This window comes from Streptomyces sp. 796.1, from assembly GCF_047525675.1.
In the GTDB taxonomy this organism is placed as follows: Bacteria; Actinomycetota; Actinomycetes; order Streptomycetales; family Streptomycetaceae; genus Streptomyces.
This window is the reverse complement of the sequence record NZ_JBLIWA010000020.1, coordinates 1-56,484: the sequence shown is the minus strand read 5'-3', so window position 1 is coordinate 56,484 and position 56,484 is coordinate 1. Positions and strand designations below refer to the sequence as shown.

Here is a 56,484-nt window from a genome sequence, read left to right as displayed (position 1 = left end):
GCGCCGCCCGCAGCCGAGGTGCTCACCGACCGGGCGGCGCTGGTCCTCCAGGACCGGCCGGTGGTCCCGCTCAGCGGCTGGCTGGCGGACGCTCTCCAGACCACCGCGGCCGGCGGGCGCGCCCTGCACCTGGTCACGCCCGCCACGAGCCGGCTGACCCTCGCCGCCCGGAGCGCCCTGCGCGCCCACCCGGGCCGCTGGGTCGTCCACGACGGGGACAACCGCTACTACGACGGCCTGTCCGGCACTCCGCTGCGGTGGGGCGAAGCGGCCTTCGTACCGGCCCCTGACGCCGACACCGGCCCCGCGCAGCCGCCGGGTGCCGACGGCGAACGCCAACTCGTCCTCTCGCTGCGCGCCGAGCACCCCGCCACGGGCGAACTGGTGCTGGGCGGCGGCCTGGAGACCGCATGGCGGGCGCTGACCGGGGCGCCGCCGGCGGGCTGGGGCACCAGTGAGCCCATCAACGTCCCCTGGTCCCCGCGCCAGCTCACGGAACTGGCACGGCAGCGCATGCCGCGCCCCACCTGGCTGCTCGCGGTCGGCCGCCCGGGCCGCCCCGCCCTGGCCACCTTGGAAATCGCCCGCACCAGGGGCGGGGTCGGCGAGGACAGCACACTGACGATCGGGTACGGCCCCGGCGAAGAGCCGCCGCTCGACGCGCTCCCGGCCCTCGCCCACACCCTCGTCACCCAACACCGGCTGGGCTCCTTGCTCGTCTCGCTCCGCGCCGCGCGCCGCGACCTCACGGTGCCAGCGCACCCGGAGCCGTCGCCGGTGCCCGTCTCCTTCACCCTGGGTGCGGAAGCCGTGCAGGACATCGGTCTGCACCACGCCAGCCACCCGCCCCACCTCGCACCCGGCGCCCTCCTCGGCCCCGCCCGCAGACCGGGCCTGTACTACGCACTCGGCGACGGCACCAACCCACGGGCGTGGGCCGCATTCCAGCACTTGGCAGAGCACCTCAGGGCAGGCACGGCCCGCGCGAACTAGCGCCACCGCTGCCGCTCATCGGCCCGCACCCACAGCTTCCCGCCCCCTCAGCCCACCGCGTCCAACCCAACCGCCGCTGCCGGTCGGCAACCACACCCCCACCCCCAACGTCTACGCTCTCGCTGACCAAAACCCACCCCACGCCCCGTAACCCACACCCACACCCAACGTCCAACACCCACATCACACCCACCACCCACCCAACCAACCACCACCACCCAACCAACCACCCACACACAAGACCGCCGCGTGAGCGGCCACAGGGGGAGCCGGTGAGCGACGTCTGCTACGCCGAGAAGTCATGGAATCCGCTGGCCAGCACCGTGGAGCTGACGACGCTCACGTTGCGGGCCGATGGGCGGCGCACTGCGCTCGCGCACCTGAACCTGGTGGCGATGGGCGAGGCGTTCCTGCGGGGGCAGTGGGTGGGGGGCGGGGGGTCCGAGCGGGTGCTCGGGGACGTGCCCGAGGGGGTGGGAGTGGTGCCCGTGGTGCGGGCCTCGGGGTCGGTGATGCTGGTGAAGGCGCGGCGGGCGCGGGAGTTCGCGCAGGCGTTGGGGCAGCTCGCCGTGGCGCAGAGCGGCGGTGCCGAGGCCGTGGCCGCGCTCGCGGCGCAGGCGCAGCACGACGGCGTGCCGCTGTGGATCGCCCGCCGCCAGTCGAGCGGCCCCACCGGCGAGATGATCACCGTCACCGTGGACCGCAGGCTGGTCCGGGCCGACGTGTGGGGCCCGGGCACGCCCGTGATCCGGCTGCGCGGCCCGTACGGGATGCCCGCCAGGCACCGGGACGCCGCGTCGATGCTGACCGTGACCATCGGCGAGCAGCCGGCCACGCTGTCCGTGACGCACAGTTGGCGCAAGTCGCAGCGGACCGTCTCGCTCCAGAGCGCGCAGGGCCACTGGGAGCTGCGCCGCCGCAACAGCCGTGCCTCGCGGCTGCTCCGCAACGGTCACCTCGTGGCCGAGTTGAGCCGCGCCCAGCCCGCCGACCACCGCGGCCGGCCGCTGCTGCCGCTCGCGGACGTCTGGTACGAGAGCAGGGACCCGCTGGACGCGTTGGTGGCCCAGTTCTTCGCGATCGCCTTCGCGTTGGGTGACGGCACCGGTTCGATCCGGTTCGGCACCCGCCGCCCCGCGCCCAGTCCGAGCGAACCGATCGCCTGGGAGCAACCCTGGTTCACCCACATCGGCGGCGGCAGCGAGGACTCCGGCGGCGGCTCCGACGGCGCGGACGGCTGGGGTGACGGCGGCGGCAGCAGCGACGGGGGCGGTGGCGACGGCGGGGGCGGCGATGGTGGGGGCGACGGCGGAGGCGGCGACGGGGGCGGCGGCGGGGACTGATCACACCCGCGCGATCAACAGGTCCTCCGGTACGGGGCCCGCCCCGGGGTGCTGGTCAGCGGCCGGCCCGCAGACCGTCACCGTCAGGCCGTCACCGTCAGGCCGTCCCCACGCCGCCCGCGACGTGGTTGATGTCACGGCTGCGCAGCACGCGCTGGCCACCGCCGCGCCGGGCGGCGACGGTGATCATCGCCTGGCCGAGCCGTTCGGTCGTGGTCACCTGGCCCGGCGCGACCCGGCGCAGGACCGGGTAGAGCCAGGAGGCCGCGGCGTACGCGGCGCGGTAGAGCGGCGTCTTGGAGCGTTCGCCGTGGACGGGGTGGATGTAGTTCGGGCGGAACAAGTACGCGTCCACGTCGAGCCCCAGCAGTGCGTTCTCGGTCTCGCCCTTCACCCGGGCCCACATGGCCCGGGACGTGCCGCTGCCGTCGGTGCCCTCGCCCGAGACGTACGTGAAGGTCAGGCCCGGGTTGCGGGCGGCGAGTTCGCGGGCCGCGGCCAGCGTGTAGTCGTACGTCACCCGCCGGTACTCCGCCCCGGTCTTGCCCGCGGCCGAGATGCCCAGGCACCAGAAGCAGGCGTCGACGCCGGTCAACTCGTCGGCGATGGCCGACAAGTCGGCGAAGTCGCCGTGGATGACCTCGCGGAGCTTGGCGTGCCGCTGGCCGAGCGCGGTGCGGCCGATCGTACGGACGCCGGTCACCCGGTCGTCGAGCAGGCACTCGCGCAACACGCCCTGGCCGACCATCCCGGTCGCCCCGAAGATCACTACCTGCACCGCAGTCCGTCCCTCCGCTGTTCCCACCGGGCTCGCCGTTCACACCGGGCTCGCCGGCCACACTGGGCTCGCCGGCCCCGCCGCCCCCGCCTGCCGGACCGGGTCCACCGGCCCCGTTGAGTAGTCGAGTAGCCCGGGCCCACCGATTCCGCCGGGCGCGCCGCTGCGCCGAGCCGGGCGGCGAGCACATCCGATCTTGCCCGGTGCCGGGCCGCCGCGCCACGGTCCGCGGTTCCCGCGTCCGGCGGACGGCCGGATCGGCGCCGGTGGGTGGCCGAACGGCCGGCGCGTACGGGACCGGGCCGGGCCCCGTACGGCACACCGGGCCCGACGTGGCGCGCGGTCGCGCGGCGGGTGGGCCGGGATGAGGATGGTGCTACGTCCCCGTCCGGCAGCAGTCCGGCAGCAGAGCAGGAGAGGAGGACGGGGCGCGGCGGACCACCGCCGCCCGGGCCCGCGCCCCGACCGCCCATGGCCACCAGCATCCGACTCGCCCAGGAACCCGCCGCCGACGCGCTGCTCAGCCGCAGCCCGCTGGCCACCATGATCGGCATGCTGCTCGACCAGCAGGTGCCGATGGAGTGGGCCTTCGCCGGCCCGTACACCATCGCCCAGCGGATGGGGGCCGACGACCTGGACGCGCACGAGATCGCCGCGCGGGACCCGGAGGAGTTCGCCGAACTGCTCGTCGCCAAGCCCGCCGTGCACCGTTACCCGGGTTCGATGGCCAAGCGGGTGCAGCAGCTCTGCGCGTACCTGGTCGAGCACTACGACGGCGACCCGACGGCCCTGTGGCGCGACTGCGACGACGCGGGCGAGGTGCTGCGCCGGCTGAACGAGCTGCCGGGCTTCGGCAAGCAGAAGTCGCAGATCTTCCTGGCCCTGCTCGGCAAGCAACTCGGCGTGCGCCCCACCGGTTGGCGCGCGGCGGCCGGCGCGTACGGCGAGGCGGGCGCCTACCGTTCGGCCGCCGACATCACCGGTCCCGAAACCCTGGCCAAGGTCCGCGCGTACAAGCAGAGCGCCAAGCGGGCGGCCCGCGCGGCGGCCGAGCAGGACGGCGGGGCGGGGAAGCCGGGCAAGGCGGGCGGCGGGGGCTCGGGGAAGGCGGGCGGCGGGGGCTCGGGGAAGGCGGGCGGCGGGGGCTCGGGGAAGCCGTAGGGAGCGCCCCGCCCTTCAGAGAGCAGCCCGCGTCGAAATGGGCCCGACCCGCCCCGCAGAGAGCCCCACGGGGCGTGGCCCGCGCCCGGATCAGCGGACCCCCGCCGCAGGGAGCGCCCCGCCCCCACAGGGAAGAGCACCCCGCGCGTCCGAACGGGCTGGCCCGCCGGCGGGGAGGCCCCCACGGGGCGTGGCCGCGCCCCGATGGGCTGCCACGCCCCGTGCGGAGCCGGCACCTGCGCATCGGCTGGCCGGCGACCGCATGGAGTGGCCGTACTGCCGGAGGACGGCGTTCCGGAGGGGCGGGGGGCGGTGCTCGCGCGGGGTCGGCGCACCGCAACCCCTTACCCGTGCGCGCACTTCGGTCCCGATATGACGCTCTTTGCCGGTTCCGTACCGCGCCCTCATGGCTGCGCCGGGTGCCGCGGGCCCGGTAGGCTTTCCGTGTGATCTTCAAGCGCATCGGAAACGGGCGGCCGTACCCCGACCACGGCCGGGAAAGCACCCGCCAGTGGGCGGATGTGGCCCCACGCCCGGTACGCCTTGACCAGCTCGTCACCACCAAGCAGCAGCTCGACCTGGAAACGCTGCTCGCGGAGGACTCGACGTTCTACGGCGACCTGTTCGCCCACGTCGTGAAGTGGCAGGGCGACCTGTACCTGGAGGACGGGCTGCACCGCGCGGTGCGGGCCGCGCTGCAACAGCGCCAGGTGCTGCACGCCCGCGTGCTCGAACTGGGCTGATCCGGCCCGCCGTCGAGCCGCCGCGACCCGCTGACGGCGGGCCCGCGGGCCCGTACGAGCTGCGCCGATCGGGTTGGGCCGGGCTCGAACGGTTGATCATTTAGTAGGCATGAGCGGCGCCCCGGACTACGCTGCCGGCATGAGCATGCTGACGCCCCCCGGCATGGGCGGGAAGTACCGCATCACGGGTGACCGATACCCCCGGATGCGCCGTCCCAAGAACCGCCATCGGATCGTATTCGCCGCCATCGGCTCAGCCCTCTCCCTCGGCCTCGTCGGCTGGGGGACGCTGCAACTCATCGACGTGTTCACGGGCGGCGGGGGCACCGCGCACGCCTCGGAGGACAAGCGGGCCTGTGCCGCGGAAGGCACCCCGAGCCCGTCGGCGAAGCCGCTGCCGAAGCCGGCGGCCATCACGGTCAACGTGTACAACGCGACGACCCGCAGCGGCCTGGCCAAGGACACCGCCGACGCGCTGCGCAAGCGCGGCTTCAAGGTCGGCAAGGTGGGCAACGCCCCGAGCGCGTACGACAAGAAGGTCAAGAGCGCCGGTGTGCTGCTCGGCTCGAAGACCGCGTCGAACGGCGGGGCCGCCGTGCTGGGCACGCACGTCGCCGGCGCCCAGACCAAGACCGACGCCCGCCGCGGCCCCGACGTCGACCTGATCATCGGCGACGCCTACCGCAAGCTGGCCGCCCCGCAGGACGCCACCCGCGCCCTGACCGCCCTGACCCACCCCGCCCCGCGCCCGAACTCCGACTGCTGACCGTCCCCCACTGGCGCCCGCCGCGCGGCGGGCGGGTGCGGCGAGACGGGGGCGGAGACGGCATTCGACCCGCCGCGTGACGCACGGGGCGGGTACGGGCGGGGGTACGGGCGCTCGCGCCGTACGGAGCGGGTGTGGGTACGGGGACGGGTACGGCCCACCCGCTCCGCCACCTGGCGTACGGAGCGGGGCAGGCCGATCAGCCCGCTCAGGCCAACCGGCCCGCTCGGCCGGATCAGCCCCCTGGTCCGATCAACTCGCTCGGCGTGATCAGCCCGCCGTGCCGTACATCCGGTCGCCCGCGTCGCCGAGGCCGGGGACGATGTAACCGCTTTCGTTCAGCCGCTCGTCCACGGACGCGGTGACCACCGTCACCGGCGAGCCCGCCAGCTCCCGCTCCATGACCGCCACCCCTTCCGGGGCCGCCAGCAGGCACAGGGCCGTCACGTCGTCGGCGCCGCGCGCCATGAGTTCGTTGATCGCCGCGACGAGCGTGCCGCCGGTCGCCAGCATCGGGTCGAGCACGTACACCTGGCGGCCCGAGAGGTCGTCGGGCATCCGGGTGGCGTACGTCGACGCCTGGAGCGTTTCCTCGTTGCGGACCATGCCGAGGAAGCCGACCTCGGCGGTGGGCAGCAGCCGCACCATCCCGTCGAGCATGCCGAGACCGGCCCGCAGGATCGGCACCACCAGCGGGCGCGGGTGCGAGAGCCGCACCCCCGTCGTGGTGGTGACCGGGGTTTCGATCTCCACCTGCTCGGTGCGCACGTCACGGGTCGCCTCGTACGCGAGCAGGGTGACGAGTTCGTCGGCGAGCCGCCGGAAGGTCGGGCTGTCGGTGCGCTGGTCGCGCAACGTGGTGAGCTTGTGCGCGACCAGTGGGTGGTCGACGACGTGGATACGCATGGCAATGACATTAACGGAGGGCACGCGTGGTGACCGCGCCGTGTACAGCCGCTAGCAGTCTGTCGCCGCGCTGGCATCAAACCACCGTTTCGGGGGAAAGTGGGCACGTACGCCCGGCCCGCCGCCCCGGCCGGGCCTCCGCCCCGAGGTGGTGCGTCATGTCCGACCCAGACGAACTCGGCGACCAGGCAACGCCGGAGGACGAGGCCGACCGACGCCGTCGGCGCGCCCAGTTCCTCCGCGAACTGAGCGAGGCACGGGAGCTGCGGGACCGCGTCCAACCGCGCCGCGCCCGCGCCGCCCGGATGCGGCAGGCGATGCGGATGCGCACCTTCCGCTGGTAGCGGTAGCGGGAGCGGGAGCACCGGCCCGCACCGCACGCCACGCGCGCGCCACGCGCCAGTACCCGCCACGCGACGGGACCGGACGGGGCGCCACGACACACCGCCCGCGCGGGTCGCGTTTGGCAGCGGGTGCGGGCTCCGGACGAAAGGGCCGCGCGTGGTGGCCGCGCGGCAGGGCCGATTCGTTTCCGCTGCCCCGCGCCCACCCGCGGCCCGGACTCGCGGCACCCCGGCTGAGCAGCGCGCGGGCCCGCTCCGGGCGCGCTCTCAGTGATCACGGAACTACCAAACGTACGTCCGGATAACCGAGCGCTTCCAGCGGTGATCCGTCAGTGACATCGCGTCAGGCAGCCGCACGACGCAGTCCCGAAGACCCCTCGCGGCGCGTAGGTTTCTGCCACGATTCCGATGGGACGGGGCGCGGCCCCGTCGGTCCCGGCACGCCTATGACCAGTGGGAGAGTCACGGTGTACTTCGCCGCACTGCTCGCGCGCACCGAAGACGGGTGGGAAGCGAGCGACACAGATCTGGATAACGTGGAGACCCTGGCCGACCTGGCCGACCTGGCCCGGGAGGCCGCTGTCGACGAGGACACGGTGCTCGTCTACATCGAGCAGGAAGAAGCGTGGTTCGGCCTCGTCCGGGTGGACGGCGAGGACGACCCGCGCATCTACGTCTCCGACGCGGCAGCCGCCGCCCGCAGCTCGTACGGCGCGATGCTCACCGACGAGCTGACCGACCGCGACGCGGAAGCCGATCTGGACCGGTTGGTCGACCTCGACGGCACGGAGGACGGTGAACCCGAGCTCGACGACGATGACGACACCGACGCCTCGGGCGAGGCCGTTCCGCCGGGCCCGCTGGGCGACGCCGAACTCGTCGCCGACCTCGGCATCAGCGCCAAGGAACTGCGCGCGCTGGGCGAGGACGCGCTCAGCGAGATCGCGGACGCCCTCGGCTGTGGGGAGGTCCTGGAGGCAGTGCGCTGACGGCACCGCCGGCACCCGCCGGCCCGCCGTCGGCCCGACGGCGGGCCGGCCGCACACTGGTGCCATGACTGATCCCCTACGCGCCCCCTGGCTCGGGCCGATGCGCCATGCCCTGGAGGAGGCGGTACGGGCCCCGGAGACCGGCGACGTCCCGGTCGGCGCCCTCGTCCTCGGCCCCGACGGCTCCGTAATCGGCCGGGGGCGCAACGAGCGCGAGGCGGGCGGCGACCCCACCGCGCACGCCGAGGTCCTCGCCATCCGCGAGGCCGCGGCGGCACTCGGCGAGTGGCGGCTCACCGACTGCACGCTGGTGGTCACCCTGGAGCCGTGCACGATGTGCGCGGGCGCGATCGTCCTGGCCCGCCTGGACCGCGTCGTGTACGGGGCGGTGGACGAGAAGGCGGGCGCCGTCGGCTCCCTGTGGGACGTCGTGCGCGACCGCCGCCTCAACCACCGCCCCGAGGTCATCCACGGCGTCCTGGCCGAGGAGTGCGCGGCCCTCCTGACGGACTTCTTCCGCGACCGCGGGTAGCGGGGCCGCTGGCGCGGCGGGCCCGCACGGGTTCGGCGGAGCTGGCGGCAGCAGGGCCCGTACGGACCGGGTGGAGGCTGGCGGCGGCAGCGCCCGTACCGACCGGGGACGAAAGCCGCATAGGCCCCGCACTCCCCCCGCCCCGGGAACCGATTTCAGCGCACGGCCCACCGTCCGCTAAGCTCTCTCTCGGTAGCGTGTCCGAGCGGCCGAAGGAGCACGCCTCGAAAGCGTGTGAGGGGGCAACTCCTCCGTGGGTTCAAATCCCACCGCTACCGCTTCAGGGAAACCGCCCCCGATCTGGGAAACCAGGTCGGGGGCGGTTTTCGTTGTGCCCCGCATTCCGCTGTGCCCCGCATTCCCCTGTGGCCCCCACCCCGCCCGCTCACTAACCTGGAAGTGGGCCCGAACAAGCGAGTGGCGGGTGCGTTCGCTCGGTTGGGAGTAGAGGGCCATGCGTGAGAAAGGCGCAGGAGAATACGGGGTGGACCCGACGTCGGGGGTGGATCGGGAGCAGTTGGCCGCGGCCGTGGCGGGTACGCCGGAGCGGGCGCCGGCTGCGGAGGTCGTACCGGGGGCCGACGGGGTGGACGAGGTCAGGTCCGGGCTGGCCGGGGCGCCGGAGCGGGCCGCGGAGTCGGAGGCGTCCGCGGAGTCGTCCGCTAAGTCTGCCGTCCACCGGCAGCCCCGGTGAGTGGGGAACGAGGCGAGAACAGTGCTCAAGTTCCTCAACGGATATTCCGTCACCGTCAATGTGATGATCGAGCGGCTCGACCGGGGTTGCCGGCCGGAACCGTGGCGCAGAACGGGTTGGTGGGTCATTCAGCCCGGTGGGTCGGCGGTCGCGTACGGCGGGGACCTCGATGACGTGAACCGCTATTGGTACTGGTACGCCTTCGCGGTCGACCGGCGGCAGTGGAGCGGGCCGTTCCCGGAGAACGTGCCGGAGTCGGTCTTCGACTGGTGCCCGGACGTGGGCAGCAGCCCGTCCATGAACATCGGCATGCGGGAGTTGGACGTCAACGGCTCGTCGGACAAGGTCCTGCGGCTCGTGCTGTGAGTACGCCGCTCGGGGCGCAGCGGGCCCGTCACGCCGTCGCGACCGCGATCAGGTACGGGGCGTCGTCGGCGTACGGTCGGCCGTCCCAGTCGCCGTACAGCCGTACGTCGTCGAAGCCGGCCGTGCGGCACAGATCGGCGAACTCGTCGGCGCGGTAGATCCGCACGTCGTAGCTGCCCATGCTGCGTTCTGTGCCGTCGGCGTCGAGGACGGCCCACCGGCCCTCCTCACGCATCGTCTCGGGCACCAGGCGGCGCCTGGCCACCAGGGTGCCGCCGCCGGCCAGCGGCCGGTGCTCCTCCGGGGGCACCCGGCCGCTCTGCAACGCCGGCACCGTGATCATCGTGTGCATCAGGAACCGGCCGCCGGGACGCAGCACGCGCCGGAACCCGCGCAGCACGTCCAGGTCTTCCGCGGGCGTGAAGAAGCCGAACGAGTAGAACATGTTGATCACCGCGTCCACCGGCTCCAGCGTCGGCAGGTGGCGCATGTCCGCGTGCAGGAAGGTCACCGGCAACTCCTCGGCCTCCGCCCGGTGCCGGGCCAGGTTCAGGAAGTGCTGGTTGATGTCGACGCCGGTGACGCGCAGGCCGCGGCGGGCCAGTTCGATGCTGTGCCGGCCGTAGCCGCACGGGCAGTCGACCACCCGCGCGCCGGCCGGCAGGGCGCACAGCCGGAGCACGCCGGCGACTTCTTGGGCGGTACGGGTGTCGAGCCGGTGCTCGCCTTCGAAGAAGGTCTGGAGCGAGTCGTCCGCGCGCAGGTACAGGTCGCCGAAGAAGCCGCCCTCCTCGTGCCACCAGGGGATCGACGGCTCGGGGTGTGACACCACGACAGCACGCTCCAAGGTTTGGGGGAGACCGCCGCGACCTGCGGGTTTCGGGGCCCGGCCGGGGCTTGGCCGACGGCCCGAGAGGTGCGGCGGGCGACGCCGCGCCTCACGGCACGGCCGCGCCTCCCAGCATGGGGCGACGCCGGCTGGCCGGGGAGGCGGGGGCGGCCAGATGGGTGAGGGGCGGGTGGGGTGTGGGTGGGGTGTGGGTGGTTGGGTGATCCGCTGGGGCTGGCCCGCTCCGCGGCCCCCGTACGGCCGACGTGCTGGCCGGCGCGGACCGGGCCATGCTGGAACGGCCGCATGGGAGGCGGGCCCGCGCGGGCCTGTCCCGACGGAGGTGGGCCCGGCCCGGTTGGCCGGCCGCACGGGACCGCCACCGGACGTACGAGATCGTCGTACGGGATCGGCATACGAGGCCCCGTACAGGGCTGCCGTACGAGCCGCCGTACAAAGACCGCGGCGCATCCCCGCCGCACCCCGTCCGAGCCCGGGCAGGTGTCATGAGCAGTAGCAGCGAGACGCAGCCGAGCATGGGGGTGGAGGAGGAGTTCTTCCTGGTCGCGCCCGGTAGTCGGACGGTGCGGCCGGCGGGGGTGCGGGTGGTGGCGCGGGCGCGCAAGCAGTTGGAGGAGTTGGTGGCCGAGGAGTTCACGGAGTACCAGGTGGAGGGGCGGACGCCGCCCTGTGCCACGTACGACGAACTCCTCGCGCACCTGCTGCGCGTGCGGACCGGGCTCGCGTCGGCCGCGGCGGCGGAGGGGCTGCGGCTGGTGCCGTCCGGTACGCCGGTGCTCGGCCCGTACGGTCCCGCTCCCGTCCTGGACGACGCGCGCCACCGGCTGGGCGCCAGCACCTTCCGGGCGCTGGGCGACGACTTCGTCCTGTCCGCGCTCCACGTCCACGTGCAGGTGCCGGACCGCGGCGATGCGGTGCTGGTCGGCAACCACCTGCGGCCGTGGATACCGCTGTTGACGGCGATGGCCGCGAACTCGCCGTACTGGTACGGCGAGGACACCGGCTACGCGAGTTGGCGCACCGTCGTCAAGAACGGCTGGCCCGTCAGCGGCCCGCCCCCGTACTTCAACGATCTGGAGCAGTACGCGCGTACGGTGGCCGGCCTGCGGGCCACCGGCGTCCTCGTCGACGTGGGGAATCTCTTCTGGGACGTGCGGCCCTGCGAGCACCTGCCGACGGTGGAGTTCCGGGCCCTGGACGTGCCGGCGACGGCAGCGGAGGCGGCGGCGCTCGCCACGTTGGTGCGGGCGCTGGTGGTGGCGGCGCTGGCCGCGGTGCGGCGCGGCGACCCGGGACCGGTCTTGGCCGAACCGCTGCTCCGCGCGGCCTGTTGGCGCGCCGCGCGCGACGGCTGGGCCGCGCAGGGCGTGGACCCGCGCACCGGCCGGCTGGTGCCCACGGCCGCCCTGGTGGAGCGGCTGTTCGGCCTGGTGGGGCCGGTGCTCGCGGCCACCGGTGAGCGGGCGCAGGTCGCCGATTTCGTACGCCGCCTCACCGCCGACGGCGACGGCGCCACCCGGCAGCGCCGCACGCGCGCGTCGGCCCGGGCCCGGGTCGGTCCCCGCGTCCGTGCCCCGTCCGGTGCCGGCACCGGCGCCGGTGACCCTGATGGCCCGGCTGGTCCGGCTGGTCCGGCTGGTCCGGCTGGTGGCACTGGTCCCGCGGACCCCGCTGGCCTCGCCGATGTCGTGGACGCCCTCGCGGCGGGGGTGGACGTGGGGCCCGGGTGGGGGTGACGGCGGTGGGAGTGACAGCAGTGGCGGTGGTACGCGGGGGTTGCCCCGGCCCGGGCAGCCCCCGGCCTGCGGGCTCGGCCTCGCGGCCGGCGGCCCGGGACGCAGCGGGTCAGCGGACGGCCGGCCCATCGGCCAGCGCCCGGGCCCCGCCCTCCGTCGGCACCGGGGCCCCGTCCGGCGCAGAGCCCATCCGCGTACCCGCCGTACCCGCCGTACGCCCCCGCGCCCACCCAGGCGCCGGGAACTGCGCGGCCAGCAGCGCGGCCAGGGCCAGGACGAAGCCGGCTGCCTGGAGCAGGCTCAGGGACTCGCCGAGGGTGAGGCCGATGACCGTGGCGACCAGCGGGGACAGCAGGACCAGCGGGGCCGATGCGCCGACCGGCAGCCGGCCGATGCCGCGGAACCACAGGGTGTACGCGATCAGCCCGCCCATGCTGCCGAGCCAGAGGTAGCCGCCGAGCGCGCCCGCGTCCACGTGCCCGGGGACGCCCTCGAAGAGCAGCGTCACGGGCAGCAGCACCAGCCCGCCGACGGTCAGTTGCCAGCCGGCCACGGCCATCGGGCCGGCGCCGGCCGGGCGGCCCCAGCGCTTGGTCAGGACGACGCCGGCGGCCATGCTGGCAGTGCCGCCGAGGCCGGCGACGACGCCGACGGCGTCCAGTTCGGCCTGCGGGCCGAGCACCACCAGGCCGACGCCGACCACCCCCAGCACGCCCCAGACCAGCCGCCAGCCGCTCGGCCGGTCGCTGAGCACCAGGGCGGCCAGGCCCGCCACGAGCAGCGGTTGCGCCGCGCCGAGGGTGGCGGCGACGCCGCCGGGCAGCCGCTCCGCGGAGATGAACAGCAGCGCGAACAGGGCGCCGATGTTGAGCACGCCCAGCACGGCCGCCTTCCACCACCAGTCGCCGCGCGGCAGCGCCCGGGTGATCGCCAGCGCCAGCAGCCCGGCGGGCAGCGCCCGTACCAGGCCGGCGAAGAGCGGGTGTCCTGGCGGCAGGAGTTCGGTGGTCACGGCGTACGTGGTGCCCCAGGACATGGGGGCGATGGCGGTCAGCGCGACGGTCGCCACCTGCACGGACGTGGCGCGCGAGGGGCCGGCCCGATGGCCGGGCGACGTGGGCGAGGCGTTCATGGGGGAAGTCTGCGCAGCCCCCGTACATGCATCCAAAGCATGATTGCGATGGCAACCATGCACCATCACCATGCATGTATGGACCTCCAGCAACTGCGCTACGTCGTGGCCGTCGCCGAAACCCGCAACTTCACGCGCGCCGCCGAGCGCTGCGCGGTGGTGCAGTCCTCGCTCAGCCACCGCATCGCGGGCCTTGAGCGGGAACTCGGCGTGAAGCTGTTCGCCCGGTCGAGCCGCCGTACGGAGCTGACCGGCGCGGGCGAGGCGTTCCTCGCGCGGGCGCGCGAGTGCCTGGCCGCCGCTGACCGGGCGGTGGCCGACGCCGCGGCGGCGGCCGGGGTGGTGCGCGGCCGGCTGGCGCTCGGCGTGATCGTGACGACGGCCGCCGTCGACGTGCCCGAGGCGATCCAACGGTTCCGGGCCCGCCACCCGGACGTGCGGGTGCTGCTGCGGGCGGGCGGCAGTGTGGAGCTGACGGCCGCGGTCCGGCAGGGCGAGTTGGACGTCGCCTTCCTCGGGCTGCCCGCGAACGAGCGGCCGGCCGGCGTACGGTCGCTCGCCCTCGACCACGACGAACACGTGCTGGTGGTGCCGGCCGGGCACCGGCTCGCGGGGGCCGCCCGGGTCACCCTGCGCGAGGTGGCCGACGAGACGTTCGTGGACTTCGTGGCCGGCACGCCCGCCCGGGCCCAGTCCGACCAGGCGTTCGCGGCTGCCGGGCTGGTCCGCGACGTCGCGTACGAGGCCGGCATCGCGGAGTTGATGACCCGGCTGATCGCCCGCGGGCTCGGCGTCGCGCTCCTCCCGTCGGCCTTCGCCCGGCCGCAGGCCGCGGGCGATCCGGCGCTGGCCCTGGTCCCGGTGGTGGACGGCCCGCGCCGCATCGAGTACCTGGCCTGGAACGAGTTCAACCCGAGCCCGACCACGCTGGCCTTCCTCGACGTGCTGGGGGTGGGGCGGGAGGCGCTGGGTTGAGGTCCGGCGCCGGCGGGGCGGGCCCGCGTGCGAGGGGGTACGCGCTGGCCTCGGTGGGGGCCCGGGCACGGAGGGGCGGGGCGCGGACGGGTCAGGGCAGGGACGGGATGGGGCGCGGATGGCTCAGGCGCGGACGACGGGGGTGCCGGTCAGGGTGACGCCGGCGGCGCGCAGGTCGGACGCGGCCCGTTCGGTGGTGTCGGCGGCGACGCCCGCGGTGTAGTCGAGCAGGACCCGGGTGGTGAAGCCGGCGGCGACCGCGTCGAGCGCGGTGGCGCGTACGCAGTGGTCGGTGGCGATGCCGACCACGTCCACGTCCTGGATGTCGTGCGCCCGCAGCCACTCGGCCAGCGGCGTGCCGTCCGCCGTTGCGCCCTCGAAACCGCTCTTGGAGGCGGAGTGCGCGCCCTTGAAGAAGACCTCGTCGACGGCGCCCGAGGCGGCAACGGGCGCGAAGGCGGGGTGGAACTCGCTGCCGCTGCTGCCGGCCAGGCAGTGCACGGGGAACGAGTCGCGGTAGTCGGGGTGTGCGGAGAAGTGCGGGCCCGGGTCGATGTGGTGGTCGCGGGTGGCGACCACGCGCGCGTACGTCGTGCCGTTGGCCCCGGCCCCGGCCCCGGTCGTCCCGTCGCTGCCCCTGTCGCTGTCGCTGCCCTCTGCTCCGGCTCCGGCTCCGGCTCCGGCTCCGGCTCCGGCGACCAACTCGGCGACGGCAGCCGCGGTGTCCGCCCCGCCGCCCACGGGCACCGCACCGCCCTCGCAGAAGTCGTTCTGCACATCGACCACGATCAACGCTCGCCCCATCGCCCACACCTCTCTCGCCCGCCGCCCCGTCGGGCCGGCCCGGAACCGTTCGTCGCGGCAAGGTAGTGCACCGCGATCGGCACGCGCACGCTGCGTCACTCGGATGGGGGTGGGGCGCGGGGCGCCACCGGGATGAGCCCTGGTGTGGTGGGTGGGTTGGTCGTGGGGTGGGGTGAGTTGGTTGCGGGGGTTGGTTGCGGGTGGGGTGGGTTGGTCGTGGGTTGGTTGCGGGTGGGGGCGGGCCCGGTTGTTCGGGCTCGCCGCCTGGCGCGTACGCGTCCGCAGTCGCCTGCCCGGAAGGTCCCGCTGCTGAGGGCCGCCCGGCGCGCCCCTGTGGCAAAGTCGGGGCCGGTGTCAGCGGGGGTCGCCGGCGGGTGCGGGCGGCGTGAGGCGAGGGGGACCCGTGGGGCGGGTGGTCGACGGCCGGTTCGAGTTGGGCGAACGGCTCGGCGGTGGCGGGATGGGCACGGTCTGGCGCGCCCGGGACCTGGCGCTCGGCCGTGACGTGGCGCTCAAGGAGGTACGCCCGCCCGATCCCGCACTGGCGGAGCACGACCCGGAGGGTGCGGCGCAACTACGCGCGCGCGTACTGCGCGAGGCGCAGGCGCTGGCCCGGATCAACCACCCGCACGTGGCGACGATTTACCACATCGTGGACGGCGCCGACCACCCGTACCCGTGGCTGGTCATGGAACTCGTACCCGGCGAGAACGTCGCGGCCCGGCTGGCCCGCGGCACGCTCGACCCGGCCGAGGCGGCGCGGCTCGGCCGGGGCGTGCTGGCCGGGCTGGTCGCGGTGCACGCGGCCGGCATCCAGCACCGCGACGTCAAGCCCGCCAACATCCTGATCAGGCCCGACGGCCGGCCGGTCCTCACCGACTTCGGCATCGCCGCCATCCAGGGCTCCACGGTCCTCACCGCCGCCGGCTCGCTGATCGGCACCCCCGACTACATGGCGCCCGAACGCGCCGCCGGCCAGGACGGCGACGCGGCGGCCGACCTGTGGTCGCTGGGCATGATGCTGTACGTGGCCGTGGAGGGCCGGCACCCGATGCGGCGCGCCAACACGCTGGCGACGCTCGCGGCCATCGTCGGCCAGGACGTTCCGCCGCCGCGCAAGGCGGGCGCGCTGACCGGCCCGCTGACGGCGCTGCTCGCCCGCTCCCCGGCCGCCCGCCCGGACGCCGCCGCCCTCGATCGCCTCCTCGCGGCGGTCGAAACGGCCCCCACCGCCGAGCCCGCAGCGGACCGGCCCGCCGCGGGGGCACCGGGCGCGGACCGATCCGATACGGGCCGGCCCGTTGCGGAGAACTCGGGTACGGACAACTCGGGTACGGGCGGATCGGGCGCGGGAGGAACGGGCGCGGGCCAGCCCGTTGCGGGCAGACCGGGTACGGACCGGCCCGCTGCGGACGGCCCCGGCGCGGACGGGCCCCTTGGGAACGGGCCAGCCGCCGCCACCCCCGACGCCGACCGGCCCGCCCCGGGTCAGCCCCCTGTCAGCCACCCCGCCACTCCCACGCCCCACCCCGAACCGGCCACGGGCACAGGCACGGGCACGGCCACGGACACGGGCACAGGCCCGGGCGCCGCCACGCCGCACCTCGAACCGGCCGCCGCCGAGACCGGGCCCGACCCCACCGACCACTACCCCCTGGCCCCGCCCGCCGGCGGGCGAGCGGCCCCGGTTGCCCCGGCCGCCGCCACGCCCCCACCCGGATTCGGCCCGCCCACGGGTGCCGCCGTGTCGGCCCCGTACGTCGGCGGCGCCCCGGGCACGCACCATCCGGCACCGCCGTACGGCACGCCCCACGGCACACCACCCGGCGCGCAGCCGGGCACGCCGCCCGCCCCGGTGCACCTGCCGCCGTCCGCGCCCGGTGCGGGCGGGCCCCGTCGGCGCCGGTGGTACGCGGGCGGGGCCGCCGGTGTGCTGGTCCTGGCCGGCGTGCTCGGCTGGCAACTGCTGCCCGGCGACGAGGCGAACAGCGCCGGCGGCCGGCCGGAGAAGACCGGCGGGCCATCCGCCCCGGGCGACCAGCCGAAGTCGCAGCAGCCGAACGGCGCCGACCCCGGGACCAGCACCGACCCCGGGGCCAGCACCGGCCCCGAGACCCCCACCGGCAAGAAGATCACCATCGGCGTCAAGGCGGACCAGCCCGGCTTCGGCGTCCGGAAGTCGGACGGCAGCTACGCCGGGTTCGACGTCGACGTGGCCACCTACGTGGCCAGGGCGCTCGGTCACGCGCCCGCCGACATCACCTGGAAGCCGGTGCGCAGCAGCGACCGCGAGGCCGCGCTCACCAGCCACGAGGTGGACCTCGTGGTGGCCACGTACACGATCAACGAAAGCCGCGCGGAACGGGTGGACTTCGCCGGCCCCTACCTCGTCGCCCACCAGGACGTGCTGCTGGCCGCCAACAACTCGGCCATCAGCAAGCCGTCCGACCTCAACGGCAAGCGGGTCTGCTCGGTCACCGGTTCCACGCCCGCCCAGGTGCTCAAGGACTCCGGGGCCGCGCCGCAGGCCGAGATCGTCTCCGCCCACTCGTACGCACTGTGCGTGAACGCGCTGGAGCAGGGCACGGTCGACGCGGTGACCACCGACGACGCGCTCCTCGCCGGCTACGCGGCGGACCGCTACGGCGCCTTCCGCCTCGGCGGCTTCCGGCTGTCGGGCGACGAGCGGTACGGGGTGGGCCTGCCCAAGGGCAGCCCGCTCAAGGAGAAGGTGGAACAGGCCCTCAAGGCGATGGCGACCGACGGCACCAAGGACCGCTCCCTCCAGAAGAACCTGCCGCTGCTGGCGAAGCGGGGTGCGCAGTAGCCGGGCGCACCTGGCCCGTGGCGGTCCCGCGGTGCTCTCGCGACGGCGCCTGGGCCGGGACGTGGCCCCGCTCGCCCCGTCCCACGACGGCGCCGGGTGCGCACCCACTGGGGGTACGCACCCGGCTGGGCATCACCGTCGTGCCGCCTTCGGGCGCCCGACCGACGGAGCAATGAGCCGTGGGAATTAGAGGTTCACCCAACGGTGCGAGCTGATGCGGTCCTGCAAGGGGACGTTGGTGCCGTCGAAGTTCCACTTGCGGAGATCCGCGAGGTACACACCGTTGTGCACGCCCCGGCTGTTGCCCTTGAAATCGGCGTCCCGGTAGACGATGACGTCGTCGAGGCTGCCCGGGAAACCGTTGTTGTGCAACGACGAAGCCTTGTCGTTGAAGTCACGGTCCAGGCCCCAATTCCAGGAGTTGCTGGCCCAGCGAGCACTCTTCCCGCCCTTGTTGATGTGCTCGAATGCGTAGAGGTAGCCGTCGGCCTTGGCGGACACGTCCGCCGCGACGACCGGCTCCTTGGCCGACCCACGTCCGTCATCCGCAACCGCGAGCGACGGCATTCCGGCCAGGGCCACGGCCGCCACGGCGGCGACTGTCAGTATCGTGCGAGACATGTTTCCCTCTTTCGGTGAGTGACGTACGAGATATCGCGGGGAATTCCGCGCTCTCGTGCTACGCGCCGCCGTCCGCGATGACGGGACGGGCGCGGGTCAAGGCGGCGAGCTGGAGCCGTTGTTCGGTCTCCACCGCTCGCCGGTACTGTCGTTCGAGCTGGCGCCGGTACTGGTGGTCCAGCTCGTTCGCGACCCGGGCCAGGCCGCTGGAGCGGGCGCACTCGGCCTCGGTGACGGCGAGTGGCACCAGGCGCCGACCGAGCCGGGCCCGTTCTCTTGGTGGAAGCTTTTCGCGCAGGTCAGCGGGGGTCGCATAGGAGTGGCCCGCCTCTCGCATACAGGCCGACCAGGGGCGGGTGGCCCGGCTGAACCGGGGGTCGGCGATGACCCGGCGGCGGGCCATGTCGGGCAGCGCCTCGGTGGTCGAAGTGGCCTCGAACCACGCGGCGACGTCCCCGTACAGCGCACGCTCGGACTCCGTCCGACAGCCCTCGTCGCTGCGTTGCAGCCGCACCCCGTCCGGCGGGAGCGCCGTCAGCCCCTTTGGCCTGGCGCCGTTGGCCGCCACCAGCGCCGCGGCCCTGCGCTCCGGCGACAGGCTGCGGAAGTACTTCTGGTTCGGGTCCGCGGCCCGAATCCGCTCGACCTTCCGATCGATATCGCTGCCGTATCCGTGCTGCCGCGCCCAGGTCACGTCGTCGATGACGTACGGGAATTCGCGCGCCTCGGGGATCGGATTCTCGGGAACCATCCGGTACGTGAATCCACGCTTGCGCATGCAGTCCCGCAACAGTATTTGCTCCGCACGGTGCAGCAGGCTCGACTCCTGTGTGGTGAGTGGCCTCAGGGCCATGTCCCCGGATTCCTCGTCCGCCGCCCGCCCGCCGGCCGGCCCGGAATCCCGGGTGGCACACCACGCCGCCACTCCGGCGACCGCAAGAAAGAAGGCCACCGCGCCTGCGGTGAAGCGCATCCGACGGCCGCCGAACATTCCCCGTAATACACCGATCACCACGTCCCCCGTCGCGAAGATTCCGATTACCAGGCCCGTAAAGCGCCGGCAAAACCAGAATCGGCGATGGAAAAAGCGTATTCAAGGACCGACTGATTCGATTCCCTCACCGATCGATATACGAGAGTGCATCGATGCAGGTGAGCGGGGTAAGGGCGGCCCAGGGCCGGGGAGTTGGGGCACCGGGTACGGGTCGCGCCGGCACGCTCCGTCCCTGGTGGGACCACCCAGCGCGACGCGGCCGGTGCCGCGGGGGGGGCGCCGCCCGCGGGCCGCGCACCAAGCACCGGGAGCGCGCGCCCCGTACCGGCGGACTAGCGCGGCCGGTCCAACACCAGTGCCGAATAGCCCATTTCCCTACCGGCCGCCGCATGTGCGGCCACCACCGGCAGGAGGGCATTCCAATCGGCGGTGGTGAATTCCCGTAGCCCGGCCCAGCGGGTGCACAGGGCACGGCGGCCGGCGCGGGTCGCGGCGACCGTGCCGATGGTGCCGATGAGTCGGGCGGAACGCCGGACGACCGGGCGCGTCCAATCATGAACCGCGGCAATGCGAAAGCCCGTTGCGGTGGCCTTGCGGAGATAGCCGTCCAGGTTCTCGAAATCCTGGAAGCGCCAGGACCGGCGGACGAGGCCGTGCGGATCGAGCCGGTCGATCTGCGGCGTGGCACGGGTCGGCCAGGTGAAGTCGACCAGGACGAGCCGGCCGCCGGGGCGCAGCAGGCGGTGGCTCTCGGCGAGGAAGGCGGCGCGCCCTTCGGGGCCGAAGTGGAATGCCGCCTCCAGACAGTGCACCCGGTCGAACGACTGGTCAGCGAGGTCGGTGCGGCCCGCGGTGGTGGGCAGCGCGGTGACGTCGGCGACCTCGAAGGCGACCCGGGGGCGGCGCCCGAAGCGGTCCCTGGCCCAGGCGATCTGCCGGGCGCTGACGTCCACGCCGACCACCCGGCAGCCGGCGTCGGCCAGCCGCGCGGTGGTGTGGCCGCGCCCGCACCCGGCGTCGAGTACGAGGTGCCCGGGCTCGGCCCGTAGCAGCGCCAGCGAGCGGCGTACCAGGGCGCGTTGGAACGGTGCGCCGCCGTTGATCGCGGCGGGAAGCGTGGGCCAGGTGAAATATCCGACGTTCAGCAGATCGTCCCAGCCCAGGTGTTGGAGGAATCGCAGGAATACATTGACGTCGTCATATCCGTCGCTAGCAGGAATGCCGTCATATCCGCCGCTAGAAGGAATAGCGCCATTCATCGCCCGAACTCCGCCCTGCCGCGTTCCGATTCCGGCACAGGAGCATGGCACAGGAGCCTGCCCCGTAAGGGATTTCCCACCGGACGGTACGGGGCCGCCAGGGCGCAACCCCGTCGCGACGCGCACCCCCGCACGACGCACGCCCCCGCACGACGCGCGCCCGAGCCGCCTCCGCCACCCAAACCCGCCCGACACACACCCACGCTCCCCACGCCACCCACCACCCGCTCCCCCGCCCCCCACTCGCCCGCGCCCCCACTAGCCCCGCGCCGTTTACCTGACTAAAGTCAGAGAAATGAACGCGGCGAAGCGGCAGGCAGCGGAGATCCAGCAGGTGCGGCGGTTCAACCGGACCGTGACGGAGCGGGTGGGCGTGCTCCACGACCGCTACCTGGGCCGCGAACGGCCGGTCGGGGAAGCGCGGCTGCTCTGGGAGATCGGCGAACAGGGCCAGGACGTACGGCAGTTGCGCGAACGACTCGGCCTCGACTCGGGGTACGTGAGCCGGCTGCTGCGCTCCCTTGAGGCAGCCGGCCTGGTGACGGTGGAGCCGAAGCCCAAGGACCGGCGGGTCCGCTTCGTCCGGCTCACCGCGGCCGGCCGGGCCGAACGGGCCGTCGTCGACCAGCGCAGCAACGAGGCGGCGGGCTCGCTCCTCGAACCGCTGAACGCCGCCCAACGCGCCCGACTCGTGGCCGCGATGGCCGAAGTGGACCGGCTGCTGACGGCGGCGACCGTCACGCTGGACGCCGTCGACCCGGACCACCCCGACGCCCAGCACTGTCTGCGCGCCTACTTCGCCGAAATGCAGGAGTCCTTCGCCACCGGCTTCGACCCGGCGCTGAGCCTGCTGCCCGACGCCGGTGAACTGCGCCCGCCGCACGGCCTGTTCCTGGTCGCCAGGGTGCACGGCGAGCCCGTCGGCTGCGCCGGGCTCAAGCTGCCGGGCCGCGCCCCCGCCGAGGTCAAGCGGATGTGGGTGGCGCCGGCAGCGCGCGGGCTCGGCCTCGGCCGCCGGTTCCTGACCGAGCTTGAGGCGCGCGCCGCGGCCCACGGCCACGACCTGCTCCGCCTGGACACCAACAAGGCCCTCACCCCGGCCATCGGCCTCTACCACGCCCACGGCTTCACGGAGGTACCCGCCTTCAACGACGAGCCGTACGCGCACCACTGGTTCGAGAAGCGGATCGAGGCGCGGGGTGGGGGGTGAGGGGGCGGTCGGCACCGACCCCCGTACGGAGCCGACCGCCCCCTCCCCGGCCGGGCCTGCCGGCCGGGCCTCGCCCCGCCCCGGGCCACGCCCCGGGCCGAGGTCGTCCACACTCCGCAGCAGCCGGAGCGGCGCGCCGCCCCGCTACCGCCGGGCCCCCGGCGGGCGGGCCCCGTCCGGCAGGTCCAGCCGCGCGTCGACCGGGGCCACGTTCAGCAAAGCGGCATCGGTCGTCCCCAGATAGGTGACCGTCTTCTCGTCGAACACCCAGGTCACCCACGCCGCCGAGGCCCGCTGCGCGGACAGGCCGACGCCGGGCCGGCCGGCCCCGTCCCGTACCCCGGGCGTGAGGGTGACCCCGGGCAGGTGGAGGGCCACCCGGAAGAGCGCCGTCTGCACGTCGGGCACCAGCTTCGAGACGACCAGCAGCGAGTCGAGGAGCTCCAGGACCGCGTCGTCGGCGGCCGGCCCGCGGCCGTCCACGCGCATGTACAGGGCCTTGCGCAGTTCGGCCGGGTCGGTGGGCAGGTCCCTGAGCGTGTCGTACGGAAGCGTCAGCGGACTGTGCTCGACCCCCTCGGCGCTCTGTTTGGTGTGCGGGAAGGCGACGGACGACGTGCTGTTCTGGGGGAGCAGCGTGGTGCGGAACTGGAGGACGTCCGGCTTGGCGTTCGCGGGCCGCCACTCCTCGCGCTGTGCGAAGGCCCCGCCGCGCTGCCCGAGCACCAGTTTCCGTGCGAGCCCCACCGACCGGGTGTACACGTACTGGTACCTGCCCACCGGCACCGGCGGGCGGCTCTGCTGCGCCGCCGCGACCCGGTCCAGGCGTTGCACCTGCGCTGCCCCGGCGCCAGCGGTCACATCGCGCGCGTTGTCCGGGCTCAGGTCGCCCAGCGAAACCGCGGCGACCACCGTGACGGCCACCGCGACCGGCACCACCGCGACCGGCAGCCGGCGCTTCCAGCGCTGCCGCCCCACGTCGCGAACGGTGCGGCCGGTGCGGCCGGCCGCGCGCTGACGGCCGATCTCGCGCACGATGCCCTCGCGGAGCTCGCGGTGGCGGCCCGCATCGAGCGCCCTGGCACCCGGGGCCGGCAACAGCGCGGCCAACTCCTCGCGGTCCGCTGCCTCGTCCCGCTGCCACGGATGGCCGTTCATGGGGTCTCCTCCCACTCCCACACGCCGCGCGCGGCGACGGCGGGTCCCGTACGGGCGGGCGCCGGCCGCCCGGCCGCCCAGGGCCGCCCCGGCCCCCGATCGCCCTTCAACTCCTCCTCGGTCAACTTGCGGAGCCGCTTGCGGGCGCGGAAGAGCCGGGTGCGTACGGTGGCGACCGGAATGCCGAGCGCCTCGGCCGCGGTGGCCGAGTCCAGCCCCTCCCAGACGCACAGCGTGAACACCTCGCGCTCCATCCGCCGCAACTTGCCGAGCGCCCGCCGGGCGGCAGCCAACTGTTCGCCGTCCGCCATCCGCTGGGCCACCTCGTCGGCGAAGTCCGGCACGCTGCCCCCGACCGGCAGCCTGGCCAGCGCGTCCCGGTGCCTACGGGCGGCCCGGGTGGTGTTGCGCAGCACGTTGGTGGCGATGCCGAGCAGCCACGGGCGCAGGTTCTCGGCGCCGTCGGGCAGCACGCGCTCGCGCAGCCGCCACGCTTCGAGGAAGGTGAGCGAGACGACGTCCTCGGCCGTGGCCCAGTCGCCGGTCATCCGTACGGCGTGCCGGTGCACCGCCGCTGCGTGGTCGTCGAAGAGCCGCCGGAACGCCCCCGGCTCCCCCGCCCGCACCCGGGCCCGCAATGAATGCTCCACACCCTGACCTGTCCGCCCCCACCCCCGCATTCGCGTGAGCTGGGTCACATAGTGACGGAGTGGGGTGTACGGGACGTGGGCGCGACGTAAGCAGTGCGGGGCGCCGCGCGGGCACCCCGCGGGACGGCACGTGGGATGCGACGCCGGACGCCACGTGGGATGCGACGCGGGGCGGCGCCGTCGGCACCGCCCCGCCTCAACCCTCGGAAGACCCTGCCCCGCACCACGTGCGCCCGCTCCAGCTCCGCCCGTCCGCTAGTCCGCAGGCCCCAGCCCGAACGGACTCACCTCGTAAGCGCACTCCGTGTACACGTACCCGGACTCGATCTTGACGGTGTCGGTGCCCGTGTTGACGCTCTTGTCCTTCGCGCGGTGCAGGAAGTACGTCGTGCCGAGCGGCAGCGACAGGGTGCGCTGCGGGCGCTTCGTGCTGCCCTTGCAGGCGCGGGTCTTGGCCTGTTCGCGGCTGGCGTACGTGGTGCAGCCCTTGCACGCCGGGAGTGAGAACTTGCCGGTCACCCGGCCGGTGTAGAGGATCTCGACCTCGTTCGGGCTGTCGTTCTTGACCGTCAGGGACACGCTGCCGCCGGAGTCGGTGGTCGGCAGCTTCTTGCCCGCGTCGGGCAGCGACTTGGCGACCTCGGCGGCGATGATGATCTTCTCGGCGAGCGCCCGCTTCTTGTCGTTGCGGTACGTGGTGGTGAAGTCGGTCAGGGTCGTGATCGCCTGCGCGTACTCGCCCTCCTCGTACTGGTCGACGCCGCACGCGTACGCGCCCGCCCGCAGGTGCCCGGATGCGGTGCCGGCCGCGGCGCGCAGCCCGCCGCCCGTGCTCGGGGCCGCGCCGGCCAGCGTCGTGGCCTGGCTGCTGAGGACGCGCAGCCGCCGGACGGTGCCGCACGGGTCGGCCCCTTCGATGTCGTCGGCGGCCTTGCGGACGGCCGCGGTGACCGCCGGCTCCACCTTCTTGGCCGGCGCGGACCGCGGGAAGTCGGTCAGCAACTCGGTCAGCGGCGCCACCCGCTGCGCGCTGCCCACCTCGCCGGCACTGTCGTCCACCGCGCCCAGGGTGGGCGCCCCGCACTCGTACAGCGACGTCGCCAGCCGGTCGTCGGGCCAGGTGGCGAGCGCGCCCAGGTGCTCCTTGTCGATGGTCCGCGGCACGGTCCGCAGGTACTTCAGCGGCTTCATCGCCCCGCAGTAATCCTGGCGTGCGTAGGGCGCGCCGACCGACTCGTAGTACGCGGCGAGCCGGTCCGGCACCCGCCGCCCGGCCCGCGAGTCAGGGTGGTCCTCGATGAGACCCCCGTACAGGGCGAGGGCCGCGCGGTAGTCGGACTCGGCGCTGTCGAACCGCTCGCCGCTGGTCGCCTCGACCAGCCGATCGGCCTCCGCCAGCCGGTCGAGCAGCATCTCCTCGGTGGCCTCGTCCCGCGCCGCGTCGTACGCGACGAACCCGCCCAGCGGCGCGGCGAGCAGCACGATCCCGAGCAGTACGGCCACCGGCGCGCGCGGCGGCCAGACCAGCCGCCGGCGCAACCCGACGAACGCCCCGTGCGCGACCGCCGCGAGCCACACCACGGCGAACCCGATCACCACCGCGCCGGACACCCCGTCCGGCTCGGCCGGCAGCGCGAACGCCAACAGCCCACCGACCGCGACCCAACACACCGCCACCGCCCACCACATCCGCACCAGCGCGTACCCCGCGCCGAGCCCACTGGCGTTGAGCACCGCCACCGCGACGGCCCGCCACGGATCGGCCGCCACCGGCACGTCGGGCGCCTGCGCGGGCGGGGGCGGGGGCGCGGTCGGCGGGGGCGCGCCGAACCCGTAGCCACCGCCGGGCGGCGGGTGGGCGCCGGGCGTCGCGGACGCGGCTGCGGTCGCGGTCGGCGTCGCGTACGGGTTGGCCGGCTGGGGGCCGGGCGCGTGGGGAGCTCCCGGCGGGGCGCCGGGGCCGTACGGGTGGGCCGGCGGGGCGTCGGCAGGTGGGGGCGCGGTGGCGTACGGGCCCGCTGCGAGCGCGTCGACCGGACCGGCCGGGGTGCTGCCCTGCGGGGGCCCGGGCGGGGGCGGGGGCGCCGCTGCGGGCGCAGGCGCGGGTACGGGCGTGGGTACGGGACCTGGCTCGGGCACGGGTTCGGAGTACGCGGCCAGCGGAGTCGTCTCCACCGGATGGCCACCGGCCGCCCGCGGGTCGGCCGGACGCGGGCCCGCCGGGGGCGCGGCCGGCGGGCCACCGGGCGCAGGCGCGTCGGCCGGCCCCGGCGGGGGCGTCGGCACTCCCGGATGCACCGGTGTACCCGAATCTGCTGATGGCCCCGGGCCCGCCGCCGGCAGCGCGGTCAACGGCATCGTCGGGGGTGAGGTGCGGCGCGAACCGGCGGGCGGGGGCCCGGCGGTGCCCGAGCCACTGGGCACAGGTGCGTCGGCCGGCCCCGACGGGGGCGTCGGCGCTCCCGCCGGGTGCGCCGGTGTCTGCGGGTCCGCTGGCGTACCCGGGCCCGCCGGCGGCAGCGCGGTCAACGGCATCGTCGGAGGGGAAGCGCGGCGCGAACCGGCGGGCGGGGGCGCGGTGTCCGAGCCATCAGGTGGCGGGGTCCCACCCGAACCACCGGCCGCAGCCGCCTCGCCCTGCCCCGTCAGGGGCTTCGGAGGCGTCGGGCCCCCAGGGGACGCCGGGGTGTCTGGAGACGCCGGCGCCGCGGGCGGCTCAGCAGGCGCCGCCCCCGCAGCCCCCGCCGCCTCGTCCGCAGGCTCCCCCTCGTGTCCGGCCGCATCCCGCCGGTCCCACACCATCGCATTCCCCCCAGGAACTGAGCCGCTGACACGGCCGCTGACGTCGCCGGTCGGCGCCCCCACGCCGACCCCGCGGCCGGGGCGACACCCCGCGCACCGCGGCCGACCCGTCCGCGCGCGCCGCCCGGGCGCCCCGGAGGGTCGCACACGGCCGCGCACCAGGCCCGGCACGCGCACCGCGACCCCCGGGAACCACGGCCCGACGGCGGTACGACCCTACGGGCCACCGGCCCGCAGCGACACCACTTCGGTCACGCCAACTCCACACACTTCACCCGGACTTGACGGTTCCGATCCCGCCCGCAAAGCGCCGGGACACCTCAAGGCGTCGGTTCGTCCGGCCGTTCCACGTGGTCCAGGGCCGTGCGGCACTCGGCGATGAAGCGCAGCCGGGCCCGGTCGAGTTCGTCCGGCGAGCCCTCGCGGCGCAACAGGCCCACCACCTCGCGCGCGGCGTCCACCACCGCGTCGGGCCCCTCAAGCCGCACGGACCCGAACGCCCGCTGGAGCGCCCCCCGCTCCCCCGCCTCCCGCTCCCCCGTACGCCGCGCCAACGCGCTGGTTTCGGCTGCTTCGAGGAACCGTACGTAGGTCTGCCGGCGCAGGTCGAGCAGTCGCACCGCCCGCTGGTCGAGCAGGGTCATGCGGACCGTGTCCAGCAGCGCGTCCGCCTGCCGGTCGCCCGCGTGCCGCGCCGCCTGCGCCTGCCGTTCCCCCGCGCTGCGCGTGAACCACCCCGTGGCCAGGCTGCCGGCCAGCGCCGAACCCGCCGCGATCAGTGCGATGCTCCATTCGCTCATGGAGGACATCTTGACCGACGCCACAACCACGCGGAGTTCCCCGGCAATTGCCCCGCATTGCCCGGTCCTTTGCCCCCGCGTACGGCCGGCCGTAATCAACCGCTATTTCCCCCTGCCGGGTACGATCTGACACCGCACCCCAGCACCGTGAATTCCGCCCGAAGATTTGCTTTTCCGCCCCTACGAAAAGAGCCCGCACTAGAATGTCGGAGACTGAAAACGACGGGCGACGGGCGACGGGCGACGGGCGACGGGCGACGGGCGACGGGCGACGGGCGAGGCCCAGGTGCTGTTCGTGGCGCGGTCGGCGACGGCCCTGCACCGCCTCCTTGACGTACTCCCCGTCTTCGCCGGCGACAGCCGCATCGACCGGCTCTTCACGCTCATGCCCGGTTCGGACTTCGGCATCGACGCCCTGGCCGCCGTCGAACAGGCCGGCGCCCACACCCTGCCCTGGCACGAGGCGATCGGCCGCGACTTCGACCTGATCGTGGCCGCCAGCCCCAAGGGCGAACTCCGGCTCCTGCACGGCGCCCGGGTCCTGCTCCCGCACGGCGCCGGCTTCGGCAAGACGGTGCGCGACGAGGGTTCGGCGGACTCCGCGTCCGGACTCGACCCCGCGTACCTCATCTCCGGCGACCGCGCCCTGGCCACCCTGCACGCGCTCGCCCACCCCGACCAGGTCGCCCAACTCGCCGCGCGCAGCCCGCGGGCCGCCGCCCGGGCCAAGGTCGTCGGCGACCCGACACTGGAACGCGTCCTCGCCTCCCGCTCACACCGCGACCGCTACCGCGCCGCCCTCGGCACCGGCACCCGCACCCTCATCGTCCTCGCCTCCACCTGGGGCCGGGAATCGCTCCTCCACCGGCGCCCCACGCTGCCGGCCGTGCTCGCCGCCGGACTCCCCTACGACGCGTACCAACTCGCCCTGATCGTGCACCCCAACGAGCACAGCAAACAGGGCCACTTGAACCTCACCGAGCGCTTCGCCCCCGCGCTCGCCACCGGTGCCGTCCTGGCCAGGCCGTACGAGGAGTGGGCCGCGCTGCTCGTCGCGGCCGACGCGGTCGTCACCGACCACGGCTCGACGGCCCTGTACGGCGCGGCGCTGGACCGGCCGGTGATCGCCGCGTACGACGGTGGCGACGAGCTCATCCCGGACAGCCCGATCGCCCGCCTGCTCGCCCACAGCCCCCGCCTCGCGCCGCTCCCGGAGCCGGACGGCAGCACCGACGAGGTCGCCCGGGCCGTCGCGGCGGCGCTCGCCGGCCACCGGCCCGGCACGGCCCGCGCGGTGGCCGCCGCCGCCTTCGCCGAACAGGGCAGGTCCCTTGAGCGGCTGCGGGCGGAGCTGTACGAGGTGTTGCGGCTGGCGCCCCGGGCCGCCCCCGTCACCGCCCGCGTGCTGCCCGAGCCCCGGCCGCCCGCCCGCACCCCGGCCGCGTTCGCCGTCCGGGCCCACGTCGAAGGCCAGCAGGTTCGCGTCGAGCGCTACCCGGCCGACGGCAACCAGCACGGCCACTTCCTCGCGGCCGAACACGACCTGGCCTCCGAACCGCAGAACCAGAGCGCCGCCCTGCTCTACCGGCGCCACGCCCCGGCCGCCCCGGCGAGCACGAGCAACCCGGCCAGCCCAGCCAGCCCGGCCGGCGCCTCCGCCCCCACCAGCACGAACGCCCCCACCAGCGCCGGAGGGCCGGCCGCCGTCGCGCACGGGGTGGCCTGGACCGCGGCCGGCTGGACCGAGCACGCGCTCGCCGACTACCCGTGGGCGCGCACCGCGGCCGTCGTGCTCTCCGCCAGCCGGTGCGTGGTGCGCACCGACACCGGGCACCTGCTCGCGGTGCACCTCTCGCCGCGCCGGACCGGCGGGCGCGTCGCCGTCGCCGACCCGGCCGCCGCGCTGTGCGCCGTCCACGCCTGGCTCGCCGCCGGCCACCCCACGCCCGCCACCCTCGCCTGCGTCATCGGGGGCCACACCTTCATCGCCCAACTCCAGCCGGCCACCCCCGACGAGGCAGCCCAGACCTTCTGAGCCCCGCGGGGGCCGGCTCTGACCTGCTGGAACCCGCTGGTACCCGCGGCGGCCCACCGCGGCCTGCGGTCCTTACGCGCCGACCCCGTTGCGCTGCCGGATCGTCCGCGCCGCCGTGCGGTGCTCCGCCGCCCCGGCCGCGTCCCCCGCCGCTTCGGCCAGTTCGGCGAGCGCGTCCAGGACCCGCACCTCGTCCTGCCCGGCGCCGCGCTCGCGGGCGCTGGCCAGCGCCGCCGCGTACAGCTCAGCGGCCCGGTCAGGCCGGCCGAGCGCCTGCTGCACCCGGCCGAGCGCGAAACTGGTCCGCCCGATCATCCGCAGCCGCCTGTGCCCCTGCTCCTGGAAGCCGGCCAGGGCCAGCCCCAGCAGCTCGGCCGCCTCGGCGAGTTCGCCGAGCTCCGCCTTGGCCTCGCCGAGCCGGTAGCACTGGAGCAGCGCGCCGTACGTGTTCTCGATCGCCTCGTGCACCGCGCGGGACGCGGCGAAGTCCTCGGCGGCGCCCGCCCAGTCGCCGGACGCCGAGCGCAACATGCCGCGGAACTCGGCCACCGACGCCCCCAATTTGCGCTCCTTCTCCGTCCCGCCCAGCAGCCCGAGCGCGCGCTGCGCGTGGTCGAGCTCCCGCTCGGCCGCCGCGAAGTCGCGCTGTTCCCACAGCGGGCGGGCGAGTTGGCAGCGCATCCGGATCGCGGCCGGCAGGTGTTCGGCGCGCAGTGCGCTCTCCAGGCCGGTGCGGAAGGCCGGCACCACGTCCGCGTAGTGCCGGTGGTCCAGGAAGTGCGTCCACAGGGGTTCGCACAGCGTCCACGCCTCGGTGTCCAGGCCGTGCCGGTGGGCGAGGGCGACCGCCGCGTACAGCGCGTGCCGTTCCGCCTCAAGCCAGCGCGCCGCGGCCCCCGCGTCGGCGAGCGGCACATCGGGCGCGTCCGGCTCGGCGGGCACCGGATCGGCCCAGGTCATCCTGGACCCGGCGATGAGCGCGTCGGCGCGCTGCGCCTGCCGCGCGTACCACCGCACGATGCGCGCCACGGCCGCCGCGCGCACCGCCTCGTCGCCGTCCTCGTCCGCCCGCCGACGGGCGTGCCCGCGCAGCAACCCGGGCAGCCGCAGGCCCCCGCTGCCGTCGGCGGCCAGCCCCCGTACGTCGAGCAGCCCGGCGTTCTCCAACTCGTCCAGCGCGTCGTCGGCCGCCCGCGGTCCCGCACCGAGCAGCGCGGTCGCAGCGGCCGGCGTGAAGGTCGGCCCCGGCACGTCGGCCAGCAGCCGGTAGAGCCGGGCGCCGTCCTGGCTCAGGCCGCGGTAGGCCGCGTCCCATACCGCTTCGACCACGGGTAAACCCTTCTGGTGCAGTTCGACGGTGAGTTCGGCGAGCAGCCGGTCCAGCGGGCGTCTGCGGTGCCGTCGGATCCACGGCCCGGCCACCCGCAGCGCGGCCGGCAGCCCGGAGCACAGCCGTACGACGCCGAGCGCGGCCTCGGGCTCGGCGTCCAGCCGCGCGTCGTCGTGGACCAGGCGGCGCAACAGCTCGAACCCGTACGGATCGGGCAGCGGCGGCAGCGGCAGTTCGACGGCCGACTCACCCGGCAGGTCGTACAGCGGCCCGTGGCTGGCGACGATCGCCACGCTCCGCCCGGACGCCGGCAGCAGCGGCAGCACCTCGGCCGCGTACCGCGCGTTGTCGACGATGACGACCAGCCGCTTGTCCTGGGTGCACTCCCAGTACTGCCGGTGCCTGGCCTTGAGGCCGGGGGCCAGCCAGTCGCTGCCGACCCCGAGGCCGCGCAGCAGCTCGCCGAGCGCGTCCACGGTGTCGACGCCCCCGTCGTGCCGCAGGTCGTCCAGGTCGAGGTAGCGCACGCCGTCCGGGCAGTCGGCCCGCAGCCGGCGCGCGAGCCGGAAGGCGAGCTCCGTCTTGCCGGCCCCGCCGAGGCCGCTGAGCGCGATGCACACCGGCCGGTCCTGGCCGGTGCCCTGCGCGACGGCGAGCAGCGCGGACGCCTGCTCCGCGTCACGGTCGACGAAGTACGCCACCTCGGGCGGAAGCTGAAATGCCATGGGCCGACTCCGAAATCCCGCGTCCGTGGACCGTGTCCACGAACCGCGCCCGTGAACGGCGCCCGGGTCCACGTGTCCGGGGCGCGTCCGTCTCCGCTGCCTGTGGTGCTGTGCTGGTGCTGCTCGTGCCCGCTTGTGGTGCCTGTGCTGCTTTGCTGCCTGTGCTGCCTGTGCTGCTTGCAGTGCTCGTCGTGCTCGCAGTGCCTGCGCTGGCTGCCGTCCCACCGCCGTGACCGCGGGTCCGCCCGGGGTTCCCCGTACGGGCCGACGGGCGGTGCCGCGCCCGGCCCGCAGCCGCCTCCTCACCCTAGGGCGGCCGGCCGGATACGGCGCGCGAACCACGAAATCCCCGACACGCCGTCACCCACGGCCACCGCACGGCGGGGGCCGGGCGCCGGCCGCGTCCCACCGCAGTGGGCTTTCGTTCGGATTTCGAGGGGTTTTCGCCGGAGATTTCCTGACCTCCACGACGCTGAAGAGCTCATGAACGATCGCACTAGTCACTCGAACAGCGCATGCCTGTGGATAGACTCACGCGGGCCCACAGCGACGCAGGGGAGGCGGACGGCATGGCACAAGCGAGAAAAATCGCCACCTACATACTCGTCGTCTTCGTGCTGTACACGATCATCAACTCCCCCGCCCGGGCCGCTGAGCTGGTGCAGGTAGGGTTCGAGGGCATTTCGGATGCGGCCAAGGGCATCGGCGAGTTCATGACCGAGCTGGTCAACTGACCGACCACCGGCAGGGCTGCCCGCACCCGCCGCCGCGCACCTGAGCCATCCGCACGAAGGGCAGCCGCCGTGATCCGTCATCTGGTCCTTTTCAAGCTGAACGAGGGTGTGACGCGCGACGAGGAGCGCGTCGCCGCCGGCGCCAAGGCGTTCGCGGAGCTGGAAGGGGTCATCCCCGAGTTGACGTTCTGGGAGTGCGCCTGGAACATCACCGAGCGCCCCATCGCGTACGACTTCGCGATCAACTCGGCCGTCGCCGACCGGGACGCACTCGCCCGCTACCTCGAACACCCGGCCCACCAGGCCGTCGCCGCCCAGTGGCGGGAATTCGCCACCTGGGTGATCGCCGACTACGAGTTCTGAGGCCCGAACCGCCGCGGCCGTCCACAGCCGCCCACCGTCATCCACAGCCCCCTGCCGTACGGCGGGGGGCTGTCGACCGTACGGGCGCGGCCAACCGAAGGAGAGCACGCCCCAACTCACCCATCAACACGGCGCTATACGGTGCTTGCACACAGTGGACATGTCTTGTGATGCTATGACCGCTTTTGCCGGATGTTTGGGATGGGACTACGTGAAGGGTGGCGTGACCGTGACGGCCCGTACTGCACCCAAAGCCCCGCCCCAGGGCGGCACCAGCGAACGCGCGGAACGCACCGAACCCGGGGAGCGCACGGACCGGACCGAGCGCACCGAGCGCACCGAGCGCGCGGACCGGACGGGCCGCACCGCCCGGCCGCCCACCGCCCCGCCGACCGACTCACCGGGCGCCCCGCCCACCGACCCGCCGGCAGAACCACCGGCCACCCCGCACCCGACGCCCTCCCCCGAGGCGACCACCCCGCAGCCGCCCGCGACAGCGCCGCCCAGGACACCGCCGAGCCCCGCGACGGCGCCGGGCGGGGCGCCGGACGGGGCGCCGGACGCGCAGTCAGACGCGACATCGTCCGGGCCGCCGGACGCGACGCCGGGCACCGGGACGGCCGGAGCAGCAGACGGAGCAGCGGACAGGACGACAGACGGGGCGGCGCCCGGGACGTCACCCGAGGCGGCAGGCGGTACGTCAGGCGGCGCAGCAGACAGGGCAACAGGCGGGGTCAGCGCGCGGGAGCGGCGCAGTGCGGACGCGCGGGCGCTCACCCAGGTGCTGTTCGCCGAGTTGTCCGGGCTGACGGCAGGGACGCCGGAGCACACCCGGGTACGGGCCGCGCTGATCGAGGCCAACCTGCCGCTGGTGCGGTACGCGGCGGCCCGCTTCCGCAGCCGCAACGAGCCGATGGAAGACGTCATCCAGGTCGGCACCATCGGCCTCATCAACGCCATCGACCGCTTCGACCCGCACCGCGGGGTGCAGTTCCCGACCTTCGCGATGCCCACGGTGGTCGGCGAGATCAAACGTTACTTCCGGGACAACGTACGCACCGTGCACGTCCCCCGACGGCTGCACGAGCTGTGGGTGCAAGTCAGCGGGGCGACCGAGGACCTGACGGTGTTGCACGGCCGCTCGCCCACCACCGCGGAGATCGCCCAGCGCCTGGGCATCGGCGAGGACGAGGTGCTGGCCTGCATCGAGGCCGGCCGCTCCTACCACGCGACCTCACTCGAAGCCGCCCAGGAGGGCGACGGGCTGCCCGGGCTGCTGGACCGCCTCGGCTACGAGGACCCCGCCCTGGCCGGGGTCGAACACCGCGACCTCGTACGGCATCTGCTGGTCCAACTCCCCGAGCGCGAACAGCGCATCCTGCTGCTGCGCTACTACAGCAATCTGACCCAGTCCCAGATCAGCGCGGAGCTCGGCGTCTCCCAGATGCACGTCTCACGACTGCTGTCGCGCAGCTTTGCTCGACTGCGCTCCGCAAATCGAATCGATTCGTAACTCCGCAAGGGGACCCCACGAACGGCCCGCAGGCAGTAATGTCGACATGGCGCTACAGCGTGTTGCCGACATGTGACATTCTGCTGGAGCGGTGTTTGACGCGGCCGTACTTCCGGTATTCAGGGGGAGGTTGCGTTCCTACATCACGAGAGCGCTACCGCGACCGTCCGCGACCTCAAAGGGGGTGGCATGTCCGTAGATCTGGGCAGCTCGAAGGTGCTCACCACTGACGCAGCACGCGTGCTGGACGACGGCGACGCCATCGACACCCGCACCCTTTCCCGCTCCCTGTTCCTGCGGCTCGCCGCACTCGACCAGGACAGCTCGGAGCGCACGTACGTGCGTGACACGCTGATCGAACTGAACCTCCCCCTGGTCCGGTACGCAGCGGCGCGCTTCCGCAGCCGCAACGAGCCGATGGAAGACATCGTGCAGGTCGGGACCATCGGCCTGATCAAGGCGATCGACCGGTTCGACTGTGAACGCGGGGTCGAGTTCCCCACGTTCGCGATGCCCACCGTGGTCGGCGAGATCAAGCGGTTCTTCCGCGACACCAGTTGGTCGGTGCGGGTGCCGCGCCGGCTCCAGGAGTTGCGGCTCGCCCTGACCAAGGCCAGCGACGAGCTCTCGCAGAAGCTCGACCGCTCCCCCACCGTCCCGGAACTCGCCGCGTGCCTGGGCGTTTCGGAGGAGGACGTGGTGGACGGCCTGGCCGTCGGCAACGCGTACACGGCGAGCTCGCTCGACTCCCCCTCGCCCGAGGACGACGGCTCCGACGGCTCGCTGGCCGACCGTCTGGGGTACGAGGACACCGCACTCGAAGGCGTCGAGTACCGCGAGTCGCTGAAGCCGCTACTGGCCCAACTTCCGCCGCGCGAGCGTCAGATCATCATGCTTCGCTTCTTCGGCAACATGACGCAATCGCAAATCGGTGAAGAGGTTGGCATCTCCCAGATGCATGTCTCGCGGCTGCTGACGCGCACCCTCGCGCAGCTCCGCGAGGGCCTGATCGCCGACTGAGCCACCCCCACAGCACCACCGACACCACCCCGCGCCCCCGCCCTCCTCCCCCTGCCCCGCCGCACGCGCTCCACGCTGCCGCGCCAGGACGGACCGAGGCGGGGGCGGCGGCGCGTACGGGGCCCCGGCCCTTTTACGCGGCGTTCCTCTTCCCGTTACGCGGCACTTCTCTTTGCCCTTACGCGGCGCTCCTCTTTACTGTCGCTCCCCGCTCTCTTCCGCGCCGACGATGACGGGAGGCCGTCGAGCCTGCGCCGCGGCCGGCCCCCGCCGCCACTGCCCCACTGCCAGCGCCAGCAGCAGCGCCCCCACTCCCGCCTCTCCCCGGCCGGCCGGAAGAACGCGCCGCGAAAACGATCCGGCGGCCCGTCGGGGCGCTCGGCGGGTGGGCCGGGCGCGACGGGCCGCCTGGTTGGGCTCGGGCGGGTGGTCGGGGGGCGGGTCAGGCCAGGGCGAGCCAGGCGACCGCGGCGACGACCGCCACCGCGACGATCACACCGATGATCAAGCCGAAGCGCGGACCGCCCGAAGAGGCGGTCGCAGCGGGCTGGCGCGGCTGCGACTGCGCCCCCTCATCGACAAAGGCGCGGAACATCTGGGTGCTGCCAGCCGGGTCGTAGTTGCCCTCGGGGCCAGGGTTGTTCGCCATGGGCCCCGACCCTAGCGAACCTGTGGAATCGCGCACACCCCCGGGCTCGCCGCGCCCTTGACGTGCGCTTTCCGGACTTGACCGGGGGCCGGGCGAGCCTTTGTCGGGTGTTTACTCCACAGCGCTCGATTTCATTTGCCTGTAGCAACTAACTTCTTCTATGGTTGCCCTAAGCAACTTGATCAACGGGTTTCTTGAGCCACGCCCCCGGCGCCCGATGCCGGCCCCACCGGCCGGAGGCGATACCGGACCGGCGGGCCGCAGGGGCCCGGCACCGCGTACGGGCCCCGTACCGCGGATCAGCGGATCAACCGACCAGACCGACCCCCGCGACACCGGACCGTGCCGGCCGGTGCCGCGGGGCGGCGCCCGGGCCGCGCCCACCAGATCGCTGGACGACCACCACCGAACTGGCCGGGCCGACGACCCGAACACCCTCGACACAACCCCACAACAACGGCCTGACCAGCGCGTTCAGCGCAGTGCCCGGCGGATCGGGCTCCCGGCGCGGCCGGCCCGCGCCGCGAGCAGACGAACGCGAGCGGACGAACGCGAGCAGACGAAGAGGAAGCGGGGCCGCCGGCTCCGCCACCCCGCAGGACCCGGACCGGCAGCCGCCGGAAGCACGCAGAAGGGAGCGCCCAGTGGCGACGCAGGAGCAGTACCGGGAACTCGCCCGACAGCTCACGGCCACCGTGGCCATCCAGCGTGACCTCGGCCGGACGCTGCCCGCCGACTGCCCGCCGGCCTCGGCGATCGTGCTCATGGTGCTCAACCGGCACGGCGAGATGCGCATGAGCAGGCTCGCCGAACTGCTCTCCATCGACATCTCGGTGACCAGCCGGCACGCCGCGCACGTCACCGAGCGCGGCTGGATCGACCGGCAGCCCGACCCGCTGGACGGGCGGTCCCGGCTGCTGCGGATCAACGACCGCGGCCGGGCCCTGCTCGACGAGGTCGCCGACCGCTATACGGAGGTGCTGGCGCACTGCCTGAGCGGCTGGTCGGCGGAGGACATCGGGCAGCTCAACACGTTGTTGGCACGGCTGCGGGAAAGCTTCGGCGACTGCCGGGCCCGCCCCGGGCCACCGACCGCCGCAGCCGCCGAACCGACCGGGCGCGCTGAGCAGGCCGGGCCCGCCGGGCGCACCGAATCCACCGGGGCGACGGGGCCGACCGAGCCCGCCGCCACTCCCGTACCGCCGGCGGCGACCGTGCCCCCGGCACCGGACGCACCGGCCGAACTGCCCGTACCCCCGGCACCGCCCGTACCAGCGGTGCCGCAGCCGCCTCCGCCGTCGGCGGCGGACCTCGACATGACCCGTACACCCGCGAAGCAATAGGCGAGAAGGAAATCCATGGCCACCACCTCACCCTCCGGTGTGCGGGGAGACGGGGCGTCCGCTGCGGGCGCGCAGCACGCCTCCCCCGCGCCCATGACGCACCGGCAGATCATGGAGGCGCTGTCCGGGCTGCTGCTCGGCATGTTCGTCGCGATCCTGTCGTCCACCATCGTCACCAACGCGCTCCCCGAGATCATCAGCGACCTGGGCGGCAGCCAGAGCTCGTACACCTGGGTGGTCACCGCGGCGCTGCTCGCGATGACCGCCTCCACCCCGCTGTGGGGCAAGCTGGCCGACCAGTTCAACAAGAAGCTGCTGGTCCAGATATCCCTGGTCATCTACATGGCGGGCTCGGTCGTCGCCGGTCTGTCGCAGAACACCAGCATGTTGATCAGTTGCCGCGTGGTGCAGGGCATCGGCGTCGGTGGGCTCACCGCGCTCGCCCAGATCGTGATGGCCGCGATGATCTCGCCGCGCGAGCGCGGCCGGTACAGCGGCTACCTCGGCGCCACCTTCGCGGTCGCCACCGTCGGCGGTCCGCTGCTCGGTGGCGTCATCACGGACACCAGTTGGCTCGGCTGGCGCTGGTGCTTCTACGTCGGCGTCCCGTTCGCCATCGTCGCCCTGGTCGTGCTCCAGAAGACCCTCCAGCTCCCGGTAGTCAAGCGGGACGTGAAGGTGGACTGGGCCGGCGCGTTCTTCATCAGCGCCGCCGTCTCGCTGCTGCTGATCTGGGTGACCCTGGCCGGCGACAACTACGACTGGATCTCCTGGCAGACCGGTGCGATGGTGGGCGGCGCCGTGCTGCTCGGGCTGGTCTTCGTCTGGGTGGAGTCGCGGGCCGCAGAACCGATCATTCCACTGCGCCTGTTCCGCAATGCGACGATCACGCTCGCCTCGGTGGCCAGCCTCTTCGTCGGCGTCGTGATGTTCACCGGCACCGTCTTCTTCAGCCAGTACTTCCAGTTGGCCCGCGGTGAGTCGCCGACCATGTCGGGCGTGATGACCATCCCGATGATCATGGGCCTCTTCGTGTCCTCGACCGTCTCGGGACAGATCATCACCAAGACCGGCCGCTGGAAGGCATGGCTGGTCAGCGGCGGTGCGCTGGTCACCGCGGGGATGGCGCTGCTGGGCACGCTGCGGTACGACACGCCGTACTGGCAGATGGCGATCTACATGCTCCTGATGGGGCTCGGCATCGGCATGATGATGCAGAACCTGGTGCTGTGCACGCAGAACCAGGTGGCACCGAGCGACCTGGGCGCCGCGAGCTCCGTCGTCACCTTCTTCCGCTCGCTCGGTGGCGCGATCGGCGTCTCGGCCCTGGGCGCGGTGCTCGCGCACCGGGTCAAGAGCTACACGGCCGACGGCTTCCGGGAGCTCGCCGCACAGGGCGGGCAGGTCCCGCAGGGCTCCGGCGGCGGGGGCGGCATCCCCGACCTGGACAAGCTGCCGGCGCCGATCCGTACGGTCATCGAGGGCGCGTACGGGCACGGCGTGGGCGACATCTTCCTGTACGCGGCCCCGGCGGCGCTGGTGGCCTTCCTGGTGACGCTGTTCATCAAGGAGGTCGCGCTGAAGACGAAGGTGCACGGCCACTCCGAGCCGGCGGGCCGGGCCGCTGCGGCGAGTGCGACCGCTGCGGCTGGTGCGGCCGGTGCTCCCGAGGCCGCGCTGGCCAAGGGGGCCGCACCGGTGGCGGGGCGGTCGGACGCGGCGGCCCCGTCCGCCGCGACGGACGGCGACCCGCGGGGTCGCTGACACAGCCCCGGCCCCGGGCGTCCGCTGAGCGAACGGTTCCCCCTCGGGGGGCCGAGCGGAGCCGCCCGAGGCCGGAAAACGGGGCCCTGTGCAGGGCCCCGGGGGTCTGGAGTGGGCCCCAAACGTGGGGCGCGGTGCTGGTCGGCGCACAGGCAGGGGACGGCCTGCCGGCCGGCGCCGCGCCCCACACCCATACGTGGGTGGGGCGGTCCGGCGCACGGCCCGCGCCCCGCAGCCCTCGGGCCGAGGGCCCGCAGGCGCCGCGGCCCTACCCCCGCCCCACCCCGTCGACCACGTCCGCGGGGTGGTGGCCGGCGCGTTCGCTCATCACCTCAAGTCCGGCGATCACCATCTCCAGGGCGTACGTGAAGTCGCGTTCGCGCATCTCCTGGACCGTGTTGCCGCCGCGGGCCCGCATGATGCGGGTGGAGTTGCCGAACGACTGCTCCAGGTCGGGCTGGGCCTCGATGGCGCTCATGACCTCGTAGAAGTAGTCGTCCTGGCTGATGCCCGCCTCGCGACAGCGCTCCGCGAAGCGGCCCTCGATGGTGCCGAAGCCGTAGACGAACTGGAAGACGACGCTCAGCGCGGCCGTCATGCCCTCCTCGGGCACCCCGCTGCGCCGGATCACCCACTGCGCGGCCTCGGAGAAGGCGCGCGCGTTGGGGCCGATGTTCAGGTACTCGCCGGCCAGTTGGGACACCCACGGGTGCTGGACGAGCACCTTGCGGTACTCGGCGGCGAGTTGGCGCAAGTGACGGCGCCAGTCCACCTCGTCGCCCGCCGCGTCGAGCTCCCCCTCGACGGGCAGCACCATCTCCCCGTTGACGTGGTCGAGGACCAGTTCCAGCAGGTCGTTCTTGGTGTCCACGTACCAGTACACGGACATCGCGGTGACCCCGAGTTCGGCGGCCAGCCGGCGCATCGAGAAGCGGGCCATGCCCTCCGCGTCGAGCAGCCGCACCGTCGCGGCGATGATCTTGTCGCGGTCCAGGCCCGCCGGCTGGTCCGCCTTGCGCTTGCCCGAGGAGCAGCCGGCCAACCACACGCTGGGCCGCGGCCTGCTCGTGCTGCTGCCGGTTGCCATGCGGGCTCCTCCATCGTTCGCCGGGTGGTTCGCCCCCGATGCTATGCCGCTCCGGCCGCCTCGGCGGCTCCGCGTACGGGGGTTGCCGACCGCTCGGCGCGCCAGAGCAGCACCGCGGCCAGGACGCCGCCGAGCAGCACGGCCGCGGCCCCGACGAGTTCGCTGACCTGGATGCCGCTGGCGAACGCGGCGTGCACCGCGGTCCGCTCGCCCTCCGTGCGCGCCGATCCCAGCGCGCTCGGCAGCGATCCGGCGCCGGCCGCGACGGCCGGCAGCAACGCTGCGAACCTGGCGTTCAGCACCGCTCCGAGCACCGCGACGCCGAGCCCGTTGCCGAACTCGGTCAGCGTGCCGTTCACGCCCGCGCCGACCCCGGCCTTGGCCGGCGGGATGGCCGACATGATCGCGTTCGCCATGGCCGGCATCGCCACCGCCATGCCCGCGCCCATCAGGACGAGGCCGGCCAGCATCCCGCCGTAGCCGTCGTCGCCGAGCACACCGATGCCCGCGAGACCGGCGGAGATCAGGCCCATGCCGGCGAGGATGGTGCCCGGCGTGCCGAGCAGCGGCAGCAGCCGGACGCCGATGCCGGTCACGTTGAGTACGACGATCATCAGCGCGAGCGGCGCGGTGCGCAGCCCCGCGGCCAACGGCCCGTAGCCGAGGACGAGTTGGAGGTGCTGGGTGAGGAGGAAGAGCGAGCCGCCCATGCCGAAGGCGATGAGCACGCCGCCGGCGACGGCGCCCACGAACCTGCGGTCCTGGAAGAAGGACAGGTCGAGCATGGGGTGCGGGTGGTGGAGCTCCCAGAGGGCGAAGCCGGCCAGCGCCGCGAGCCCGACCACGGCCGCGACCAGCACCCGGGTGGCGGTCCAGCCGTGTTCGGGCCCGGAGATGATCGCGTAGACCACGCCGGCCATGCCGATGGTGGAGAGCACCGCGCCGAGCAGGTCGGGCCGGTCGCCGCCGGCGCCGCTCGACTCGGGCACCATGCGGAGCACGGCGAACGCACCGAGCAGCGCGACCGGCACGTTGATCAGGAAGATCGCCCCCCACCAGAAGTGGTTGAGCAGCGCCCCGCCGATCAGCGGCCCGGCGGCGAACCCGAGCGAACCGACCGCGCCCCACAGGCCGATCGCCTTGGTCCGCTCCTCCTCGTCGAAGACCTGCACCACGACGGCGAGGGTGGTCGTCATCAGCAGCGCGCCGCCGACGCCCATCCCGGCCCGCGCCGCGATCAACTGCCCGGGCCCCGGCGCGTACGCCGCGGCGACCGAGCCGACGCCGAACACCAGCAACCCGGCGACCAGCAGTTTCTTCCGCCCGTAGCGGTCGGCGGCGCTGCCGGCGGTGAGCAGCAGCCCGGACTGTACGAGCGCGTACGCATTGACCATCCACTGGATGTCGGCGGTGCTCGCGCCCATCTCGCGGGTGAGCGAGGGGATCGCGACGCCCAGGATCGTGTTGTCGAGCAGCACGGTGAGCTGCGCGAGGCAGATGACGGCGAGGATCAGCCAGCGCTGCGGGTGCCGGTCGCCGTGGTTCTTGGGTACGGGCTGGTCAGCGGGGGTGGGACGGTCCGGGGCTGGGTCCACGGGCATGGCACGTCCTTGGTGCGGCGTAGGGGACACGAGCAGACCCCATACACTGTATAGGGATCAGCTCTACGCCGTATAGCGCTTCGGGGGTGGCGCGACCGGGACCACCCTGAAGGCCCCGGCCGCGCCACCCCCACCCCCACGCGGGCCCACCCCACGCAGACCCACGCGCGGACGGCCGTCCGCCGCGGACGCCGCCCCGCTCCCGCCCACCCGGGCACGTTCAGCCCCGCCCCGCCCAGGCCCGCTCAGCTCAGGCCCAGCTCGGGCTCGCCCGGAGCGACTCACACCCGCTCGGACACGGCCTCCTTGATCAGGTAGCCCATGCCGCGCCGGGTGTGGATCATCGGTTCGCGGCCGGCGTCGATCTTGCGGCGCAGATAGGAGACGTACAGCTCCACGACGTTGTCCCGGCCGCCGAAGTCATAGCTCCACACCCGGTCCAGGATCTGCGCCTTGCTCAGCACCCGCCGCGGGTTGCGCATCAGGAAGCGCAGCAGCTCGTACTCGGTCGCGGTCAGCCTGATCTGCTCCCCGCCGCGCTCGACCTCCTGGCTGTCCTCGTTGAGCGTGAGGTCGCCGACGGTCAGCAGCGAGGCGGGGCGCTGGGCGACCGGCGCCGCGGCGCGCCGCAGCAGCCCGCGCAGCCTGGCGATGACCTCCTCCACGCCGAACGGCTTGGTCACGTACTCGTCGCCGCCGGCCGTCAGCCCGGCCACCCGCTCCGCGCCGCTCTCCCGCGAGGTCAGCAGCAGCACCGGCACGCCCGGCACCTCGCGGCGCAGCCCGGCCAGCACGGTGCGGGCGCTGCCGGTGGACGGCATCAGGTCCACAACGGCGGCGTCGGGACGGAAGTCGCGCGCCGTCACCACGGCGCCGCCGTCACCCCCCGCCGTACGGACGTCCCAGCGCTCGGAGCGCAGCGCCATCGTCAGCAACTCGGCGAGCGGTAGGTCGTCTTCGACGACCAGGACCCGTACGGGACGGCCGTCGGGCCGCAGCAGCTCGGTCTGCCCGGTGGGCGGGGAGATGGTCATGGCAGCAGCGTGGGCCGGCAGGGTGAGAACGGTCTTGCGGCTTTCTGTGAATAGCCTGAGAAAACGGGACGGGCCCTGCGCGGTGGCCGGCGCCCTGGATGTCGCACGCACCCACCCTGCCGGCGCGCGGGGGCCGCGACCGGCGCGCGTCATCAGGACGTACGACGAAACACAGCGTCAACCGGAATATCCGTGCGGCCAGGCCGGCTGTTGCCTCCATGGCATTCAACAAGCGTCTTGGCAGGGTCGGCATTTGGAGCATGGGGCTGAACGCCACCGACCCCGCACGGAACGGTGAGGTCGGCGAAGCGGCGGCCGAGCTGGAGGAACTGGGCTTCGGCACCCTGTGGATCGGTGGCAGCCCCGCCATCGACCAGGCCGTGCCGCTCCTGGCCAACACCTCGCGGGTCACCGTGGGCACCAGCATCATCCGCATCTGGGACCAACCGGCGGCCGAGCTCGCCGCCCGACACGTGGAGCTCAACACCACCTACGACGGCCGGTTCCTGCTCGGCCTCGGCGTCAGCCACAGCGAGACGATCGACAAGGGCGACCACCCGCTGGTGGCCCGCCCGTACTCGGCGTTCAAGGAGTACCTGACCGCGCTCGACACCGCGGACACGCCCGTCCCCCGCGAGCAGCGCGCGATCGCCGCGCTCGGCCCGAAGATGCTCGAACTCGCCCGGGACCGCACGCTGGGCGCCCTGCCGTACCTGACGACCCCGGAGCACACCGCAGCCGCGCGCGAGGCGCTCGGCCCCGATGCGCTGCTCGCCCCCGAGTTCAAGGTGGTGCTCGACCCCGACATCGAGCGCGCCCGCGCCGTCGCCCGCGGCTACCTCACGTTCTACCTGGCGCTGGCCAACTACCGTAAGAGCTGGCTGCGTTCCGGCTTCACGGAGGCCGACTTCGCCGACGGCGGCAGCAACCGCCTGCTGGACGCGGTCTTCGCGCTCGGCGACGCGACGGCGGTGCGCCGCCGGGCCGACGAGTACCGCGCGGCCGGCGCCGACCACCTCGCCGTCCAGGTCGTCGCCGCCGACGACCAGGGCAACCCGGTCGCCCTCCCGCTCCCCCAGTGGCGCACGCTGGCGGAGACGCTGCCGCTGGAGGACTGAGCGAGGGGCGGGGGCGGGGCGCCGGCCCGGACGGGTCGGCGGTCGCTCGCGCGTTACGGCCGGGGGCGGCGGTGGCTCGCGCGTTACGGCTGAGACCGTGGGCGCCAGCCGCGCCGTGCCTGGGTTCGCCCCGGGTCGTACGCGATGGCAGCACGTACAGCCCGAGTACGACCGGGGTAGGACCCGCGAGCAACCCACGTACGATCCGCGACGACCACCCCAGCACCCACCCTGCGCCCACCCGACGTCCGGCACCCACACCCCGGCAACCGGCACCCACCCCGCCGGAATCTCCGCAGACGGCCGGCGTCGCATCCCGTACCGTCGGCGCATGAACATTCTCGCGATGTCCGGCAGCCTGCGCGCCACGTCGTCCAACGGCGCCGTCCTGCACACCGCGTTGGACGGGCTCGATCCCGCGGTCTGGACCGTCGCGCACGCCGCCATCGACAGCTTGCCGCACTTCAACCAGGACCTCGACGGGGTCGACGCCACCCCGCACCCGGCGGTCGGGGCGCTGCGGGCCGCCGTCGCCGCGGCCGATGTGCTGCTCGTGGTGAGCCCGGAGTACGCGCACGGCGTGCCGGGCGCCCTCAAGAACGCGATCGACTGGCTGGTCAGCAGCGGCGAACTGGTCGGCAAGCCCACCGCCGTGATCACCGCCTCCCCACACCCGGCCGGCGGCGAGTTCGCCCACGACCAGCTCCGCGAAACGCTCGGCATGCTCCACGCCCACCTGGTCGAACCCGCCTGCCTCCGCATTCCGTTGATCGGTACGAAGGTGGACCGGGAGACCGGCCGCCTCCACGACGAGGCGACCCGCGCCGAACTGGCCGCGGCCCTGACCGCCCTCACGAAGGCGGCCCCAGAGCCCCACTGACCACCGGCCGCCAGCGGACGGGCCGACCAACCCACGGCACCGCGGGCCGCAGACCCACCGGCCCGTGAGCAATCCCCGACCAATCCACGGCCCGTAAGCCAGTAAGCCCATACGCCTACGAGCAACCCCCAACCCGCCCAAGCTGCAACCCACATATCCAACCCACATCCAACCCACCGCCCCGGAAGGCGTCCCACCATGAGCACTGTGCAGACCATCCACGACGTGCCCGTCCTGCGCTGCGCGGTCGAGGGCGAGCCGATCCGCAGCGAGCAGGACGCGCTCGACCTCATCGGTGACGCCGGCTACCAGGGCGCGCAGTGGGTGGTCATCCCCGTCGAACGGCTCGACCCCGCGTTCTTCCAGCTCCAGACCCGTATCGCCGGCGACATCATCCAGAAGTTCGCCAACTACCGGCTCGGCCTGATCGTCCTGGGCGACGTCTCGGCCCACACCGCGACGAGTACGGCGCTGCGCGACTTCGTCCGGGAGAGCAACCGCGGCCGGCAGAACTGGTTCCTGGCCGACGAGGACGAGCTGGTGGCGCGGCTCGCGGGTTAGCGCCCGGCGGGTGGTCACGCCCTGCGGGAACGGTCACACCCGCCGGGACGGTCAAGCCCCGCCGGGGTTGGTCACGCGCCGCCCGGCCCCGCGATCCCCCACAGCCTGGCGGCGTTCCCGTAACAGACCGCGCGCAGCCACTCCGCGTCCTGGTCGAGCCGGGTGAGGGCGTCCAGGGCGTGCCGGTAGCCGTACGGGATGTTGGGGAAGTCGCTGCCGAACAGGATCCGGTCGCCGAGCGCCGCGAGCCGCGGTCGCTCGGCGCGCGGGAACGGCAACAGGCCCTCGGTGAAGTCGGTGAACGCCATCGTGGTGTCCAGGTACACCCCGGGGTACCGCTCGGCGAGGTCGAGGAACTCCGCGTACTCCGGCATCCCCAGGTGCGCGACGACCAGCCGCAGCCCGGGGTGTCTGGCCAGCACCCGCCCGATCGGCCCGGGCCCGGTGTGCGCGCCGGGCGCGGGCCCCGACCCGCAGTGCGTCACCACCGGCACCCCGGCCTCCGCGATCGCGCCCCACACCGGGTCGAGCAGCGGATCGGCCGGGTCGTACGCGCCCACCTGCACGTGCGACTTGAACACCCGCACCTCGCCGGCCAGCGCCGCGCCGACGTACGCGGCGGCCTCCGGCTCCGGGTAGAAGGTGCCGGTCCGCAGGCAGTCCGGGGTACGGGCGGCGAAGCCTGCGGCCCAGTCGTTGAGCCAGCCTGCCATGCCGGGCTTGTGCGGGTAGACCATCGAGGTGAAGGCCCGGACGCCGAACCCGCGCAGAGTGGCGAGCCGTTCGTCCTCCTCGTCCCGGTAGGTGATGTGCCAGGGGCGGCCGAGCAGCGGCTCGACGCCGTCGAAGTACGCCCACACCTTGGCCAGCACCCGCTCCGGCATGAAGTGGGTGTGCACGTCGATCAGCCCCGGCAGCCCGAGCTCGACCCAGAACCGGACGACCTGCTCCCGCTCACGGTCCCGGTCCTGCTCCCGCTCTCGGTCCTGCGGTCGCTCCCCGCACGGCGCCCCGGATCGGCCGGCATCGATCCCGTCCCACCCACCACCGGCGCCCCGACCACGATCCATGCCGCCGACGGTGTCAGAGCCGCCCACCGAGGACCAGGGGTGTCAGCCGGCCAACCCACGTCGCACCCGAGCACACCCCAGCCACGCGCAGAAACGCGCCGACACTCCGCACAAGGACGCAGCCGCCCCCATGCACACGCACACAACGATCGAGGGCCCGGCAACAACTGCCGGGCCCTCGATCTTCAAGTAGCGGGGACAGGATTTGAACCTGCGACCTCTGGGTTATGAGCCCAGCGAGCTACCGAGCTGCTCCACCCCGCGTCGGTAAAGGCAACCTTACGGGAAAGTCCCCGCAGAGGGAAATCGATTCACCGCCGCCCGGCGGCACCGCCCTGACCAGCCATTCCGCACTGCCCACGGGATCGGCGCCCCGCCCCAGCCAGGCCCCACCCGACGCCCAGCCACCATGACCTGAGACACATCCACCGGCAATCCCATACCGCCGCGCACCCCACACGAAGAAGATGCCGAGATCACCAAGCCCACCGAAAGGGGTCGGCGTGCTCTTCCTCCTCGCCCCGGCGTTCCTGGCCATCGCCGCGGGGGTCATCGCCTTCGCCATCCGGTGCCTCAAGGTCGCCCTGCCGGGCGCCGCCGATCCCGAACCGGGGTGGCGCCGCACCGTACTCGCCCTCACCTACGCCGGCGCGGCCATCACCACGGCCGCCTACGGGTTCGGCGTCCTCGTCCTGATCTCCACGCTCGCCAAGGGCGAGGACGGCGGCGCCGACTCCGCCCCCGTCCCCGCCGACCACCCGTGCCGGGTACGACTCCACGACACCACGGTCGTCGACTACGACGTCCACTTCCTCACCCTGCGCACGGAGTGCGTCACGGACACCGGAGACCGCAGGACCGTCGAGGACGTCCCGCAGGAGGTGCGCGTCACGGCAGCCGCATCGGCCCTGTGCACGGCCCCGCTGGCAACGACCGCCCTGGCGACCCGAAGACCGGCCCGCACGGCCTGAACCCGCCACCCACGCGGGCGCGGGTGACGGGCCGCCGCACCACAGACACGTCCTACGCGGACACGCCGTACGGCCGTGCGCTTGCCAACAGCTCAGGCGTCGGGGTTCTCACCCGCAGCGACCTTCCTGACCCGCTCCACCTGGAGCTTGGCGAGCGCCGTCAACTCGGCGTCGCTATCGAGTTCGAGCGAACGCACCCGCACGACGGCGCCGCCCACCCGCATGACGACCTGCTTGACCGTCCCCCTCACCGCCGACTTGGGCACCTCGGCGAAGGACTCCGTCTCATCGGCGCCCGCGTCCACCTGCATCATCTTCACTTTGCCGGTGGCCTGTTGACGTGCCGAGGCACCCACCGCCTTGTGCGCGACCGTCGCGTTCTCGGGCGCATCGAAGGCGTAGATCCCGAACTTCACCGTCACGTAGGTGCCGCCCTCGGCCCGTACGACCTCGGAGTGCCCCGCGGCCACCAGCCCCGCGCACGCGGTACCGGTGTCCTGCTGGCAGGCGCGCAGCGCCGACGCCTCACCCAACGTACGCGGCGTACGCACGGACCACCCCGCAGGAACGCTGCTCCGGCCGGGCAGGGCCTGACTCACCTGCGCCGCACTCAGCAACAACCCCCCGTCCTCCACGCCCCCGGCTCCGGCCTCCCGCTCCCCGCCGCTCGCCCCCGCCGCCCCTTGCCCAGCCCCACCAACAACCCCCCGCTTATCCCCACTCGCACCATCTCCACCATCCCCGTCACCCCCACACCCCGCCAGCACGGCCACAAGCGCCACACCAGCAGCAATCCCCCGCATCCATCGGGACACGCCCAACCCCCTCAACTCGATTTACTGAACGTGTACGAGTCAACACCGTGGAGGGAAGGCGGCACCAACTGGTTTCGGGGGTGGGGTGGTTGGGTGGGGCGCGGTTCGGTGGGAGGGCTGGGCGGCGGCGCGTGGGGGGCCACGCGAGCCGAGCGGCTAATCCCCCTCACCCCGGACCTCCCACTGTCGTGCAGCCCTCACGCCGCACGACACGCACCGCCCAACAGCAGGGAACCCGTTGCGGTTTGGTCGCCCACCCCGCACGGGCTACCCACAGTTACGGAAGCAGTCAAGCCCTTTCGAGCGGACAACACCCGGTTACACCATGATGTCCACCGCTTGGAGTATCGTTCTAGTGTCGGAGCGTTACCACCCCTCGACATAAGCGATCCCGCCCACGGGGCCTCCCCCGCGCTCGCGTGGCCTGCACCAGAGGAGCGCAATCTCCCGTGACACATGCTCACCCCCGCGCGACCGATGCACGGGCAGCTCGTCCCCGCAACGATTCGAACGGCAGGCGTTGCGCGGCTGCGGCTCGAACCCGGGTCTGGTGATCCGGAATGGTGGGCCGCGATCTCAAGCCGTCCGATCACCCGAAGAAGGACGTGCGAAGAGTCCTGGAGAAGTGGGTCGCTCAGGGTTGGAAGCTTCGGCAGGACGGCCACTGGGGCAAGCTGTACTGCCCTTGCGGGGCCGCGTGCACGACCATCCCGATCTCCGGCTCGCCACAGAACGAGGGAGCGCACGCGCGCAGGGTCGACCGCCTCGCGGCCCGCTGCCCGCTACCTCCGGACGCGCCGAACCGCAGCCTCACGGGTCGACCGCGGGGTTAGTCACAAGCCCTCTTGCCCCCTTTTGCCCTAGTTCTACTGTTGACGAATGGCAACAGCTCTGCGACGGTAGTGAGGGACTAGGGGGCATTCATGGACTATGACTTCACCTTTGTCATCTCGGGCGTAGATGTTGATGACCAGGCTGCCGTCGACGCACTGCGCGACGAGTGCGACGCACTCCTGGCGCGAGCCGGCGGCGTCGACCTGCTCAGCATCACCGGCTCGGCCGACTCCGCGGTGGAAGCAGCCATGAGAGCCGTCTCCAGCGCCGAGGCTGCGGTGCCGCACCTGCGCGTCTGCCGGGTGGACCGTGACCTGGTGGGGGTCCACGAGATCGCGGAGCGGACGGGTCGGTCGCGGCAGAACGTCAGCCAGTGGGTTACGGGCCAGCGAAAGGGCCAAGGGGCCCGCTTTCCCGCCGCCGAGGGGACGGTGGGGCGGTCCCAGGCGTGGCTGTGGTGCGAAGTCAACCAATGGCTCGCCGCGCACGGCCTCGACGACGGTGCGCTCTACCCCACCCGCGAGGAAATGGCAGAGATCGACGTCGCACTCGCCCGCTCGGTCACCCTCACCTTCACCTTCGCGAGCACCCCCGGATTCGAGGCCGCCCGAAAGCGGGTGCTTCAAGAGCTGGACAGCAAGCACATCCCCGGGCTCATGCACTTCCTCTCCTCCCTCGACCGAGCCACCCACGACCAGGGTTCGCACGTCGCGGTGGTCGCGGCCCAGGACGAGCCAGCCAGGGGGGTCATGGAATCCGTCGCCAGCTTCTCGCACGACGTCATCCTCATCACCGCGACCGACCAGTTCCTGGCCACCGTGCTGTCCACCCGGGCCCCGCTCGGGCCCACCAACACGGTGACCGTGCCGCAAGAGGCGACGGTCGGCCAATGGCTCCGCCTGGTGCAGGAAAACCCCCAGGCGGCGTTCGCCCTGGAAGCGGCCGAGCAGCACGCGGAAGACCCCGCCCCCATTCAACGCCGCTTGGCGATCGCCGCCTGACCTGCGGAGCAGCTACGAATCAGCGCCCAGGGACCACGTGGCCGACCACCTTCGCGACGACGTCGGTGATCAGCGGACCGCAGCCCTCGGGGGCGCGGCCGGCGAATTCCAGGGTGAAGTGGTCGTCCACGGCGATGAACTGGAGGCTCTTGTTGACCGAGGCGAATCGGGGGCCGATGGGGGTGTACGTGTCGCCCACCGGGTCCGCGGTCGGGGGAATCACCTGGGCGCTGTAGGACTGCTCGCCCATGTCCTTGGCGCACGCGGGGTCGGTGTTGCGGGCGTGCTTCCAGGTGACGTTGACGACGGAACCCGAGTCCGCCTCGAACTCCTGGGAGATGCTGCCGGCGCCGATGTCGACCGCCTGGTACGTGTACTGGGTGAGACCACGGCTGTAGAGGGTCACCCCGCCGCGCGCGTCGGCGCCGGCGACCTGCCAGTCGCCGATGTTCTCGCCGTCGTAGTACTCCACGACGCCCCCCGCCGGAGCGGCCGGGGCCGAGAACGTGCCGTTCTTGATGAGGTTCCCGGCCGCTGCCGCGGGGTGGACTGCGGCGGTGGCGGACAGGACGGCGGCGCCCAACAGGGCTCCGACGGACGTGCGCATGGTCATGCCGATTTCCTTCATTCGTGGCGTGAGTAGCAGTCAACTGCCCGTGTCACGTAGGCAGTTGGAGACGCGGCGGCGCCGGTGGCCGCGGCGGGTGGTACGTGGACGAACGGATGCGTCAGGTGGGTGCGGGCACCGGGGGCGGGGGCCTCAACGGTTCGCCCCGCGTGCCGGCGTGAACGAGGGCGGGCGCCCCGCTTCCGCGCGGCACCCGCAGCCCACGTCGTACCGTCAGAAGATGCTGAACACCGGGACGATGTGCCCCTTGGCGTCGGCGGGAAGATACTGCTCGTTGCCGAGGTACTTGACCGCGTAGCCGGAGAACTCACCGGCGATCGAGTCACCGAAGTCGCTGACGCTGCCCGCGTCCAGGGTGGCGACTCCCTTTTCGTTGGTCTGCGACGTGCCGAGGTGCACACCGTGGTCGCCGACGTACCACTCGACGTCCTCGTAGGCCAGCGGCTTCCCCTTGCTCGTCAGCCGGCACTTGCCCTCCGCGTGGAAGCCGGAGAGGAAATTTCCCTTGATGGTTTCGGCCGTCAAGTTCGTCGGCTGCTTCCCCGCCGGCTGTTGAACGGGTGGTGTCGTCTGCGACTGGTCGCCACCAGCCGGGATTCTCTTGGGCGACATGATGTTCTCCGTACGATCTAGCGAACACGCTTTCCGTGGTGCGAACGAAGGCAACTTCTCATGCCACAGCGCATTTAACATTCGGGCGGGAAACGAATCGCCGATCCCGGTAACCTGTCCGGCCGTATTCCGCTCCCCCATTGCCGTACGCGCATATCGCTCAACGTGCAGCGAAGTCACCTAGGGCCCCAACTCCCGCCTGTGCAACGGCCGAACGACGGCGAGGGCCGGCAACGAGGCCAGTGGGGCGACGGCCGGTGATCGCCCGCACATCAGCGAGAATTCCCAAAAGCCCCACCCCCGCACCCCCATCGGAATTCCCGATCGGCGAATAAGGCGATAACAGGCCCCATAATCCCGGCGAGCGCACCACCCTGGGCCCTCCCCTCACTCGGGGCCATTACCCGCACGGGGCGAGATCCCGCCGGCGCAAAGATCGACGACAAAGGGCGCGAACTCCTGCCGCGCATTGCCGAAACGTTTATCGCGGTCGCCCACCCGGCGGCCGGCGCCGTCGGCGTTGACGTCGATGCCGACGTCACCACATACGCCAGAGGGCCCTTCCATCAAATGGAAGGGCCCTCTGGGCTACTGCGCGCTCGGCAGGATTCGAACCTGCAACCTCTTGATCCGTAGTCAAGTGCTCTATCCGTTAAGCTACGAGCGCTTGCTTCCCGGCGTTTTCTTGCCCGGTCGGCGTTGCGAGAACAACATTACATGACCTGCGCCGCGAGGTGAAATCCGTTTGCCTCACCCCCTCTGACCTGCGTAAACGTCAGCGTTCCATGATCAGGGGGGGCGTACGGGGCCGGGGGCGTGGGGTTGGATGCTCCCGCTCCGTCCGGTCGGCGCTCCGCGCGTCGTGCGGGTGTCGTTCCGGGGGGGGGACAGGCCCGTCCGGACACACCCTGCGGTCCAACCCTCTACCCCGCCCCGTCCGCGCCTGCGCCCGTCCCCGCTCCGGCTCCCGGACCCGTTCTGGCTCCCGGCCCCGTTCCGACTCCCGGTGCGCGTTTCGTCGCGCCGTCGCGTACGACACGGCCAGTCGCGCACGACTGGCCCCGGCCCCACCCGGTACGTACGGCACGCACACGTACGGCACACCCTGCCCGGCGCGCGGACGCCACCGGCATCGGATCCACGCGTACCGGCGGCGAGGGGCGGGCGGGCCCCAAAGGCGCGGGGTTGAGCCACGGGGCCACGCGGCGCCGGGCCGTGTCCGGCCGCGCCGTGTCGGGCATGCGAAAGCCCCGCTCGTCGGAGGACGGGCGGGGCTCGTACGCGGCGGAGGCTCCGGGATTTGAACCCGGGATGGGGGGTTACCCCAAACCGCATTAGCAGTGCGGCGCCATAGACCAGACTAGGCGAAGCCTCCTTGCAGCTCGCGCGAGCGCGAAGTGCGTGTGCAGATGATGGCACAGCCTCGCGGGCTGTCACCAATCGCGGCCTACCGTACTAGGCGTTCGCACGGGGCGGCAAAGGCTTACCGCGGCCATCCGGGTGGCTTTTATAGGGCTTTCCGGCGATTCGTCGGAGTGCAGCGGAGTTTCTGCGCAACGCCCGCCACACCGGCGCGTTAGTCGGACGAGGGCGCGCCGCGTCCCCTCGTCGCACGATTCCGGGAGTCCTGGATGTCTTCGCACCGTTCGTCGCACCACCTGGCCGTGGCCGTCGCCGCCGCTGCCGCCGCGCTGCCCGCCTTACTGGGGGCCGCCCCGTCCGCCGCCGCCAAACCGCTGCCGGTCCCGGCCCCGGGCCCGGCCCACCACCTGGTCGTCACGGTCTCGGACACCGGCAAGGCCGCGGACGCCCGTACCTACGACCTGTACTGCCACCCCACCGGCGGCAACCACCCGAACCCCGCGGCGGCCTGCGCCGAGGTGTCCAAGAAGACGGTGTGGGGGGCCGACCCGTTCGCGCCCGTGCCGAAGGGGACCGCGTGCACCAAGATCTACGGCGGCCCGGCGACGGCGCACGTGGCGGGGCGCTGGTCAGGGCGGCCGGTGCGGGCCGACTTCTCGCGCGCGGACGGGTGCGAGATCAGCCGCTGGAAGAAGTTCGCGGCGCTGCTCGGGACGCCGCGTACCTGACCCGTACGGGCGATGCGCCGCCCGGCGCTCCGTACGGGGACGCCGTCCCCGGTCCGGCCCGCGCCCGGCGCTCGGGGGCGCCGGCGGTGGGTCGGCGTGCGGGCGGGGCGGCGGTGGCCCGTCATGCGGGGCCGGCGTCGATGACCCGTCGCACGGATGTGCCGTCGGCGGGCTGCACGCCCCGCCGTGCCCCTGCTCGGGACGTCGTTCCGGGTGGGGGCACGGTGCTGTCCGGGGCCGGCGGGGCGATGGCGGTACGGGGCGGGGCGCGCCCCGGGGGACGGGTCGGGCATGCGTTCTGCGGCGGCGGGGCGCGCGGCGCGGCGGGGCGCCGGTCGGGAGCCGGTGGGGTGCCGGCCGTACGCCGGTGGGGTGCCGGTGGTCGGGCTGGTCCCGGTTCGGGGGCGGGCGTCGGGCCCGACGAGGTTTGTCCCGGGGTGCGCCGTCCGGGGGCCGCGGCTCGTGCTCGTCCGGGCGTCATCCGCGCGTCGTGCGCCCCACATCCGCCACCGCTGCGACGGCCCCTGCCCGTAGACTCCTCCCCCAGTGGCACCCACGGGGCGGGCGAGGAAGCCGGGCCCGGTGCCCGCACGGAGCGTAGATCTGGGAGGAAGCGTCGTCGTGAGCAGCAGGCCATCCCGAGGCGCTGCTCGCCTCGCGGCGATACTCGACGCCCTCCCCGACGCCCTGTTGCTCGTCAACTGCAACGGCACGGTCGTCAACGCCAACCACATCGCCCTGGAGACCTTCGAGGCGCCGGGCACCGCGCTCGTCGGGCGCGGGCTGCTGGACCTGTTGCCGACCTTCGACTCCAAGCGCATCCCCGGTTCGATGCGGCGGCCGAGCGACGACCGGGGCGAGGACGGCAGGACCAAGCCGACCCGGATGGTGGCGCGGCGCACCGACGGCACCCAGTTCCCGGTCGAGGTCACCAGCGCCAACCTGGAGGACGGCCGGACCCCGTACGCGGACAGCCACGGCTACACCGGCGACGAGCTGCTGATGCTGGTGGTGCGGGACCTGACCGGGACGCTCGACACCGAGGCGGAACTCGCCCGGCAGCAGCGGCAGACCGAGATGATCCTGCGCGCCGCCGCCGAGGGCGTCGTGGGCGTGGACACCGACGGCAAGGTCGTGCTGGTCAACCCGTCCGCCGCGCAGATCCTCGGCTACCGGGCCAGCGACCTCGGCGGCCAGGAGCTGCACCCGCTGATACAGCACACGCGGGCGGACGGCACGCCGTTGCCGTACGAGGAGACGCCGCTGGCCGACACGTTGGGCTCGGGGCGCAAGCACCGGGTGCGCGGGCAGGTGCTGTGGGCGAAGGACGGCCGGGCGGTGCCGGTCGACCTGACGACGGCGCCGGTGCGCGACGGCGACCAGTTGGTGGGCGCGGTGATGACGTTCACCGACCGGCGCTCCTACGACGCGCTGGCCGCGCGCCACGCCCAACTGCTGGCCGTCCTCGACGTGTCGCTGCGCGGGCCGCTGCACGAGCTGCGGGGCGAGCTCGGCGAGCTGGTCGCCGACCCGGCCGGGCAGTTGTGGCCGGAGGCCAACCAGGTCCTGCACTACCTCGCCGCCGGCTACGCCCGGATGACGACCCTGGTCGACAACGTCCTCAGCTACCAGCGGCTGGCCGCGGGCAAGGAGCGGCTCGACCGTTCCGTCGTCTCGCTGGAGACCGTGGTGGCCGCCGGCGTCGAGGGCGCGATCGAGCTGATCGGGCCGGGGCGGGCCCAGTTCGCGGTGCACGCGCCGCCGATCGAGGCCGAGGTGGACCCGGTCCGGCTGGCGCAGGCGCTGGCCCATCTGATCGCCGACGTGGCCGGCCTCGACGCGACCGGCAACGCGACCGCAGCCGCCCCCGGCGACTCGACGATCGTGGTGGCCGCGGCGCAGCGCGGCGACGTCGTACGGATCGAGGTGCGCGGCCCGCACCCGGGCGGCGACCCGGTGCACGAGCCGATCGTGCGCGGAATCGTCCGCAAGCACGGCGGGGTGCTCCAGACGCACGAAATGCCCGGCATGGGCGGCAGCGCGTACGTGCTCGAAGTACCGCTCTCCGCCGACGGCAAGCCGCTGACCAGCGGCCGGGCCGACACGGACGACAGCACGGGCGCGGTGCGGGTACCGGTCGAGGACAACGCCACCACCGTGATGCCGGTGCCGAAGGAGCCGGCGCGGGGTACGGGCGGTCCGGCTGGAGCTGCGGGTGTGGCGGGTGCTGCCGGCGCGGCGGGCGCCGGGGACGGCGCCGGGGCCGCGGACGGCGCGGGGCCCGGCGCGGGCGGCGCGGAGGCGGCCGGTGCGCAGCAGCCGTCCGGGCGGCGGGCCCGGCGGGCGCCGGTGGCCGGCGGTGACGGTGCGGCAGGCGGTACGGCAGGCGGTGCCGCGGGCCTACCGGTGCGCGGCGTGGACGGGACGCAGGGCGGCGGTACGGGGCTCGCGGTACGCGGCGTCGGTGCTGGCGCTGGCGCTGGTGGCGAGGGTGATTCCGGTGCGCAGCCGCGGCCGACGGGGCGCCGGCGGGCCCGGCGCGATCCGGCCGAGGAGGCGCCCGCGCAGCCGAGTGGGGGCAGTGGCGTTGGTGGCAGCGGTGGGGCCGGGGCGGCCGGCGGTGTGAGCGGTGGCGCCGGGACGGCTGGGGCAGCCGGGGCCGGGGTCATTCCGATGGGCCCGGGGATTCCCGTGGGGCCCGGTACGGCCGGTGGGCCTGGTGCGCCCGGGGCTGCTGGTGCGCCCGGCGTGGACGAGCCCAGTGGTGGGCAGCGGCGGGCCCGACCGCACCGGCGGGCCGGTGGCGGCGACGGCGGTACGGAGTCGGGTGCCGGGCCGGGCGCGGCGGTGGCTGCCGGCGGTGCCGTGGCGTTGCCCGCGGGTGGCCGGACGGCCGCGCCCGGTGCGGGCCAGGCGGCCGGGGCCGTCGGTCCTGACGGGCCGACCGCGGCGGACGCCCGGTTGGTGCCCGCCCAGGGGCTGCCCGCGCCGACCGGGCGGCGGGCCAGGCGCGGCCCGCAGGACCCGGGCCAGGCGGGCCCGCCGGTCGACGGCGGTCAGCAGCACGTTCCGGGCCAGCCCGGGGGCGGCCAGCACGGCGCAGGTCAGCCCGGTGGGCAGCAGTACGGTGCGGGCCAGCCGGGTGTTGGGCCCGCGGCCGTCGATCCGCGGCACGGCGGGCAGCTTCCCGTACCGGCCCAGGGTCAGCCGGGCCAGCGCGGCGCGCAGCCCGGTGCCGGTGGCGCGCCGGGCGGGGCGCGGGCCGCGCACGCC

General features: G+C 73.7%; 49 protein-coding genes, 4 tRNA genes and 1 pseudogene (1 of these 54 only partly in view). 29 read left to right on the top strand and 25 right to left on the bottom strand.

The genetic code is table 11. The features are described from left to right. Both ACMA1D_RS15735 and ACMA1D_RS15730 read left to right on the top strand, forming a co-directional pair. A protein-coding gene (locus ACMA1D_RS15735; protein ID WP_414724648.1) for a DUF6177 family protein crosses the window boundary here: on the top strand, nucleotides 1-993 show its 3' portion. The gene continues 408 nt to the left of window position 1, outside the view; the window shows 993 of its 1,401 coding nt (coding positions 409-1,401); its start codon lies off the left edge, out of view; the stop codon is at nucleotides 991-993. A 272-nt stretch (nucleotides 994-1,265) separates the two neighbouring features. Next, nucleotides 1,266-2,336: a hypothetical protein gene (locus ACMA1D_RS15730; protein ID WP_414724591.1), complete on the top strand. Its 1,071-nt coding sequence runs from the start codon at nucleotides 1,266-1,268 to the stop codon at nucleotides 2,334-2,336. A 97-nt stretch (nucleotides 2,337-2,433) separates the two neighbouring features. Here ACMA1D_RS15730 and ACMA1D_RS15725 read toward each other — a convergent pair whose 3' ends face one another. Next, entirely contained in the window at nucleotides 2,434-3,114 is a 681-nt protein-coding gene (locus ACMA1D_RS15725) for an NAD-dependent epimerase/dehydratase family protein (protein ID WP_414724590.1), read from the bottom strand. A gap of 471 nt (nucleotides 3,115-3,585) precedes the next feature. Here ACMA1D_RS15725 and ACMA1D_RS15720 point away from each other — a divergent pair, with 471 nt between their 5' ends. From ACMA1D_RS15720 to ACMA1D_RS15710, 3 genes are all read left to right on the top strand, one after another. Continuing rightward, entirely contained in the window at nucleotides 3,586-4,275 is a 690-nt protein-coding gene (locus ACMA1D_RS15720) for an HhH-GPD-type base excision DNA repair protein (protein ID WP_414724589.1), read from the top strand. A 446-nt stretch (nucleotides 4,276-4,721) separates the two neighbouring features. Next, the gene (locus ACMA1D_RS15715; RefSeq protein WP_003986294.1) at nucleotides 4,722-5,018 is read left to right on the top strand and encodes a type II toxin-antitoxin system VapB family antitoxin; all 297 of its coding nucleotides are present in this window, start codon (nucleotides 4,722-4,724) and stop codon (nucleotides 5,016-5,018) included. Between the two features lie 139 nt (nucleotides 5,019-5,157). Beyond that, nucleotides 5,158-5,784, top strand: coding sequence for a LytR C-terminal domain-containing protein (locus ACMA1D_RS15710; protein ID WP_414724588.1), 627 nt, complete (start codon nucleotides 5,158-5,160; stop codon nucleotides 5,782-5,784). A 270-nt stretch (nucleotides 5,785-6,054) separates the two neighbouring features. Here ACMA1D_RS15710 and upp read toward each other — a convergent pair whose 3' ends face one another. Then, nucleotides 6,055-6,690 carry a uracil phosphoribosyltransferase gene (gene upp, locus ACMA1D_RS15705; protein ID WP_414724587.1) on the bottom strand — a complete coding sequence of 212 codons (636 nt, stop codon included), beginning with the start codon at nucleotides 6,688-6,690 and terminating at the stop codon, nucleotides 6,055-6,057. A gap of 59 nt (nucleotides 6,691-6,749) precedes the next feature. Here upp and ACMA1D_RS15700 point away from each other — a divergent pair, with 59 nt between their 5' ends. The 6 genes from ACMA1D_RS15700 to ACMA1D_RS15675 all read left to right on the top strand — a co-directional run bounded on the left by ACMA1D_RS15700 (nucleotide 6,750) and on the right by ACMA1D_RS15675 (nucleotide 9,615). Continuing rightward, the gene (locus ACMA1D_RS15700) at nucleotides 6,750-7,034 is read left to right on the top strand and encodes a hypothetical protein (RefSeq protein ID WP_414724647.1); all 285 of its coding nucleotides are present in this window, start codon (nucleotides 6,750-6,752) and stop codon (nucleotides 7,032-7,034) included. Nucleotides 7,035-7,480: 446 nt separating this feature from the next. Beyond that, nucleotides 7,481-8,023, top strand: a complete 543-nt coding sequence (locus ACMA1D_RS15695; RefSeq protein WP_414724586.1) for a hypothetical protein — start codon at nucleotides 7,481-7,483, stop codon at nucleotides 8,021-8,023. A gap of 64 nt (nucleotides 8,024-8,087) precedes the next feature. After that, nucleotides 8,088-8,555, top strand: coding sequence for a tRNA adenosine(34) deaminase TadA (tadA, locus tag ACMA1D_RS15690; protein WP_414724585.1), 468 nt, complete (start codon nucleotides 8,088-8,090; stop codon nucleotides 8,553-8,555). A 191-nt stretch (nucleotides 8,556-8,746) separates the two neighbouring features. Next, nucleotides 8,747-8,833 (top strand) — tRNA-Ser (locus ACMA1D_RS15685). Nucleotides 8,834-9,009: 176 nt separating this feature from the next. After that, nucleotides 9,010-9,249 (top strand): hypothetical protein, encoded by a 240-nt coding sequence (locus ACMA1D_RS15680; RefSeq protein WP_414724584.1) that lies wholly within the window; start codon nucleotides 9,010-9,012, stop codon nucleotides 9,247-9,249. A 21-nt stretch (nucleotides 9,250-9,270) separates the two neighbouring features. Continuing rightward, nucleotides 9,271-9,615 carry a DUF1036 domain-containing protein gene (locus ACMA1D_RS15675; RefSeq protein WP_349996698.1) on the top strand — a complete coding sequence of 115 codons (345 nt, stop codon included), beginning with the start codon at nucleotides 9,271-9,273 and terminating at the stop codon, nucleotides 9,613-9,615. Between the two features lie 28 nt (nucleotides 9,616-9,643). Here ACMA1D_RS15675 and ACMA1D_RS15670 read toward each other — a convergent pair whose 3' ends face one another. Next, nucleotides 9,644-10,447 (bottom strand): SAM-dependent methyltransferase, encoded by an 804-nt coding sequence (locus ACMA1D_RS15670; RefSeq protein ID WP_414724583.1) that lies wholly within the window; start codon nucleotides 10,445-10,447, stop codon nucleotides 9,644-9,646. A gap of 503 nt (nucleotides 10,448-10,950) precedes the next feature. Between ACMA1D_RS15670 and ACMA1D_RS15665 the strand changes: the two genes are divergently transcribed. Then, nucleotides 10,951-12,201 (top strand): glutamate--cysteine ligase, encoded by a 1,251-nt coding sequence (locus ACMA1D_RS15665; protein ID WP_414724582.1) that lies wholly within the window; start codon nucleotides 10,951-10,953, stop codon nucleotides 12,199-12,201. Between the two features lie 109 nt (nucleotides 12,202-12,310). Here ACMA1D_RS15665 and ACMA1D_RS15660 read toward each other — a convergent pair whose 3' ends face one another. Beyond that, entirely contained in the window at nucleotides 12,311-13,333 is a 1,023-nt protein-coding gene (locus ACMA1D_RS15660; protein WP_414724581.1) for an EamA family transporter, read from the bottom strand. 78 nt (nucleotides 13,334-13,411) lie between these two features. Between ACMA1D_RS15660 and ACMA1D_RS15655 the strand changes: the two genes are divergently transcribed. Further along, complete coding sequence (locus tag ACMA1D_RS15655) at nucleotides 13,412-14,308, top strand: LysR family transcriptional regulator (protein WP_414724580.1); 897 nt, start codon at nucleotides 13,412-13,414, stop codon at nucleotides 14,306-14,308. 123 nt (nucleotides 14,309-14,431) lie between these two features. On the opposite strand, the gene ACMA1D_RS15650 is transcribed toward ACMA1D_RS15655, so the two are convergent. Further along, the gene (locus ACMA1D_RS15650) at nucleotides 14,432-15,112 is read right to left on the bottom strand and encodes an isochorismatase family protein (RefSeq protein ID WP_414724579.1); all 681 of its coding nucleotides are present in this window, start codon (nucleotides 15,110-15,112) and stop codon (nucleotides 14,432-14,434) included. 412 nt (nucleotides 15,113-15,524) lie between these two features. Between ACMA1D_RS15650 and ACMA1D_RS15645 the strand changes: the two genes are divergently transcribed. Then, a complete protein-coding gene (locus ACMA1D_RS15645) occupies nucleotides 15,525-17,939 on the top strand; it encodes a protein kinase domain-containing protein (RefSeq protein WP_414724646.1) in 2,415 nt (804 codons plus the stop codon). Between the two features lie 186 nt (nucleotides 17,940-18,125). On the opposite strand, the gene ACMA1D_RS15640 is transcribed toward ACMA1D_RS15645, so the two are convergent. From ACMA1D_RS15640 to ACMA1D_RS15630, 3 genes are all read right to left on the bottom strand, one after another. Next, nucleotides 18,126-18,560, bottom strand: a complete 435-nt coding sequence (locus ACMA1D_RS15640) for a peptidase inhibitor family I36 protein (protein WP_414724578.1) — start codon at nucleotides 18,558-18,560, stop codon at nucleotides 18,126-18,128. 58 nt (nucleotides 18,561-18,618) lie between these two features. Beyond that, on the bottom strand, nucleotides 18,619-19,551 hold the full coding sequence (locus tag ACMA1D_RS15635; RefSeq protein ID WP_414724577.1) for a hypothetical protein: 933 nt from the start codon (nucleotides 19,549-19,551) through the stop codon (nucleotides 18,619-18,621). Between the two features lie 335 nt (nucleotides 19,552-19,886). Then, entirely contained in the window at nucleotides 19,887-20,813 is a 927-nt protein-coding gene (locus tag ACMA1D_RS15630) for a methyltransferase domain-containing protein (protein ID WP_414724576.1), read from the bottom strand. A gap of 295 nt (nucleotides 20,814-21,108) precedes the next feature. Between ACMA1D_RS15630 and ACMA1D_RS15625 the strand changes: the two genes are divergently transcribed. After that, nucleotides 21,109-22,023: a GNAT family N-acetyltransferase gene (locus ACMA1D_RS15625; protein ID WP_414724575.1), complete on the top strand. Its 915-nt coding sequence runs from the start codon at nucleotides 21,109-21,111 to the stop codon at nucleotides 22,021-22,023. 144 nt (nucleotides 22,024-22,167) lie between these two features. On the opposite strand, the gene ACMA1D_RS15620 is transcribed toward ACMA1D_RS15625, so the two are convergent. From ACMA1D_RS15620 to ACMA1D_RS15605, 4 genes are all read right to left on the bottom strand, one after another. After that, the gene (locus ACMA1D_RS15620; protein ID WP_414724574.1) at nucleotides 22,168-23,181 is read right to left on the bottom strand and encodes a CU044_5270 family protein; all 1,014 of its coding nucleotides are present in this window, start codon (nucleotides 23,179-23,181) and stop codon (nucleotides 22,168-22,170) included. Further along, nucleotides 23,178-23,831, bottom strand: coding sequence for an RNA polymerase sigma factor (locus ACMA1D_RS15615; RefSeq protein ID WP_414724573.1), 654 nt, complete (start codon nucleotides 23,829-23,831; stop codon nucleotides 23,178-23,180). The genes ACMA1D_RS15620 and ACMA1D_RS15615 overlap by 4 nt, the downstream gene beginning before the upstream one ends. A gap of 255 nt (nucleotides 23,832-24,086) precedes the next feature. Further along, nucleotides 24,087-26,006 (bottom strand): hypothetical protein, encoded by a 1,920-nt coding sequence (locus tag ACMA1D_RS15610; RefSeq protein WP_414724572.1) that lies wholly within the window; start codon nucleotides 26,004-26,006, stop codon nucleotides 24,087-24,089. Between the two features lie 947 nt (nucleotides 26,007-26,953). After that, nucleotides 26,954-27,433 carry a hypothetical protein gene (locus ACMA1D_RS15605; protein WP_414724571.1) on the bottom strand — a complete coding sequence of 160 codons (480 nt, stop codon included), beginning with the start codon at nucleotides 27,431-27,433 and terminating at the stop codon, nucleotides 26,954-26,956. Nucleotides 27,434-27,728: 295 nt separating this feature from the next. Between ACMA1D_RS15605 and ACMA1D_RS15600 the strand changes: the two genes are divergently transcribed. After that, nucleotides 27,729-29,468, top strand: coding sequence for a translation initiation factor 2 (locus ACMA1D_RS15600; protein ID WP_414724570.1), 1,740 nt, complete (start codon nucleotides 27,729-27,731; stop codon nucleotides 29,466-29,468). 72 nt (nucleotides 29,469-29,540) lie between these two features. Here the strand turns inward: ACMA1D_RS15600 and ACMA1D_RS15595 are convergent, their stop codons facing one another. After that, on the bottom strand, nucleotides 29,541-31,523 hold the full coding sequence (locus ACMA1D_RS15595; RefSeq protein WP_414724569.1) for a hypothetical protein: 1,983 nt from the start codon (nucleotides 31,521-31,523) through the stop codon (nucleotides 29,541-29,543). Between the two features lie 569 nt (nucleotides 31,524-32,092). On the opposite strand from ACMA1D_RS15595, the gene ACMA1D_RS15590 reads away from it, so the two are divergent. From ACMA1D_RS15590 to ACMA1D_RS15575, 4 genes are all read left to right on the top strand, one after another. Beyond that, entirely contained in the window at nucleotides 32,093-32,257 is a 165-nt protein-coding gene (locus ACMA1D_RS15590) for a hypothetical protein (RefSeq protein WP_349994472.1), read from the top strand. 69 nt (nucleotides 32,258-32,326) lie between these two features. Beyond that, on the top strand, nucleotides 32,327-32,620 hold the full coding sequence (locus tag ACMA1D_RS15585) for a Dabb family protein (protein ID WP_414724568.1): 294 nt from the start codon (nucleotides 32,327-32,329) through the stop codon (nucleotides 32,618-32,620). 229 nt (nucleotides 32,621-32,849) lie between these two features. Further along, nucleotides 32,850-34,133 carry an RNA polymerase sigma factor SigF gene (locus ACMA1D_RS15580; protein ID WP_414724567.1) on the top strand — a complete coding sequence of 428 codons (1,284 nt, stop codon included), beginning with the start codon at nucleotides 32,850-32,852 and terminating at the stop codon, nucleotides 34,131-34,133. 189 nt (nucleotides 34,134-34,322) lie between these two features. Further along, complete coding sequence (locus tag ACMA1D_RS15575) at nucleotides 34,323-35,153, top strand: RNA polymerase sigma factor SigF (RefSeq protein WP_414724566.1); 831 nt, start codon at nucleotides 34,323-34,325, stop codon at nucleotides 35,151-35,153. 442 nt (nucleotides 35,154-35,595) lie between these two features. On the opposite strand, the gene ACMA1D_RS15570 is transcribed toward ACMA1D_RS15575, so the two are convergent. After that, entirely contained in the window at nucleotides 35,596-35,802 is a 207-nt protein-coding gene (locus ACMA1D_RS15570) for a hypothetical protein (protein ID WP_414724565.1), read from the bottom strand. 644 nt (nucleotides 35,803-36,446) lie between these two features. Between ACMA1D_RS15570 and ACMA1D_RS15565 the strand changes: the two genes are divergently transcribed. Next, the gene (locus ACMA1D_RS15565; RefSeq protein WP_414724564.1) at nucleotides 36,447-37,145 is read left to right on the top strand and encodes a MarR family winged helix-turn-helix transcriptional regulator; all 699 of its coding nucleotides are present in this window, start codon (nucleotides 36,447-36,449) and stop codon (nucleotides 37,143-37,145) included. A gap of 15 nt (nucleotides 37,146-37,160) precedes the next feature. Next, nucleotides 37,161-38,888 (top strand): annotated as a pseudogene (locus ACMA1D_RS15560) (MDR family MFS transporter); the annotation flags it as partial. A 289-nt stretch (nucleotides 38,889-39,177) separates the two neighbouring features. Here the strand turns inward: ACMA1D_RS15560 and ACMA1D_RS15555 are convergent. The 3 genes from ACMA1D_RS15555 to ACMA1D_RS15545 form a co-directional block, all read right to left on the bottom strand. Beyond that, entirely contained in the window at nucleotides 39,178-39,996 is an 819-nt protein-coding gene (locus tag ACMA1D_RS15555) for a TetR/AcrR family transcriptional regulator (RefSeq protein WP_414724563.1), read from the bottom strand. A 41-nt stretch (nucleotides 39,997-40,037) separates the two neighbouring features. Beyond that, on the bottom strand, nucleotides 40,038-41,597 hold the full coding sequence (locus tag ACMA1D_RS15550) for an MFS transporter (RefSeq protein WP_414724562.1): 1,560 nt from the start codon (nucleotides 41,595-41,597) through the stop codon (nucleotides 40,038-40,040). A 281-nt stretch (nucleotides 41,598-41,878) separates the two neighbouring features. Beyond that, on the bottom strand, nucleotides 41,879-42,631 hold the full coding sequence (locus ACMA1D_RS15545) for a response regulator transcription factor (RefSeq protein ID WP_414724561.1): 753 nt from the start codon (nucleotides 42,629-42,631) through the stop codon (nucleotides 41,879-41,881). Between the two features lie 218 nt (nucleotides 42,632-42,849). Here ACMA1D_RS15545 and ACMA1D_RS15540 point away from each other — a divergent pair, with 218 nt between their 5' ends. The 3 genes from ACMA1D_RS15540 to ACMA1D_RS15530 all read left to right on the top strand — a co-directional run bounded on the left by ACMA1D_RS15540 (nucleotide 42,850) and on the right by ACMA1D_RS15530 (nucleotide 45,190). Next, nucleotides 42,850-43,749, top strand: a complete 900-nt coding sequence (locus ACMA1D_RS15540; protein ID WP_414724560.1) for an LLM class F420-dependent oxidoreductase — start codon at nucleotides 42,850-42,852, stop codon at nucleotides 43,747-43,749. A gap of 331 nt (nucleotides 43,750-44,080) precedes the next feature. Further along, nucleotides 44,081-44,629 (top strand): NADPH-dependent FMN reductase, encoded by a 549-nt coding sequence (locus ACMA1D_RS15535; protein ID WP_414724559.1) that lies wholly within the window; start codon nucleotides 44,081-44,083, stop codon nucleotides 44,627-44,629. A gap of 198 nt (nucleotides 44,630-44,827) precedes the next feature. Next, nucleotides 44,828-45,190: a DUF4180 domain-containing protein gene (locus tag ACMA1D_RS15530; RefSeq protein ID WP_414724558.1), complete on the top strand. Its 363-nt coding sequence runs from the start codon at nucleotides 44,828-44,830 to the stop codon at nucleotides 45,188-45,190. Nucleotides 45,191-45,261: 71 nt separating this feature from the next. On the opposite strand, the gene ACMA1D_RS15525 is transcribed toward ACMA1D_RS15530, so the two are convergent. Next, nucleotides 45,262-46,260, bottom strand: coding sequence for an amidohydrolase family protein (locus ACMA1D_RS15525; protein WP_414724557.1), 999 nt, complete (start codon nucleotides 46,258-46,260; stop codon nucleotides 45,262-45,264). Nucleotides 46,261-46,450: 190 nt separating this feature from the next. After that, nucleotides 46,451-46,524, bottom strand: a tRNA-Met gene (locus ACMA1D_RS15520). Between the two features lie 239 nt (nucleotides 46,525-46,763). On the opposite strand from ACMA1D_RS15520, the gene ACMA1D_RS15515 reads away from it, so the two are divergent. Then, a complete protein-coding gene (locus tag ACMA1D_RS15515) occupies nucleotides 46,764-47,231 on the top strand; it encodes a hypothetical protein (protein WP_414724556.1) in 468 nt (155 codons plus the stop codon). Between the two features lie 92 nt (nucleotides 47,232-47,323). On the opposite strand, the gene ACMA1D_RS15510 is transcribed toward ACMA1D_RS15515, so the two are convergent. Continuing rightward, nucleotides 47,324-47,782, bottom strand: a complete 459-nt coding sequence (locus tag ACMA1D_RS15510; protein ID WP_414724555.1) for a hypothetical protein — start codon at nucleotides 47,780-47,782, stop codon at nucleotides 47,324-47,326. Nucleotides 47,783-48,969: 1,187 nt separating this feature from the next. Between ACMA1D_RS15510 and ACMA1D_RS15505 the strand changes: the two genes are divergently transcribed. Continuing rightward, nucleotides 48,970-49,881, top strand: a complete 912-nt coding sequence (locus ACMA1D_RS15505; RefSeq protein WP_414724554.1) for a helix-turn-helix transcriptional regulator — start codon at nucleotides 48,970-48,972, stop codon at nucleotides 49,879-49,881. A 19-nt stretch (nucleotides 49,882-49,900) separates the two neighbouring features. Here the strand turns inward: ACMA1D_RS15505 and ACMA1D_RS15500 are convergent, their stop codons facing one another. The 5 genes from ACMA1D_RS15500 to ACMA1D_RS15480 all read right to left on the bottom strand — a co-directional run bounded on the left by ACMA1D_RS15500 (nucleotide 49,901) and on the right by ACMA1D_RS15480 (nucleotide 52,496). Then, nucleotides 49,901-50,494, bottom strand: a complete 594-nt coding sequence (locus ACMA1D_RS15500) for a DUF642 domain-containing protein (RefSeq protein WP_414724553.1) — start codon at nucleotides 50,492-50,494, stop codon at nucleotides 49,901-49,903. Nucleotides 50,495-50,722: 228 nt separating this feature from the next. Next, nucleotides 50,723-51,121: a hypothetical protein gene (locus ACMA1D_RS15495; protein ID WP_414724552.1), complete on the bottom strand. Its 399-nt coding sequence runs from the start codon at nucleotides 51,119-51,121 to the stop codon at nucleotides 50,723-50,725. A gap of 387 nt (nucleotides 51,122-51,508) precedes the next feature. Then, complete coding sequence (locus ACMA1D_RS15490; RefSeq protein WP_414724551.1) at nucleotides 51,509-51,688, bottom strand: hypothetical protein; 180 nt, start codon at nucleotides 51,686-51,688, stop codon at nucleotides 51,509-51,511. A 27-nt stretch (nucleotides 51,689-51,715) separates the two neighbouring features. Further along, nucleotides 51,716-51,788, bottom strand: a tRNA-Arg gene (locus tag ACMA1D_RS15485). A 618-nt stretch (nucleotides 51,789-52,406) separates the two neighbouring features. Then, nucleotides 52,407-52,496, bottom strand: a tRNA-Ser gene (locus ACMA1D_RS15480). A 256-nt stretch (nucleotides 52,497-52,752) separates the two neighbouring features. Between ACMA1D_RS15480 and ACMA1D_RS15475 the strand changes: the two genes are divergently transcribed. Continuing rightward, nucleotides 52,753-53,211 (top strand): SSI family serine proteinase inhibitor, encoded by a 459-nt coding sequence (locus ACMA1D_RS15475; protein WP_414724550.1) that lies wholly within the window; start codon nucleotides 52,753-52,755, stop codon nucleotides 53,209-53,211. A gap of 621 nt (nucleotides 53,212-53,832) precedes the next feature. Continuing rightward, a partial coding sequence (locus ACMA1D_RS15470; RefSeq protein WP_414724549.1) for a PAS domain-containing protein occupies nucleotides 53,833-56,484 on the top strand: 2,652 nt, incomplete at its 3' end.

Coding starts and splice junctions, on each gene's coding strand:
- ACMA1D_RS15720 (WP_414724589.1), top strand. CDS start 3,586: ATGGCCACCAGCATCCGACTCGCCCAGGAACCCGCCGCCGACGCGCTG.
- ACMA1D_RS15710 (WP_414724588.1), top strand. CDS start 5,158: ATGAGCATGCTGACGCCCCCCGGCATGGGCGGGAAGTACCGCATCACG.
- upp (WP_414724587.1), bottom strand. CDS start 6,690: ATGCGTATCCACGTCGTCGACCACCCACTGGTCGCGCACAAGCTCACC.
- ACMA1D_RS15695 (WP_414724586.1), top strand. CDS start 7,481: ATGACCAGTGGGAGAGTCACGGTGTACTTCGCCGCACTGCTCGCGCGC.
- tadA (WP_414724585.1), top strand. CDS start 8,088: ATGACTGATCCCCTACGCGCCCCCTGGCTCGGGCCGATGCGCCATGCC.
- ACMA1D_RS15680 (WP_414724584.1), top strand. CDS start 9,010: ATGCGTGAGAAAGGCGCAGGAGAATACGGGGTGGACCCGACGTCGGGG.
- ACMA1D_RS15665 (WP_414724582.1), top strand. CDS start 10,951: ATGAGCAGTAGCAGCGAGACGCAGCCGAGCATGGGGGTGGAGGAGGAG.
- ACMA1D_RS15660 (WP_414724581.1), bottom strand. CDS start 13,333: ATGAACGCCTCGCCCACGTCGCCCGGCCATCGGGCCGGCCCCTCGCGC.
- ACMA1D_RS15655 (WP_414724580.1), top strand. CDS start 13,412: ATGGACCTCCAGCAACTGCGCTACGTCGTGGCCGTCGCCGAAACCCGC.
- ACMA1D_RS15650 (WP_414724579.1), bottom strand. CDS start 15,112: ATGGGGCGAGCGTTGATCGTGGTCGATGTGCAGAACGACTTCTGCGAG.
- ACMA1D_RS15640 (WP_414724578.1), bottom strand. CDS start 18,560: ATGTCTCGCACGATACTGACAGTCGCCGCCGTGGCGGCCGTGGCCCTG.
- ACMA1D_RS15635 (WP_414724577.1), bottom strand. CDS start 19,551: ATGTTCGGCGGCCGTCGGATGCGCTTCACCGCAGGCGCGGTGGCCTTC.
- ACMA1D_RS15630 (WP_414724576.1), bottom strand. CDS start 20,813: ATGAATGGCGCTATTCCTTCTAGCGGCGGATATGACGGCATTCCTGCT.
- ACMA1D_RS15625 (WP_414724575.1), top strand. CDS start 21,109: ATGAACGCGGCGAAGCGGCAGGCAGCGGAGATCCAGCAGGTGCGGCGG.
- ACMA1D_RS15620 (WP_414724574.1), bottom strand. CDS start 23,181: ATGAACGGCCATCCGTGGCAGCGGGACGAGGCAGCGGACCGCGAGGAG.
- ACMA1D_RS15605 (WP_414724571.1), bottom strand. CDS start 27,433: ATGAGCGAATGGAGCATCGCACTGATCGCGGCGGGTTCGGCGCTGGCC.
- ACMA1D_RS15595 (WP_414724569.1), bottom strand. CDS start 31,523: ATGGCATTTCAGCTTCCGCCCGAGGTGGCGTACTTCGTCGACCGTGAC.
- ACMA1D_RS15590 (WP_349994472.1), top strand. CDS start 32,093: ATGGCACAAGCGAGAAAAATCGCCACCTACATACTCGTCGTCTTCGTG.
- ACMA1D_RS15575 (WP_414724566.1), top strand. CDS start 34,323: ATGTCCGTAGATCTGGGCAGCTCGAAGGTGCTCACCACTGACGCAGCA.
- ACMA1D_RS15570 (WP_414724565.1), bottom strand. CDS start 35,802: ATGGCGAACAACCCTGGCCCCGAGGGCAACTACGACCCGGCTGGCAGC.
- ACMA1D_RS15555 (WP_414724563.1), bottom strand. CDS start 39,996: ATGGCAACCGGCAGCAGCACGAGCAGGCCGCGGCCCAGCGTGTGGTTG.
- ACMA1D_RS15550 (WP_414724562.1), bottom strand. CDS start 41,597: ATGCCCGTGGACCCAGCCCCGGACCGTCCCACCCCCGCTGACCAGCCC.
- ACMA1D_RS15545 (WP_414724561.1), bottom strand. CDS start 42,631: ATGACCATCTCCCCGCCCACCGGGCAGACCGAGCTGCTGCGGCCCGAC.
- ACMA1D_RS15540 (WP_414724560.1), top strand. CDS start 42,850: ATGGCATTCAACAAGCGTCTTGGCAGGGTCGGCATTTGGAGCATGGGG.
- ACMA1D_RS15535 (WP_414724559.1), top strand. CDS start 44,081: ATGAACATTCTCGCGATGTCCGGCAGCCTGCGCGCCACGTCGTCCAAC.
- ACMA1D_RS15530 (WP_414724558.1), top strand. CDS start 44,828: ATGAGCACTGTGCAGACCATCCACGACGTGCCCGTCCTGCGCTGCGCG.
- ACMA1D_RS15525 (WP_414724557.1), bottom strand. CDS start 46,260: ATGGATCGTGGTCGGGGCGCCGGTGGTGGGTGGGACGGGATCGATGCC.
- ACMA1D_RS15505 (WP_414724554.1), top strand. CDS start 48,970: ATGGACTATGACTTCACCTTTGTCATCTCGGGCGTAGATGTTGATGAC.
- ACMA1D_RS15500 (WP_414724553.1), bottom strand. CDS start 50,494: ATGACCATGCGCACGTCCGTCGGAGCCCTGTTGGGCGCCGCCGTCCTG.
- ACMA1D_RS15495 (WP_414724552.1), bottom strand. CDS start 51,121: ATGTCGCCCAAGAGAATCCCGGCTGGTGGCGACCAGTCGCAGACGACA.
- ACMA1D_RS15490 (WP_414724551.1), bottom strand. CDS start 51,688: ATGGAAGGGCCCTCTGGCGTATGTGGTGACGTCGGCATCGACGTCAAC.
- ACMA1D_RS15475 (WP_414724550.1), top strand. CDS start 52,753: ATGTCTTCGCACCGTTCGTCGCACCACCTGGCCGTGGCCGTCGCCGCC.